The sequence below is a fragment of the Paenibacillus sp. DMB20 genome (assembly GCF_000987955.1).
Classification (GTDB): domain Bacteria; phylum Bacillota; class Bacilli; order Paenibacillales; family Paenibacillaceae; genus Paenibacillus_AQ.
Window position 1 is genome coordinate 1 of the sequence record NZ_LAZU01000035.1, and the last position, 57,671, is coordinate 57,671.

At 50.9% G+C, this 57,671-nt stretch carries 47 protein-coding genes, 1 tRNA gene, 2 rRNA genes, 9 pseudogenes and 1 riboswitch (1 of these 60 running past the window's edge); of the genes and pseudogenes, 37 read left to right on the forward strand and 22 right to left on the reverse strand.

Annotation, left to right across the window (positions count from 1 at the left end; genetic code table 11):
- From XI25_RS18740 to XI25_RS18790, 11 genes and pseudogenes are all read left to right on the forward strand, one after another.
- A 23S ribosomal RNA gene (locus XI25_RS18740) occupies nucleotides 1-222 on the forward strand; the annotation flags it as partial.
- Between the two features lie 52 nt (nucleotides 223-274).
- Nucleotides 275-391: ribosomal RNA gene (rrf, locus tag XI25_RS18745) — 5S ribosomal RNA — on the forward strand.
- Nucleotides 392-715: 324 nt separating this feature from the next.
- Entirely contained in the window at nucleotides 716-2,173 is a 1,458-nt protein-coding gene (guaB, locus tag XI25_RS18750) for an IMP dehydrogenase (protein WP_046679721.1), read from the forward strand.
- 243 nt (nucleotides 2,174-2,416) lie between these two features.
- Nucleotides 2,417-3,815, forward strand: a pseudogene (locus tag XI25_RS18755) (D-alanyl-D-alanine carboxypeptidase family protein).
- 115 nt (nucleotides 3,816-3,930) lie between these two features.
- Nucleotides 3,931-4,812, forward strand: a complete 882-nt coding sequence (pdxS, locus tag XI25_RS18760) for a pyridoxal 5'-phosphate synthase lyase subunit PdxS (protein WP_046679722.1) — start codon at nucleotides 3,931-3,933, stop codon at nucleotides 4,810-4,812.
- A gap of 16 nt (nucleotides 4,813-4,828) precedes the next feature.
- Entirely contained in the window at nucleotides 4,829-5,416 is a 588-nt protein-coding gene (gene pdxT / locus XI25_RS18765) for a pyridoxal 5'-phosphate synthase glutaminase subunit PdxT (protein WP_046679723.1), read from the forward strand.
- A 142-nt stretch (nucleotides 5,417-5,558) separates the two neighbouring features.
- Nucleotides 5,559-6,840: pseudogene (gene serS / locus XI25_RS18770) on the forward strand (serine--tRNA ligase).
- 65 nt (nucleotides 6,841-6,905) lie between these two features.
- Nucleotides 6,906-6,994, forward strand: a tRNA-Ser gene (locus XI25_RS18775).
- A gap of 218 nt (nucleotides 6,995-7,212) precedes the next feature.
- The gene (locus tag XI25_RS18780; protein ID WP_046679724.1) at nucleotides 7,213-7,554 is read left to right on the forward strand and encodes a hypothetical protein; all 342 of its coding nucleotides are present in this window, start codon (nucleotides 7,213-7,215) and stop codon (nucleotides 7,552-7,554) included.
- 85 nt (nucleotides 7,555-7,639) lie between these two features.
- On the forward strand, nucleotides 7,640-7,792 hold the full coding sequence (locus XI25_RS18785; protein WP_046679725.1) for a hypothetical protein: 153 nt from the start codon (nucleotides 7,640-7,642) through the stop codon (nucleotides 7,790-7,792).
- A 442-nt stretch (nucleotides 7,793-8,234) separates the two neighbouring features.
- A pseudogene (locus XI25_RS18790) lies at nucleotides 8,235-9,322 on the forward strand (hypothetical protein).
- 112 nt (nucleotides 9,323-9,434) lie between these two features.
- Here XI25_RS18790 and tadA read toward each other — a convergent pair.
- Nucleotides 9,435-9,929: a tRNA adenosine(34) deaminase TadA gene (gene tadA / locus XI25_RS18795; RefSeq protein WP_442950416.1), complete on the reverse strand. Its 495-nt coding sequence runs from the start codon at nucleotides 9,927-9,929 to the stop codon at nucleotides 9,435-9,437.
- A 353-nt stretch (nucleotides 9,930-10,282) separates the two neighbouring features.
- Between tadA and XI25_RS35855 the strand changes: the two genes are divergently transcribed.
- From XI25_RS35855 to rluF, 3 genes are read left to right on the forward strand one after another with little or no spacing between them, the layout of a single operon-like run.
- Nucleotides 10,283-11,791 carry a HAMP domain-containing protein gene (locus tag XI25_RS35855; RefSeq protein WP_268794536.1) on the forward strand — a complete coding sequence of 503 codons (1,509 nt, stop codon included), beginning with the start codon at nucleotides 10,283-10,285 and terminating at the stop codon, nucleotides 11,789-11,791.
- Nucleotides 11,697-12,587: an ATP-binding protein gene (locus XI25_RS35010; RefSeq protein ID WP_268794537.1), complete on the forward strand. Its 891-nt coding sequence runs from the start codon at nucleotides 11,697-11,699 to the stop codon at nucleotides 12,585-12,587. The genes XI25_RS35855 and XI25_RS35010 overlap by 95 nt, the downstream gene beginning before the upstream one ends.
- A 22-nt stretch (nucleotides 12,588-12,609) precedes the next feature.
- The gene (gene rluF, locus XI25_RS18805) at nucleotides 12,610-13,314 is read left to right on the forward strand and encodes a 23S rRNA pseudouridine(2604) synthase RluF (RefSeq protein ID WP_046679726.1); all 705 of its coding nucleotides are present in this window, start codon (nucleotides 12,610-12,612) and stop codon (nucleotides 13,312-13,314) included.
- A gap of 74 nt (nucleotides 13,315-13,388) precedes the next feature.
- On the opposite strand, the pseudogene motB reads toward rluF, so the two are convergent.
- Together motB and motA are read right to left on the reverse strand one after the other, a co-directional pair.
- Nucleotides 13,389-14,209: pseudogene (motB, locus tag XI25_RS18810) on the reverse strand (flagellar motor protein MotB).
- Nucleotides 14,193-14,993, reverse strand: a complete 801-nt coding sequence (motA, locus tag XI25_RS18815) for a flagellar motor stator protein MotA (protein ID WP_046679727.1) — start codon at nucleotides 14,991-14,993, stop codon at nucleotides 14,193-14,195. Before motA ends, motB begins: the two are co-directional and overlap by 17 nt.
- 193 nt (nucleotides 14,994-15,186) lie before the next feature.
- Here motA and XI25_RS18820 point away from each other — a divergent pair, with 193 nt between their 5' ends.
- Both XI25_RS18820 and XI25_RS18825 read left to right on the forward strand, forming a co-directional pair.
- A complete protein-coding gene (locus XI25_RS18820; RefSeq protein ID WP_046679728.1) occupies nucleotides 15,187-15,480 on the forward strand; it encodes a hypothetical protein in 294 nt (97 codons plus the stop codon).
- Nucleotides 15,481-15,589: 109 nt separating this feature from the next.
- The gene (locus tag XI25_RS18825) at nucleotides 15,590-15,889 is read left to right on the forward strand and encodes a 4a-hydroxytetrahydrobiopterin dehydratase (RefSeq protein ID WP_046679729.1); all 300 of its coding nucleotides are present in this window, start codon (nucleotides 15,590-15,592) and stop codon (nucleotides 15,887-15,889) included.
- Nucleotides 15,890-16,101: 212 nt separating this feature from the next.
- Here the strand turns inward: XI25_RS18825 and XI25_RS18830 are convergent, their stop codons facing one another.
- The 6 genes and pseudogenes from XI25_RS18830 to XI25_RS18855 form a co-directional block, all read right to left on the reverse strand.
- Entirely contained in the window at nucleotides 16,102-16,458 is a 357-nt protein-coding gene (locus XI25_RS18830) for a c-type cytochrome (RefSeq protein WP_046679762.1), read from the reverse strand.
- A gap of 146 nt (nucleotides 16,459-16,604) precedes the next feature.
- Nucleotides 16,605-17,126, reverse strand: coding sequence for a GNAT family N-acetyltransferase (locus XI25_RS18835; RefSeq protein ID WP_046679730.1), 522 nt, complete (start codon nucleotides 17,124-17,126; stop codon nucleotides 16,605-16,607).
- 109 nt (nucleotides 17,127-17,235) lie between these two features.
- A complete protein-coding gene (locus tag XI25_RS18840; protein WP_046679731.1) occupies nucleotides 17,236-17,703 on the reverse strand; it encodes a C40 family peptidase in 468 nt (155 codons plus the stop codon).
- 430 nt (nucleotides 17,704-18,133) lie between these two features.
- Complete coding sequence (locus tag XI25_RS18845; protein ID WP_046679732.1) at nucleotides 18,134-18,607, reverse strand: C40 family peptidase; 474 nt, start codon at nucleotides 18,605-18,607, stop codon at nucleotides 18,134-18,136.
- A gap of 2 nt (nucleotides 18,608-18,609) precedes the next feature.
- Nucleotides 18,610-18,748, reverse strand: a riboswitch (cyclic di-AMP (ydaO/yuaA leader).
- A 335-nt stretch (nucleotides 18,749-19,083) separates the two neighbouring features.
- Complete coding sequence (locus tag XI25_RS18850; RefSeq protein ID WP_235439986.1) at nucleotides 19,084-19,710, reverse strand: hypothetical protein; 627 nt, start codon at nucleotides 19,708-19,710, stop codon at nucleotides 19,084-19,086.
- A 212-nt stretch (nucleotides 19,711-19,922) separates the two neighbouring features.
- A pseudogene (locus XI25_RS18855) lies at nucleotides 19,923-21,913 on the reverse strand (M1 family metallopeptidase).
- Nucleotides 21,914-22,063: 150 nt separating this feature from the next.
- Here XI25_RS18855 and XI25_RS18860 point away from each other — a divergent pair.
- Nucleotides 22,064-22,576, forward strand: a complete 513-nt coding sequence (locus XI25_RS18860; protein WP_046679733.1) for a YwhD family protein — start codon at nucleotides 22,064-22,066, stop codon at nucleotides 22,574-22,576.
- A gap of 277 nt (nucleotides 22,577-22,853) precedes the next feature.
- Here XI25_RS18860 and XI25_RS18865 read toward each other — a convergent pair whose 3' ends face one another.
- The 7 genes from XI25_RS18865 to mscL form a co-directional block, all read right to left on the reverse strand.
- Complete coding sequence (locus XI25_RS18865; RefSeq protein WP_046679734.1) at nucleotides 22,854-24,029, reverse strand: copper amine oxidase N-terminal domain-containing protein; 1,176 nt, start codon at nucleotides 24,027-24,029, stop codon at nucleotides 22,854-22,856.
- Nucleotides 24,030-24,249: 220 nt separating this feature from the next.
- On the reverse strand, nucleotides 24,250-24,855 hold the full coding sequence (locus tag XI25_RS18870) for a Crp/Fnr family transcriptional regulator (RefSeq protein WP_327204822.1): 606 nt from the start codon (nucleotides 24,853-24,855) through the stop codon (nucleotides 24,250-24,252).
- A gap of 81 nt (nucleotides 24,856-24,936) precedes the next feature.
- Nucleotides 24,937-26,310, reverse strand: coding sequence for a heavy metal translocating P-type ATPase (locus XI25_RS18875; RefSeq protein WP_327204817.1), 1,374 nt, complete (start codon nucleotides 26,308-26,310; stop codon nucleotides 24,937-24,939).
- Entirely contained in the window at nucleotides 26,213-26,461 is a 249-nt protein-coding gene (locus tag XI25_RS36390; protein ID WP_327204818.1) for a P-type ATPase, read from the reverse strand. Before XI25_RS36390 ends, XI25_RS18875 begins: the two co-directional genes overlap by 98 nt.
- Nucleotides 26,462-26,471: 10 nt before the next feature.
- Nucleotides 26,472-26,843 carry a hypothetical protein gene (locus tag XI25_RS36395; RefSeq protein WP_327204819.1) on the reverse strand — a complete coding sequence of 124 codons (372 nt, stop codon included), beginning with the start codon at nucleotides 26,841-26,843 and terminating at the stop codon, nucleotides 26,472-26,474.
- 62 nt (nucleotides 26,844-26,905) lie between these two features.
- Nucleotides 26,906-27,040, reverse strand: coding sequence for a hypothetical protein (locus tag XI25_RS36960; protein WP_442950417.1), 135 nt, complete (start codon nucleotides 27,038-27,040; stop codon nucleotides 26,906-26,908).
- Between the two features lie 257 nt (nucleotides 27,041-27,297).
- Nucleotides 27,298-27,705: a large-conductance mechanosensitive channel protein MscL gene (gene mscL, locus XI25_RS18885; RefSeq protein ID WP_082112433.1), complete on the reverse strand. Its 408-nt coding sequence runs from the start codon at nucleotides 27,703-27,705 to the stop codon at nucleotides 27,298-27,300.
- Nucleotides 27,706-27,947: 242 nt separating this feature from the next.
- Here mscL and XI25_RS18890 point away from each other — a divergent pair, with 242 nt between their 5' ends.
- Nucleotides 27,948-28,775 carry an endonuclease/exonuclease/phosphatase family protein gene (locus tag XI25_RS18890; protein WP_235439987.1) on the forward strand — a complete coding sequence of 276 codons (828 nt, stop codon included), beginning with the start codon at nucleotides 27,948-27,950 and terminating at the stop codon, nucleotides 28,773-28,775.
- A 134-nt stretch (nucleotides 28,776-28,909) separates the two neighbouring features.
- Here the strand turns inward: XI25_RS18890 and XI25_RS18895 are convergent.
- The 3 genes and pseudogenes from XI25_RS18895 to XI25_RS18905 all read right to left on the reverse strand — a co-directional run bounded on the left by XI25_RS18895 (nucleotide 28,910) and on the right by XI25_RS18905 (nucleotide 32,434).
- A pseudogene (locus XI25_RS18895) lies at nucleotides 28,910-31,074 on the reverse strand (heavy metal translocating P-type ATPase).
- A gap of 104 nt (nucleotides 31,075-31,178) precedes the next feature.
- Complete coding sequence (locus XI25_RS18900) at nucleotides 31,179-31,583, reverse strand: ArsR/SmtB family transcription factor (protein WP_046679736.1); 405 nt, start codon at nucleotides 31,581-31,583, stop codon at nucleotides 31,179-31,181.
- A gap of 179 nt (nucleotides 31,584-31,762) precedes the next feature.
- A complete protein-coding gene (locus XI25_RS18905; RefSeq protein ID WP_046679737.1) occupies nucleotides 31,763-32,434 on the reverse strand; it encodes a DNA-3-methyladenine glycosylase in 672 nt (223 codons plus the stop codon).
- Between the two features lie 273 nt (nucleotides 32,435-32,707).
- Between XI25_RS18905 and XI25_RS18910 the strand changes: the two genes are divergently transcribed.
- A complete protein-coding gene (locus XI25_RS18910) occupies nucleotides 32,708-33,604 on the forward strand; it encodes a zinc ribbon domain-containing protein (RefSeq protein WP_046679738.1) in 897 nt (298 codons plus the stop codon).
- Between the two features lie 115 nt (nucleotides 33,605-33,719).
- On the opposite strand, the pseudogene XI25_RS18915 reads toward XI25_RS18910, so the two are convergent.
- A pseudogene (locus tag XI25_RS18915) lies at nucleotides 33,720-35,781 on the reverse strand (transglycosylase domain-containing protein).
- A 325-nt stretch (nucleotides 35,782-36,106) separates the two neighbouring features.
- On the opposite strand from XI25_RS18915, the gene speE reads away from it, so the two are divergent.
- The 4 genes and pseudogenes from speE (at nucleotide 36,107) to XI25_RS18935 (ending at nucleotide 39,280) form a co-directional block, all read left to right on the forward strand.
- Nucleotides 36,107-36,934, forward strand: coding sequence for a polyamine aminopropyltransferase (speE, locus tag XI25_RS18920; RefSeq protein WP_046679739.1), 828 nt, complete (start codon nucleotides 36,107-36,109; stop codon nucleotides 36,932-36,934).
- A gap of 18 nt (nucleotides 36,935-36,952) precedes the next feature.
- Nucleotides 36,953-37,822, forward strand: a complete 870-nt coding sequence (speB, locus tag XI25_RS18925; RefSeq protein WP_046679740.1) for an agmatinase — start codon at nucleotides 36,953-36,955, stop codon at nucleotides 37,820-37,822.
- Nucleotides 37,823-38,197: 375 nt separating this feature from the next.
- Entirely contained in the window at nucleotides 38,198-38,656 is a 459-nt protein-coding gene (locus tag XI25_RS18930; RefSeq protein WP_046679741.1) for a DinB family protein, read from the forward strand.
- Nucleotides 38,657-38,748: 92 nt separating this feature from the next.
- Nucleotides 38,749-39,280 (forward strand): annotated as a pseudogene (locus tag XI25_RS18935) (MarR family winged helix-turn-helix transcriptional regulator).
- Between the two features lie 269 nt (nucleotides 39,281-39,549).
- On the opposite strand, the gene XI25_RS18940 reads toward XI25_RS18935, so the two are convergent.
- The gene (locus XI25_RS18940) at nucleotides 39,550-40,227 is read right to left on the reverse strand and encodes an anti sigma factor C-terminal domain-containing protein (protein ID WP_052759677.1); all 678 of its coding nucleotides are present in this window, start codon (nucleotides 40,225-40,227) and stop codon (nucleotides 39,550-39,552) included.
- Nucleotides 40,228-40,931: 704 nt separating this feature from the next.
- Between XI25_RS18940 and XI25_RS18945 the strand changes: the two genes are divergently transcribed.
- From XI25_RS18945 to argS, 7 genes are all read left to right on the forward strand, one after another.
- The gene (locus XI25_RS18945; RefSeq protein ID WP_046679742.1) at nucleotides 40,932-42,590 is read left to right on the forward strand and encodes a LamG-like jellyroll fold domain-containing protein; all 1,659 of its coding nucleotides are present in this window, start codon (nucleotides 40,932-40,934) and stop codon (nucleotides 42,588-42,590) included.
- Nucleotides 42,591-42,866: 276 nt separating this feature from the next.
- Nucleotides 42,867-43,724, forward strand: a complete 858-nt coding sequence (locus tag XI25_RS18950) for a carbon-nitrogen hydrolase family protein (RefSeq protein WP_046679743.1) — start codon at nucleotides 42,867-42,869, stop codon at nucleotides 43,722-43,724.
- Nucleotides 43,725-43,751: 27 nt separating this feature from the next.
- Nucleotides 43,752-44,423: a GNAT family N-acetyltransferase gene (locus tag XI25_RS18955; RefSeq protein WP_046679744.1), complete on the forward strand. Its 672-nt coding sequence runs from the start codon at nucleotides 43,752-43,754 to the stop codon at nucleotides 44,421-44,423.
- A gap of 80 nt (nucleotides 44,424-44,503) precedes the next feature.
- The gene (locus tag XI25_RS18960) at nucleotides 44,504-45,175 is read left to right on the forward strand and encodes a hypothetical protein (protein ID WP_046679745.1); all 672 of its coding nucleotides are present in this window, start codon (nucleotides 44,504-44,506) and stop codon (nucleotides 45,173-45,175) included.
- 119 nt (nucleotides 45,176-45,294) lie between these two features.
- The gene (locus tag XI25_RS18965) at nucleotides 45,295-45,813 is read left to right on the forward strand and encodes a hypothetical protein (protein WP_046679746.1); all 519 of its coding nucleotides are present in this window, start codon (nucleotides 45,295-45,297) and stop codon (nucleotides 45,811-45,813) included.
- A gap of 200 nt (nucleotides 45,814-46,013) precedes the next feature.
- Nucleotides 46,014-46,439 (forward strand): DUF1934 domain-containing protein, encoded by a 426-nt coding sequence (locus XI25_RS18970; protein WP_046679747.1) that lies wholly within the window; start codon nucleotides 46,014-46,016, stop codon nucleotides 46,437-46,439.
- Entirely contained in the window at nucleotides 46,436-48,115 is a 1,680-nt protein-coding gene (argS, locus tag XI25_RS18975) for an arginine--tRNA ligase (protein WP_046679748.1), read from the forward strand. The genes XI25_RS18970 and argS overlap by 4 nt, the downstream gene beginning before the upstream one ends.
- Nucleotides 48,116-48,225: 110 nt before the next feature.
- Here argS and XI25_RS18980 read toward each other — a convergent pair whose 3' ends face one another.
- Nucleotides 48,226-49,368 carry a S8 family peptidase gene (locus XI25_RS18980; protein WP_046679749.1) on the reverse strand — a complete coding sequence of 381 codons (1,143 nt, stop codon included), beginning with the start codon at nucleotides 49,366-49,368 and terminating at the stop codon, nucleotides 48,226-48,228.
- A gap of 429 nt (nucleotides 49,369-49,797) precedes the next feature.
- Between XI25_RS18980 and rpoE the strand changes: the two genes are divergently transcribed.
- The 7 genes and pseudogenes from rpoE to XI25_RS19015 form a co-directional block, all read left to right on the forward strand.
- Entirely contained in the window at nucleotides 49,798-50,355 is a 558-nt protein-coding gene (gene rpoE / locus XI25_RS18985) for a DNA-directed RNA polymerase subunit delta (RefSeq protein ID WP_046679750.1), read from the forward strand.
- Nucleotides 50,356-50,979: 624 nt separating this feature from the next.
- Entirely contained in the window at nucleotides 50,980-52,581 is a 1,602-nt protein-coding gene (locus tag XI25_RS18990; RefSeq protein ID WP_046679751.1) for a CTP synthase, read from the forward strand.
- A gap of 176 nt (nucleotides 52,582-52,757) precedes the next feature.
- Nucleotides 52,758-53,141, forward strand: coding sequence for a response regulator (locus tag XI25_RS18995; protein ID WP_046679752.1), 384 nt, complete (start codon nucleotides 52,758-52,760; stop codon nucleotides 53,139-53,141).
- Nucleotides 53,142-53,308: 167 nt separating this feature from the next.
- Nucleotides 53,309-54,163: a class II fructose-1,6-bisphosphate aldolase gene (gene fba, locus XI25_RS19000; protein WP_046679753.1), complete on the forward strand. Its 855-nt coding sequence runs from the start codon at nucleotides 53,309-53,311 to the stop codon at nucleotides 54,161-54,163.
- A gap of 392 nt (nucleotides 54,164-54,555) precedes the next feature.
- Nucleotides 54,556-55,815, forward strand: coding sequence for a UDP-N-acetylglucosamine 1-carboxyvinyltransferase (locus tag XI25_RS19005; RefSeq protein WP_046679754.1), 1,260 nt, complete (start codon nucleotides 54,556-54,558; stop codon nucleotides 55,813-55,815).
- A 192-nt stretch (nucleotides 55,816-56,007) separates the two neighbouring features.
- A pseudogene (gene rho, locus XI25_RS19010) lies at nucleotides 56,008-57,322 on the forward strand (transcription termination factor Rho).
- A 40-nt stretch (nucleotides 57,323-57,362) separates the two neighbouring features.
- Nucleotides 57,363-57,671: the start of a radical SAM protein gene (locus tag XI25_RS19015; protein ID WP_046679755.1), read on the forward strand. The gene runs 969 nt beyond the window's last position; 309 of the gene's 1,278 nt are visible here — the first part of the coding sequence; it begins with the start codon at nucleotides 57,363-57,365; the stop codon falls past the right edge of the window.

Here is a 57,671-nt window from a genome sequence, read left to right on the forward strand (position 1 = left end):
GATGGACGTACCGCTGGTGCACCAGTTGTTCCGCCAGGAGCACGGCTGGGTAGCTAAGTACGGAAGGGATAAGCGCTGAAAGCATCTAAGCGTGAAGCCCCCCTCAAGATGAGATTTCCCAATTCGTAAGACCCCTTGAAGACGACGAGGTAGATAGGTTGGAGGTGGAAGTGCAGCAATGCATGGAGCTGACCAATACTAATCGGTCGAGGGCTTATCCTAAATATAACGCAAAACGTTTCGTATCTAGTTTTCAAGGTTCAACCTTGAATCGTTTGGTGGCGATAGCGGAAGGGTTCCACGCGTACCCATCCCGAACACGACCGTTAAGCCTTCCAGCGCCGATGGTACTTGGACCGAAGGGTCCCGGGAGAGTAGGACGTCGCCAAGCGAACAACCTGAAAAACCGTGATTGAATTTTCAATCACGGTTTTTTTGTATGTTTTTACCCCGAAACATGTAGACTAAGACGACCATCTTCTTAAGCGTATATAAATCACCATCGAAATGTCCGCACTGAGAAGACATTATTCCAGTGGACAAAGGCTTATGAACGTCCATAAAAAAAGGCGCTATTCAATCCTTGACAGCCCATAGGCCCTTTGCTAAGATGGCAATAATATATTTTTGAAAATAATCATGAAAATGCCGTCCGGTCCAGCTCTGACAGGATTTGAAGTCCGCGGGAAGACGACAAAAAGGAGGAATAACCCAGGTGTGGGAAGATAAGTTTAGTAAGGAAGGCTTTACTTTTGACGATGTATTGTTGATTCCTAGAAAATCGGTAGTCCTGCCGAAGGAAGTGGATGTATCCACCAAACTTAGTGATCAGGTGAAGCTGAACATTCCGTTAATCAGTGCAGGAATGGACACGGTTACCGAAGCTCCTTTGGCGATTGCGATTGCAAGAGAAGGCGGAATCGGCATTATCCATAAAAATATGAGTGTAGAGCAGCAGGCCGAGGAAGTTGACCGGGTAAAACGTTCCGAAAGCGGCGTTATCACGAACCCATTCTCCCTGAGAGCGGACCATAAGGTAGCCGATGCGGAAAGCTTAATGTCCAAATTCCGGATTTCCGGCGTGCCGATTGTGGACGAGCATCATAAACTGATCGGCATTTTGACGAACCGGGATCTTCGCTTTGTGCATGACTATAATATTGCGATCAGAGACGTGATGACCAGCGAAAATCTGGTAACCGCGCCGGTGGGAACGACACTGGAAGAGGCGGAGACCATTTTGCAGAAACATAAGATCGAAAAACTTCCGCTTGTGGACGAGAATAATGTGCTTAAAGGTCTTATTACCATTAAGGACATCGAGAAGGCCATTCAGTTCCCGAATGCGGCTAAAGACGCACAGGGACGCTTGCTAGTCGGGGCCGCCATCGGCATCTCCAAAGATACCTTTGATCGCGCCGAAGCCCTGATCAAAGCCGGCGTGGACGTGATCACGGTTGACTCCGCACACGGCCACCATATTAATATCGTCGAAGCCGTAAGAAAGCTGCGTGAACTGTATCCCGAACTGACCATTATCGCCGGCAACGTGGCGACGGGGGAAGCTACAAGAGAGCTGATCGAGGCGGGGGCTTCCGTCGTTAAGGTTGGTATCGGACCGGGATCCATCTGTACAACCCGGGTTATTGCCGGGATCGGTGTACCGCAAATCACAGCCATTTACGACTGCGCGAACGTGGCAAGAGAGTACAACATTCCAATTATTGCGGACGGCGGAATCAAGTACTCCGGAGAAATCACCAAGGCGATTGCTGCAGGCGCGAGCGCGGTTATGCTCGGCAGCATGTTCGCAGGAACGGAAGAAAGCCCGGGTGAGTCCGAGATTTATCAAGGCCGCCGGTTTAAAGCTTATCGCGGCATGGGATCCATGGCTGCGATGAAGCAGGGCAGCAAGGACCGCTACTTCCAGGATGATGACAAGAAACTGGTACCGGAAGGGATTGAAGGTCGCGTTGCTTACAAAGGTCCTTTGGCGGATACGATTCACCAGCTGATCGGGGGGTTGCGCTCCGGCATGGGGTATTGCGGTACCGAAAACCTTGAGCACCTCCGGAACGATACACAGTTTATCCGGATCACCGGCGCGGGATTGCGTGAAAGCCATCCGCATGACATTCAAATTACGAAGGAAGCGCCAAACTACTCGTTGTAATTCACTGGAAAACCCTCTCTTGCGGTATCAAGGTTGGCTTGGTTTGACTGCGCAGAGGCCGGTTGTTACACGAATACAGGTTGAACATCGAACTTACACGGGATAAGCCATAGGCGGGAAAGCCTAGCAAATCATGCCGTGCAGATAGGACAAGCTGGATGAAATGTATCCGGCTTGTCTTTTTTTGATAATCCCCCTGTGATAGAATAGAACAAGCAAACGACTTAGAGAGGAGTATTTCATTTGAAAGACAAGTCTGCGAGAAAGAGTAAACGTCCCATTGTGCAAAGAACCCTGGCATCGGTGATGCTTGTCAATATATTGTGTTTTTCCGCTATTCCCGCTATGGCCCTGGCTGAACCCGTAACGGTCGCAACCGCCGAGAAGAAGGAGGCCGCAACAACGGCTCCTAAAGGCGGGAAAGCCGATAAAGTTCCTTCCGTTGACACGCTTGGTCTCCAGGTGAGATCTGCGGTATTGATGGAGCCTACGACCGGTCAGGTGCTTGTTTCCTTTAATGCGGATAACGCGCTTCCACCGGCCAGCATGACGAAAATGATGACGGAGTATATCGTCCAGCATGAAATCAAGCAGAAGAATCTCAGCTGGGACACGATGGTAACCGTTAAAGAAAATGCAGCGAAAAGCCAAGGCTCGCGCATATTTTTGGCGGAGGGAGACCAGCATACGGTAGAAGAGCTTTACATTGCAATGGCGGTGGGATCGGCTAATGACGCTGCCGTTGCGTTAGCTGAGCATATAGCCGGTTCCGAGCAGGAATTCGTAAAAATCATGAACGATAACGCGAAGCGCATGGGGATGAAAACGGCGCATTTCGTTAACGCAACCGGCCTCAGCAAATCCGATATGCCTGAGAAATACCGCCCGGAGGGCGATGACGAAACCGTCATGTCTGCGATGGACACAGCCAAGCTTGTAAAGTACATCGTCGAAGAGCATCCCGATTTTTCGAAATATACCACGATTCAATCTTATAAATTCCGCGAACGTGACAAGGATCCGATTATCAACCTGAACTGGATGCTCGAAGCCAACAAAAACGTTCCCAACTTCCGCTCCTTTGCCTACGAAGGCCTGGACGGGATGAAAACCGGATTCACTGAGCAAGCCCTGAACACTTTTGCAGGTACGGCCGAGCGAAACGGAATGCGCTTGATCAGCGTTGTAATGGGGGCTGAGACGAAAGCGTCCCGCTTTACGGAAACCCGCAAGCTTCTCGACTACGGCTTCAACAACTTTGAAGTAAAACAGGTGGTGGACGCAGGCTCGACGGTAGAAGGTTTTGAAACGGCGCCTGTCAATAAGGGAAAGGAAAAGACGGTCAAGCTGGCAACGAATAAGCCCGTAAGCTTCATGGTGCCGAAAGGCTCCGAAGGAAAGAACGTCACATCCGAAGCCAAGCTGGACAACGAAGAGCTGACGGCTCCCGTGAAAAAAGGAACCAAAGTGGGAACCGTTACTTACAGCTATACCATTGACGGGGTTAAAAAATGCCCAAAAGGCAACCGTGGATCTGATCACGGCTGAAGAAACGGAAAAAGCAGGATGGTTTAAGCTGTTCTTGCGGGCTATAGGGCAATTCTTCGCGGATTTGTTCGAGTCCATTAAGAACCTCTTTTAAAGAACCGTATATTCCGGAGAAACGGGTTGTATATTTACTGGCCGTGGAGTAAACTTTTAAGTTAGATTCAATCATGTGAAAATGAGTTCAATATATATTTCGGGAGGCGTGGGACATGGAAACGGGAACATCTACTGTAAAAAGAGGCATGGCAGAAATGCAAAAAGGCGGCGTCATCATGGATGTCATGAACGCGGAGCAGGCAAAGATCGCTGAAGCGGCCGGAGCTACTGCGGTCATGGCGCTGGAACGCGTGCCTTCCGATATTCGGGCAGCCGGGGGAGTAGCCCGTATGGCGGATCCGACCATCGTTGAAGAAGTCATGAAGGTCGTAACCATTCCGGTAATGGCTAAAGCGCGTATCGGTCATTATGTGGAAGCCAAAGTGCTGGAATCGCTCGGCGTAGACTATTTGGATGAGAGTGAAGTTCTGACGCCGGCCGATGAAGTATTCCATATCGATAAATGGGATTTTACCGTGCCTTTCGTCTGCGGCGCTAAAGATTTGGGCGAAGCGCTCCGCCGGATCGGAGAAGGCGCATCGATGATCCGTACCAAAGGCGAGCCGGGAACCGGCAACATTGTCGAAGCCGTTCGTCATATGCGTTTGATTAACAGCCAGATCCGCAAGGTACAGAGCATGTCGAAGGACGAGCTTTATGCTGAAGCCAAAAACCTCGGCGTCTCCTATGAGCTTCTGAAGGGCGTACAGGAAAACGGTAAGCTCCCGGTCGTCAACTTTGCCGCAGGCGGGGTAGCGACTCCTGCGGATGCCGCTCTGATGATGCATTTGGGAGCGGACGGCGTATTTGTAGGATCCGGCATTTTCAAATCGGACAACCCGGAAAAATTCGCTCGTGCGATCGTGGAAGCCACAACGCATTATAATGATTACAAACTGATTGCCGAAGTGTCCAAAAACCTGGGTACACCGATGAAAGGCATTGAAATCTCCAAACTGGCCCCATCCGAGCGCATGTCGGATCGCGGCTGGTAAGAGAGAAGGAAGCTGCATGGATATCGGAGTATTGGCCCTTCAGGGCGCTGTTGCAGAGCATATTCGCAGCATCAACCGGACCGGCTCGGAAGGAACGCCGATCAAGAAGGTGGAGCAGCTTGAAACGGTCGACGGCCTTATCATTCCGGGCGGCGAAAGCACGACAATCGGGAAGCTGATGCGAAAGTATGAGTTTATCGACGCCATCCGCGAGTTCTCGGCTGCAGGTAAACCCATCTTCGGAACGTGTGCCGGATTGATCGTTCTTGCGAAAGAGATTGCGGGCGGAGAAGAAGCGCATTTGGGACTGATGGACATCAAGGTTGCACGCAACGCCTTTGGAAGACAGCGGGAGAGCTTTGAAACAGACCTGACGGTAAAAGGAATCGAAGAGCAGGTCCGTGCCGTATTTATCCGGGCACCGCTGATTTTGGAGGTCGGCGATGGCGTCGAGGTGCTGTCCACCTATAACGACGAGATCGTGACCGCCCGACAGGGACACCTGCTTGCAGCTTCTTATCATCCGGAGCTGACGGATGACTACCGTCTGCATCAATATTTTGCGGACATGGTCCAGGAGTCGGCTGTGGCGAAGAAACTGTAAATCGTTCGTATAAAAGAAACATTCTTGACCCTTTTGGGGGGTCAAGTTTGTTTTTTTCTCGATTATTCAATAAAATAGATAGAATGAATAGATTGAATGCCATGAGTTACATCGATGGATGTTTTACTTAGGAGGGTTTCCTGTGTTAGACGTAAAAATATTGCGCAGTGAGTACAGTCGCGTGGAAGAAGCTTTGAAAAACCGCGGCAAATCGCTTGATTTGATTGCGGATTTTCCCAAGCTGGATACACGCCGCCGCGAGCTGCTGCAGGAGAGCGAAAGTCTGAAGAACCGGCGCAACACGGTGTCTGCCGAAGTGGCCAGGCTGAAGAAAAATCGTGAGAATGCGGATGAACTGATCGTAGAAATGCGCGAGGTATCCGACCGGATCAAAAGTTTGGATGAAGAAGTGCGCGAGGTGGAGGCTCAGATTTCGGAGCTGAGTCTTGCCATTCCCAACATTCCGCATGAAAGTGTGCCGGTAGGCGCATCGGAAGAGGATAACGTGGAACTGCGCCGCTGGTCAGAGCCTAGAACATTTGATTTTGAACCCAAGGCTCATTGGGATATTGCTCAAGGCTTGGATATCCTTGATTTTGAAGCCGGTGCCAAAGTGACGGGATCGCGCTTTACGTTCTATAAAGGGTTAGGTGCCCGTTTGGAGCGCGCTTTGATCAATTTCATGATGGATCTTCACAGTGATCACGGTTATGAGGAAATGCTGCCTCCATACATCGTCAACCGGGACAGCCTTTACGGAACAGGACAGCTGCCCAAGTTTGAGGAGGATCTTTTTAAGCTGACCGATTCCGATTATTATTTGATTCCAACGGCAGAAGTACCGGTAACCAACTATCACCGCGAGGAGATTTTGAATGCCGAGGATCTGCCTAAAAAAATATGTGGCGTACAGTTCTTGCTTCCGTTCGGAAGCCGGCGCGGCAGGACGCGATACCCGCGGTTTGATTCGCCAGCATCAGTTCAACAAAGTCGAAATGGTCAAAATCGTCCATCCGGACTCCTCTTTTGACGAATTGGAGAAAATGACGGTTGATGCCGAGCGCGTACTCCAACTGTTGAATTTACCTTATCGGGTGCTTGTACTGTGTACGGGCGACATGGGCTTCGGCTCCATGAAAACGTACGATTTGGAAGTATGGCTGCCGGAAAGCGGTGTGTACCGCGAAATCTCTTCCTGCTCCAATATTGGGGATTTCCAAGCCCGCCGGGCTAACATCCGTTTCCGTCCCGAGCCGAAGGCGAAACCGGAATTCGTTCACACGTTGAACGGATCGGGACTGGCCGTGGGCAGAACGGTTGCGGCCATTTTGGAAAATTATCAGCAAGCGGACGGCAGCGTGGTGGTTCCGGAGGTTCTTCGTCCGTACATGAGAAGTGTAAGCGTGATTGAGGCTAAGAAATAGCTTGCTGTCATATGCTTTTTTGTGGTACAATAATTAATGCACGTGATTAATTATCTGTTCCACATGGAGAGGTACCGAAGCGGTCATAACGGGGCGGTCTTGAAAACCGTTAGGGTGCAAGCCCACATGGGTTCGAATCCCATCCTCTCCGCCATACATAACACAAATCAGCCGTTTCCCGAGTCGGGAAACGGTTTTTTTGAAGATATAAGAAATTATAAGCTTCGGAGACCCGGCTCCCTTATATCGCAAGAAAAACTTCCGCAAAAGCGGTCTGGCTTCCTTGAAAATGTACGTCGATAAACGTTTTTCTTATTACTGCATAAAAAGAAAGCCCTCTCCGCAATTTAATAACAAGGGGAGGTGTGACAGATGAACTCAGAGCTGAATGTAAATCAGGCAACTTTGGTTAACGCTTGGCAGGAACGCTTGCCCGTTGTGCTCAAGCCCGGCGATCATGCCGATGTGGCAGCCGATATGGCGAATCCCCACGCGGTCCGGATTCACATTGACGCGGCTGGAAGACAGGATTACTCCTTCGATTTTGAATGCCGTTATGTCGACTCCAGAGAGGTCGAGGTAAAGCTGGTCGATGTGGAACGTGGAGGCGTAGTGATCGATGAGCGTAATGAAAATATTCAAGGCATGGCAAGCGATTATATCCGCCACATTCACGAGTGTGCCCAAGCCCTCCAGCAAATTACGCATCCGTAGCATGCCGGCGTCGCTACAGATGTCTTTAAAAAAGGTTCTTGGCTGCATAACCAAAACTCAATCAGGGTAAGGGAGGAATTGAAGCATGAGTAAGCCGAAGTCCATACCGGTACCAGAAGCTCAGGAGCCTAAAAGGAGAGCCAAGGATAACGGCGACGGCGGTATGCAGGAGCCCATGACCGGTTCGCACCGTGCCAAGATTCACAAGCAGTCCGGGAAATTCAACCCGGAGGGATAAAACAGCGATGAACGAATGCAAACCGGCCAAATAACCCGCAACGCAGATTGAAAAGGGCTTCCCGCCATGTTAATCGGGAGGCCTTTTTAAAATCGAAAACCATGTAAAATGCGAAGAAGCGACTTCATCTTTCGAAAAGAAAGACGAAGTCGTTTTTTTCTTAAGAGATAACGTCGATAGACGTTTTTTCTTATGTATATGCACATTGATGAAACCCCTTTTCCATCATGATCGTATATAACACCAAGCGAGTTTATCGGGGGCCCCACTTTTCTGTAGTAAAATCGGTAGATGAGCTTTAAGTGAATGATTATTGCGGGAGGAGAGAGTTAGTAAAATTATTTTTAGTAAAAATTCCATAAAGTGTTTCTCATTTAATGAAAATAGTTTATGATTAAATGGTGTGTTATTTTTTTGAACTTTGAGGGGAGAGAAAAGATTAATGAACAAGAAGTTTGTAGCCTTGATGCTGTCAATCATGTTGACGTTGACTATAGTGCTGGCAGGCTGCGCGAAAAAAAGAAGAACCTAAAGAAGCTATGAAGACTGCGGCTCAAAACGCTCTTACCATGACTTCTTATGAGATGAAGAGCAGCTTTGTTATCGAAGATCTTCAAGTTAAACTGGCTGCTGCTGAATCTGACCCTAGCGTGAACCAAGCCATTACCATGTTGAAGAATGCCGAATTGACGCTGACAGGCATCCACCAAGCGGAGCCTCAACAAACGGAAATGCAGATGGGAATCAATCTGAAGGGCGATATGGCAATGTCCTTCAACGTTGATATGGTCATGACGAAAGAGAAAATCTACGTTAAAATTCCAAGCATTCCAATGCTCCCTCTTCCGGAGAATGTTGTCGGCAAGTACCTTGTCCTCGACCTGAAGCAACTGGCTGAACAAGCAGGAGAGTCTTTCAATCCGGATATGCTGGATACGAAGAAGTCCCAGAAACTGGCCAACGAAATCCTGGAAGCATTGATTACCGAGTACGACCAAGCAAAATACTTCAAGCAAATCGACAAGAAGGATGCCAAGCTTCCTGAAGGCGTCGAAGCGAATCAAGTCGTACAATTCTTTATCACCAATGACAACGTTAAAGAAGCATTGGATATCCTGATCAATAAGGCAGCTCCGAAAATCGTGGATATCGTCGGCAAAGACGAATACCGCGACATGCTCGGCTTGACGAAGGAAGACATCGACCAGGCTAAAGCAGGATTGAAGTCCGTGGATCAAGGCGAGTTCTCCAAGGGAGTGGAAGAGCTTCAAAAATACCTGAAGATCAACACCTTTAACATCAACACTGCCATCGATAAAAAGAACTTCCCGGTTTACCAGGATGTTGTCCTGAATGTGGACTTCAACGATCCTGAAAGCAAAGAAAACGTGAAGCTTGCCATAAAAGGAAGCACCCAGTACAGCAAAATCAACGAAAAACAAACATTCAAAAATCGGAATTCCTGAAGGCTCCGACGTGATCACCATGGAGCAGTTCCAAGAAACAATGAGCCAAATGGGCGCTTATTAATTCATCTTACATCCGTAATTAAGAAAGACCCGGCCGTTTTTAAACGGCCGGGTCTCTCTTTTATGTTTGGCACAAGGCAAGAAAAGGCCCTACAATGCCTTGAAAAAACGAGCTAAGCTTTTCCCCGGAGGCGGCGAAAAAACCGGGTCAGCAGCGCGGCACACTCTTCCTGCAGTACGCCATGGGTTATTTCGGTCATATGATTGAAGCGGGGTTCTTGCAGAAGATTCATCAACGTGCCTGCACAGCCGGCTTTGGGGTCGGTAGTGCCGTAGACGACCTGTGGCACGCGGGCTTGAACGATGGCTCCGGCGCACATGGGACAAGGCTCTAGCGTGACGTAGAGACGGCATTCCAACAGCCTCCATGCATCAAGATGCCTGCTGGCGTCGCGGATGGCCACCATCTCCGCATGTGCGGTCGCATCAAAGGTCGTTTCACGCAAATTGTGGCCCCGGCCAATGATTTCCTCGCCGCGGACAATGACGGCACCGATGGGAACTTCGCCGAGAGCTTCCGCTTTTTTAGCTTCGGCAATGGCTTCCCGCATCCAATATTCATGATTATAGTTATCCACAGCGGTTGGATCGGAAATATCTTGGTTCAAATCTGTAACTCCTCTCAAACTGGGACTAAAGTAGCTGTTATCCAACGAACATTCATTCGTTTGTTAACATGATGTGTACACATTTGTGGATAAATCGAAAATTGTGCACAAAGTTATACACAATATCCACAGAAAGCCTGTGCATTTGTTAGCAATCTGTGGACATGCAATTTTTTATTATAACTCTTTTATTGTAGTGAATGCCCAGTGGAATAGCAACGAGGATGAAGGGGCTGTGATTATAAGCATTTGAAATTCAAAAAATCTTTTCAAACCCGCTGTCTCACGTTATCATAAAATATGACAGACTATGCCAGTTTCTTGTCAATGAGAGCCGAAAGGTGTAGATTCCTTTGTCCATCAAGACAAAATTATCACTAATCATGTCCGTTTCCGTGCTCTTTATTTTGCTGCTTAACATAACGTTAAATTTCTACACCACGCAGGAAAATCTAAGGCAGGACAGTGAGACCAAAATGGTCATGGCTGCAACCCAGATCGCCATTACCGTGGAACAGACGGAATTCAGCTCCACCTATGTGGACGGGGTATTTGGAGACCTTTTGCGCGTGGCATCCGTGAACGCCGCCAAGGCATTGGATCCCGATATCAATAACATAACGAATGAGGAATTGGGCGCGCTCAGCCGGGAGCTGGGCGTTGATCATATCTCCTTGTTGATCCAAACCGAAAACGACATTGTCGTTGCACGCTCCTCGGAGGCGGAAGAAATCGGATTGTCGACCCGGAGCTGGGGGTATTGGTATACTGCTTTTCAGGAGTTGTTTAAGTATACTCAGGTGCGTTCGGTAAAGGAAGGACAGACAGGGAATCATTTTTGGTCAGGTCCTTTCGAATTTTCTACTGCCAGACCGGAATTTATCGATAAATGGGGCTATTATTACGACGGAAAGCGGAACTATATTATTGATCCGTATATTCGTAGTTCGAACATTAAGGACTTTGTCAAAATCACAAGCCCCGACGTTGTGGTGGAACAGACGCTCGAATCCAATTCCCGGATTCTGGAGGTTACGGGCATTAATCCGGAAACATTCGGCAACATATATATGGAGAGGGATGGAACCGACCGGATCCATTACAAGCTTGGCAACCGGCCGGTCAAATTCGGCACCTATGATTACGGCAGCTTGGAAGAAGACCAGGCTGCGGTCAAGCAGTCGGTCGCCACGGGAGATAGCGTGGTTTTTGTCACCACGGTGAACGGCAAAAAAGTGATGAAAAGCTTTATTCCGATTAAAATCGAGAATAAAGCTCCATATGTCATTAGTGTAGTGATGGACTATGAGGCCATTTCCTCCGTCATGCGGGAGCAGATGATCAGCCTGGTGGCCATTTCGCTCGTGCTGCTGGAGATCGTTATTTTTGGGAGTTACATTGTGGCGGGCTATTTCACCAAACCGATTCAGGCGATCCTGGGAACGGTCAACGAGGTCGCGGATGGAAACTTTGACCGTCGGCTGGAAGTGACCAGTCGGGACGAGTTGGGGCAGCTCTCCTGCAGGATCAATGCGATGACACGCAATCTGGGTCACTATACGAGCCAGCTGAAACAAATGGTGGATGAGCACCAATCGGTAAAGGAATACCTGGAATCCGTTATCAACCAGACCGCGGACGCAATCCACACAACGGATATCGAAGGCAAGGTCATCAGCGTCAACAAAGCATTTGAGCAGCTGTATGGCTGGAAAAGTTATGAGGCCATTGGACGTAAACTTGATATCGTGCCGCCGGAGTTGGAGGATGAAGAAAAAAGAACGGCTGAAGCGTCTCCTCGCCGGAGAACGGCTGGCTCCGATCGAAACTGTGCGAAAGCAAAAGGACGGCAGCATGATTGAGGTCAGCGTAACCATGTCCCCAATCGAGGATGATGCCGGCCGCATTACTTCGTTCATCAGCGTGTCGCGGGATGTAACAGAACGCAACCGGATGGAGGAGCTTCTGCGCCGGTCCGAGAAGCTGACAACGGTCGGACAGCTGGCTGCGGGCGTGGCTCATGAAATCCGAAATCCGCTGACGACGCTTCGCGGCTTCCTCCAGCTGCAGCAGCAGACGCATAAGGTAAATCCGGAACATATCGGCCTGATGCTGTCCGAGCTCGACAGAATCAACTTGATCGTAAGCGAGTTCCTCATTCTGGCGAAACCGCAGGCGGTCCGTTTTCAGGAGAAGGATTTGCGTTTTATCATGAAGGATGTCCTATCCTTGCTCAATACTCAGGCTCATTTATATGGCGTTGAGTTTAGCCTGAATTATTTGGACGATCCGGTTTTTGTCCATTGCGAAGAGAACCAGCTGAAGCAGGTATTTATCAATGTCCTTAAAAATGCAGTCGAGGCCATGCCGGACGGGGGATTGGTCAAGATCGAAATTGCTAGGCTGGACTTCGAGGAGGTTGCCGTAACCATTACCGACAAAGGCGAGGGAATTCCGAAAGAGCTGCTTCCTCATATCGGCGAACCCTTCATTACCAGTAAGGATACCGGCACCGGCCTGGGCCTGATGGTCAGTCAGAGAATCATACAGTCTCATCGGGGTACGATCGAGATAGAAAGCGAGGTTGGAAAAGGAACAACGGTCGTTATCCTTCTTCCAACTTCAGCTAGCAGCAGAAGACCAGAAAGCGAATCTTAGTTAAAGATGGAGAGGGTACAGCTTGAGAATCAATAAATTCATCAGTGAAACGGGCTTTTGCTCCCGCAGGGAAGCGGACAAGCTTGTAGAGAGCGGTCAGGTGACCATCAATGGGGTAACAGCCGTCCTGGGCAGTCAGGCCGAAGAGGGAGACGATGTCCGGATCAATGGACGCAGACTGGGTGAAAAGAAGCAGAAGCATGTTTATATTGCCTTAAACAAACCGGTTGGCATCACAAGCACGACAGAGTCGCATATCAAAGGAAATATTGTCGATTTCGTCGGCCACAAGGAGCGCATTTTTCCCATTGGCCGGCTGGACAAAGATTCCGAGGGCCTTATCCTCCTAACGAGCGACGGCGATATTGTAAATAAAATACTGCGTTCGGAAGGCAAGCATGAAAAAGAGTATATCGTTACGGTGGACCGCCCCATCACCGAAGCTTTTGTCAAGGGGATGTCGGGCGGGGTAAAAATCCTCGGGGAAATGACCCTCCCTTGCACGGTGACCCGCATGTCGGAGCGAACGTTTCGCATCATCTTGACCGAGGGGAAAAACCGTCAAATCCGCCGCATGTGCAGCGCTTTTGGTTATGAGGTGAGGAGGCTGCAGCGCATCCGGATTATGAATATCCGCCTGGGAGGCCAGAAGACGGGCTCATGGCGCGATCTGACCGAACAAGAAAAGTTAGAGCTGGGCAGGCTTTTGAATTACAAACTGATCTAAATGCAAAAAAGACAACCGGCGTTCAGGCATTCGCCTTTAGCCGGTTGTCTTTTTTTGCATGGAACCACTCTTATTTATTTCGCGTCTTTAGCGTTCGTAACGTTGGTGTACGTATTGTTATCCTGGTACTTGCGGATAATGGATACTTCTACCCGGCGGTTTTTTCGCTCGCCCGTCCGGTGTATTGTTATTTGCGATCGGATGATATTCGCTATAACCGATCGACATAAAGCGTTTCGGGTCCAGGGATTCGTTCAGCAGCAGGATTTTCATGAACTGCAGTGCTCGGTCGGAGCTGAGGTCCCAGTTGGACGGATATTTCATGTTGTTCTGCGGAACGTTGTCCGTATGTCCGGAAACGATGATGTCATAACCCGGTACCTGCTGAAGCATGACGGAAATTTCTTTGGCGAGCTTACGCGCCTCCGGCTTTACAACCGCCTCACCGGAGTCAAACAGGGCATTATCCCGTATGGTGATCATCAGCTGGGAGTAGTTTAGCTTCGTGCTCAGCTGCGTTGTCAGGCCATTATTCTTGATATATTTATCCAGCTGCTTTTTCAGCTTCTCCAAATCCTGTTGTTCTTTTTTCATCAGCTCGGAACGTTTTTTTGTCCGGTTTTGGAGCGGGTATAGAGTTCATCGCTTTGTTATCGCCGATGTTCGAAGGGTCCTTGCTTGGCTCCGATTTGTTGTACTCCAGGACGCCTACGCCGCCGTTCAGCACTACATTAAAGGCTTCGCTCATCTCTTGAAATTTCTTGGCGTCGGTTGCACTCATGGCGTAAAGCACCAGGAACAGGGCGAGCAAAAGAGTCAGAAGGTCCGCATAGGGCAGCAGCCAGGATTCGTCGGCATGCTCTTCATGGGGCTCGTGTCTAGTCTTTTTGCTCACTAGCACCAGCCTCCCTTTCGTTCATTTTAAGCCGCTCCGAAGGCGTCAGGAAGACGGACAGCTTTTGGCTGATGGCCATGGTGGATACGCCGGATTGAATGGACAAAAGGCCTTCCACCATCATAAGGCGGATTTCCACTTCGCGCTTGGACAAGCGCTTCAGCTTGTTCGCTGTCGGGTGACAGATGACATAACCGGTAAAAATACCGAGCAGCGTGGCGATAAAGGCTGCCCCGATCGCTATGGCGAGCTGCGTCATATCACTCATCTGGCCCAGGGCCGCGATCAGACCGATAACCGCACCCAATACCCCAAGGGATGGCGCGTACATGCCGGCCTGGGAGAAGATGAGCGCGCCGGCACGGTGCCGCTCCTCGGTGGCGTTGATGTCCTCCATCAAAACATCGCTCACGAATTCCTGATCGTTGCCGTCGATAATCATGCGCATTCCGTTGCGCAAGAAGGCATCATCGATTTCCTCCACCTTGGACTCCAGCGCTAACAGACCTTCCCGGCGGGTGATGGATGCCCATTCCATGAACATGGAGATCAGCTCGGCCTTGTCCATGAGCTTTTGCTTCACAAACGTCATTTTAATGAGCTTTGGAACTTTCTTGAGCTCTGCCATCGGAAAGCCGATGAACAGGGTTGCCGCCGTACCGCCCAAAATAATGACGAAGGCAGCAGGATTAACTAAAGCGGTAAGTGGCGCATGCTTTAACACCATACCGGCCAGTACGGACACAACACCTAAAATCAAACCGATAATTGTTGCAATTTCCATAATACACCTCATCCATGAGAAAGTAAGTAACGAATCCATTCGTATTGCCTCCCGAAAAGAGGCAGTGTCGTGCATATTAGCGCATTACCCTATTTATCGTCACGTTGGCCTTTTTTTTTTTAGCCGTAATTTCCGGTATAATATGATCAGGGGAAAATGAATGTGGGAAAACAGGAAGAAAGGAGTGAGTCGGATGGGTGTCAGGCATGGACGGGATTACGGTGAAATATTGACGGAATTTACGATGGCGGTCGGACGGATTCCGGACAGCTATGTCTTTTTTGAGATGGATGTGAATGACTGGGATGACCTTAACGACACGGAAAAAAACGAGGTTCATGAAGCGCTCGCGGAAGACTTGTTTTACGCGCTCGGTACAGAGCCGGTCATACCGGTTGGAAGCGGGGTTGTTATTCACGACCAGACACAGCATCGGATACATATTCTAATCGGAGAAGAGGAATTGGCTTTTGTGGCTCTGGTGTAACCGGGGTTATGTACCGTGCGGGCGGAGAATAGACTAGATTTTGATGATGAACCGGCACGGGTGTGCTGCAGCCGCTGGCGGAGAGGTTTTTTTGGGGGAGGAAGATAGGATGCTGTATACACAGCAGGAAGTGGAAGCCCATCTTGAAAAGCTTGAGGGGTGGGAATTGGAGCAGGGGCGATGGATTGTGCGCAAGTACACCTTCCCTGCATTTATGAAAGGCATTGCTTTCGTTGATGACGTAGCAGCCATTTCGGAAGCGTTCGGGCACCATCCGTATATAACCATCGATTACAAAACCGTGACGCTGCGGCTGACTTCCTGGGATGACGGCGGAATCACGGCGGTGGATATCAAAGAGGCCCAGCAGTTCAATGAAGCATACGAAAAAAAGCCGCTCCAAGGATAACGAGAAGCAGGAGTAGAAGGCCGCTTCTGTTTCGGGTTGAAACAGAAACTCCCGCTGGTGGCTGGCCGCGTAACGAAACGTAAACCTGCTTATCTCGGAGAGAACAGAAGCATGCGGCGGAACGTTAACTCTTGCGATGCAAGGAGCGGATTTCAAGAAAAAAACACGCCTGGATCAGGAATCGGTCCAAGCGTGTTTTTGTTAAACGCGTATTATTTTTTCTCTGATAGATAAAGGGCTACATTCGCGATTTCTTCCGGTTTTAACTGATCTTTAAAAGCAGGCATGCCTTTACGGCCTTTCGTGATGACGTTAAACAAGGCGTCCTTATCCAAGTGTCCGCCCACTTGATTGAGCGCCGGTCCCGCTCCGCCCTGAAGCTGGTCGCCGTGGCAGGAAATGCAGCTCGCTTTCACCGTCGCTTCCGCTGCGGCTTTATCAAGCGTCACTTCCGGCATGGTCGGTTTTGCTTCTTCGGCCACTTCTTCTTTCCCTGGAAGCGTAAACATCAGCACAAGGGCCAACGTACATGCGACGAAGAATAATCCGCTCATAATCCATTTTTGCATCGTCATATCGTCCCTTCTTATGTATACTGCATTAGCTACTATTATAAACGAACATACAAAGACATCATAGCAGTTGTGACAAAAAAAAGCAACATAAACGATCCAGACTTCAGAAAAATTACACAAAATTGTGCTGTTTTTCATAGTCATGGTTGATGTTGTGAGGAATGGCTGCCGGAACGCGGCGGTGAATAAACCATGCAGTAAAACATCGCCATGCCTGAAGGCGTCATGCGCTCATAGGAATCGGTGATGACAAATCCGGCCTTGCGGTAGGTCCGGATCGCCCGCTCATTCCACGTGAGCACCTCGAGGTCTATTTCGTCATGAGGTTTCCGCTGCCGGGCTTCCCGTACGACGGCCTCCACAAACCGTTTACCCATTCCGTTTCCGCACCAATCAGGACGCATGCCGAGGCCGATCCGGAGTACTCCCTCCATCGGAAACAACTGGGCAAAGCCCCACAGCCGCCGCTTCTCGTCAAGGATCGACACATATTGCTGCTGCCGTATATAGGGGTCACCAAATTCAATCCCGAGCTGCACCATCTGCTCCCAGGGAAGCCAGCCGTAAATGTTGTAAGGCGGCGGATAGGACCAGGTGCATATTTCAGCAGCGTGCTCGGCTTGCATGGGAGCCGTTTGAAACTTCGGTTGCCCGTGTATCATGACACTCCACTCCTTCTGCTATGAATGGCGATGAAAAAACCCGCTCCAAGAAGGCAGGCTTCTCTTTCGCGGGTATTGCGATCCAGATGGGATGGTATGTAATTCAGGACTATTCCGCGGCGAAACTTTCATAAGCCGAATCCGCCATAACCCGTTTCGCTCCGATAAAGCGTTCCGCATAGTAGCCGTCGTTTAGGCGATTGGTAACGACACCGCGCGAGGTCGAGGAATGCGCGAACTTTCCGTCCCCGATAAATATGCCCACATGCGATACGCCTCTGCCGGTTGTATTGAAAAAGACGAGATCTCCGGGTCGGAGTTCCTCACGGGAGACATATTCCCCCATTTCAAACTGGGAGCCTGACTGATGGGGCAGGTCCAGCCCAAGAGCCGAAAACACATACATCGTGAATCCGGAGCAATCAAAGCCGCTTGTCGTCGCTCCTCCGTAAATATATGGAGTCCCAAGCAGCTGATCAATCTCCTGATCGAGCTTGCTGTCTGCAAAAGCGCTGCCTACGCCTGCCGAAAGCAACAGGGTAACGCCGAGCACGGTTGACGCCAATTTCTTCAGCATATTGATCTCCTTTCACTGCTTGCGGTGTTAGCTTTGGGATGCGGGTTTGGGTTCCCGGCCCTTAACGTTCTATGTAATAAAGCCCTTACATTGATGACAAATCTGTTACTGACACTATTCTAGCAGAGTGCTTGTCTGCTTGGCAATTGTTTCTTGCCGTCATCATTTGAAGGAAGATGTGCAAGGATGTCAAAGTTCCGAATTTTTTTTAGCAAAAACATGTTTAGCGGGGCTAAAACGGGGTATATGAAGAATAAGACGCGGGGCTTGGAAAAATTAAATTCGGTTTTTGTGGATTTTTTTTTTAAAAGAGCCGAACTTTTTCCGGAGTTTAAACGTCTATAAAGTATAGAGGAAACGAAAAAAGAAAAAAGCCCCGAAAGAGATGGTGGTGCATCTCTTTCGGGGACATGTACGAAAAGGTTATCGATTAGTTGTAGTTCGCGGCGACGGCTTTGTACTTGCTTGCGCTCATGACACGCTTGGCGCCGACATAACGTTTGGCGAAATAGCTTTGACTGAGTGAGGTGATGGTGACACCTTTGGAAGTAGAGGAATGTGCAAATTTGCCGCCGCCTACATAAATCCCGACATGGGAGATGCCTCGGCCAGAGGTATTGAAGAACACGAGATCCCCGGCTTTCAGTTTGCTTTTGGGAATGGCAGTACCCATTTTATACTGGGAAGACGATGCCCGAGGGAGCGTAAGCCCAAGCTTCTTGAACACATAACTTGTAAATCCCGAGCAATCAAATCCTCTGGTCGTGGTCCCGCCCATTTTGTAGGAGACGCCAATGACGGGTTTGATGGCACTGTTCAGCTTGGAATCCGCGAAAGCGCTTCCCGCACTAAGCGTAAGGGCAAGCGTCAAGCCTATAGAGACGGCAGTTAACTTCTTTTTCAAATGAAAGCTCCTTCCAATGCCTGCGAGGTTAGCTTAAGGGTTCGGTTGAAGGTAAACCTATGACCCCTCTGTTGCGAGATCAATTCACCCAAGACGGATCCCCCGCTTCCCGAACGAATGGGAATTCGGCTTTTTTAGAATGTAACAAGATATAAGTTCATGACAGCTTATCTTTATCCATATGAAATAGTTACAGCAAAGATGACAAAGTTGTTACTAACACATTCGTTATTTTAGCAGAGTATTAATCATTTGGCAAACGAGAATACCACATTTTAACGCAAAAATTCCCGCTCCTTTTCGGATAAACGGGAATTTTTTCATTTATTTAGCGAGCTTATTGCATCTTTTGAGATTGACAGCATGGTGTTATATGTGTTTTTACGGGAAAAATTGTATCAAATAAGGATGTTCGTGACGATTTCTGTCAGGCACAAAAAGAAATTATGAATTTTTTTTAAAAGATAGCGCTTTATTTAACTTTGCCGTGCGTGGTTGCTCCATACATGGTACTGGGCGGCGATTCCCCACAGCTGAAACAGGCTGCCAATAAAATAGGAGGCTTGCTGGAGAATCAGTCCGGCCAGTCCGGCCCACATTAAGGAGAATCCGCTGAACAGGAGCTGCAGAACGACTGCGGTACCGCCAATCGAAAGCGTCAACGCTGCAGCTTTCCCGATATGGCGTGAGCAGATGATCACGGCGGAAAAGATGCCGTTGCCCGAGGTTTTGCCAAACTGCATGTAGAGCAGAACAAGGCGGATCAGACAGGCGTATAAAAGCCAGCAGGCGATGTACGGCACAGCACCCATCAGAACGGACGGTTCACGTACGGCTGCCAGCAGCGTCGGCGTGATCTTGGGAAGCAGCCAGTAAGCCGGTGCGAAAACGAGCAGGGTTTCCAGGATGTAAAACAAGGTTACCGGTTTCCACAGCCGCTTCATCCCTTGGAAGAAGAACAGTCCGCGCTCTCCTTTTGCTTCCTGGTGAAGGTTGTAATAAATTCCGGCATGGATGAGGGGGGTGAGCACCATCCGGATCAAAAGCATGCCGATAAGCAGCCAGGCAAACGTGCGGATCAAGTCACCTTGGGTAAGAGCCATCTCTCCTTCATAAAAAAAACAGGAGTTTGCTGAGTTCATTCGGGGCGGGATCCGGAAAGCGCATAAGAAGAGGCACGACCGCTGATTTAACGAGACGGTAGAGGCAGTAACCCCACAACAGCCGGTACAAAAAAAAGCAGGATAATCACATAAAATTGGTCTTTAACACTTCTCCAGCCTTGGCCTGCGTAGCTTTTCATGTTCTCCCCCCCTTACCATGACAGGCTGCCGAACAGCGTCTCAACCAGCTTGGTAACACCCAGGTTCCAGCGTGTGACGACCTTCGGATCCATTCCCGCCTTCATGTAATTATTGATATGTTTGTTTTCCAAGACGATCGTGTACTTGGGATCGGCCATGGCCCATGCCAGCGGAGAGCTGTAGGTGATTTTGAAGCTGGTTTTTCCATGGCTGCCGTTCCAAATTTTCTGGCTTGTCTTTCCGTCCTCAAAAGCGAAGGTAATCGGCACGCCAGTGACAGGTCCGCCCTTGCTGACGACGGTAACCACCGACTCGTAGGATGGATTGTCCGCTGTCCCCGTATTCCGGGTCTGTATCTTTTCCACCGCGACGTCGGCCATGCTGTTTCCAAATACATAATGGTCAAAATAGCTCTGCCACGACTTGTTAGTGACTTGCTCGACAATCCGCTGGAAGTCGGCCGTTGTCGGATGCTTGAAGCGGAATCTTTTGGCGTAAGTCTTCATGATGTTGTCCATAACCTGCCTGCCGAGCTGGCGCTCCAGATCCTGAAGCACGAGTTTGCCGCGCGTATAAACGTTTAAAGCGTATTCCTCATGCGAACCAAACTTCCATGACTCCTGCATGAGCGGAGCGGGCGATTTGATCGAAGCGGCCTGGGCTGCGGTGTTTGAAGTGACGCCGTATTCCTGCTCCATTACTTTTTCCTCCGCATAGGAGGTAAACGCCTCGTCAAGCCAGGCCTCTTCGAATTCGTTGTTGGCTACGATGCCGTAGAAGTACTGGTGGCCGATCTCGTGGATGATGGTTCGTTCAAGCTCGTACCCAGGAGAGTCATCCTTTGCGCCAAACGTGGTCACCAGCGTCGGATACTCCATCCCGCCGGCTCCGTTGCCCGCCTTCGGAGGGACAACAATGGACAGGGTCGAATACGGGTAGGACCCGAACCATTTGCCGTAAGCCGCCAGCGCAGCCTTCGCCGCATCGAGATAGCGGTCCTTCAAGTGCTTGTGCACGGGATCAAGATACAGCTTGATGCGCACTCCCGGGATGCCGGGGGCGGAGAATGCTTCTTCGGCCGCAATGAAATGAGGGGAAGCCGCCCAGGCAAAATCATGGACATCGTCGGCGTAAAACTGATAAATTTTTTCGCCGTTCGCTATCACCGCCGCTTTGGTAGGAAAGCCGGTGGCCGCTACAATATAATTCTCTGGCACCCGAATCCTGACGCTGTAGATGCCGAAGTCCGCATAAAATTCCGAATTTCCGTGATATTGATGAAGGTTCCAGCCTTCTTCCGCACGTCCCCGGGCTCCTGTGGGCTCGTACACGCTGATTTTCGGGAACCATTGGCCGGCCATGACAAAATCGTCGGCTGTTCCCATCCGGGCAAATATTTTCGGCAGTTCCACCTCGAATTCCATGTTCAGCGTAATGCTCTCTCCGCCTTTGACAGGGCGCGGAAGACGCACCTTTACGAGTGTCCGGTCCTTGACGTTCCCGTCGTCAGGCTGCACGTATTGGAGCCGGTGGAGCAGAGACAAACCCTCCGTGGTTTTTATGTCGGTAAGGTTCATGGACCCAAAACCGTCGGCCGGCATTTTATCGGAACGAAGCCTGCCTCCGGATTCCTTCATAAACGTGGTGTCCTTGGATGCGAACGCATTGGGGTACAGATGGAAATAGAGCTCGTTTACGGCTTTTTTTTCCAGGGTGGGTCCAGGTCAGGGTCTGTTTGCCCTTAAGCTTGTTCACTTCGGGCTCATACCGGACGTCGATATGATATTCAACAAGTCTTGTGCTCAAGGCGGGAGCGGGAATATCATATTGGGCTTTGGGCGGAGACAGCGGCGTTTTTTTCGGTCGCTACAGGCTTGCCCGATTTTGGAGCGAGAGCAGGCGCTGAAGCGCTGTTAACCTGCTGCATCAGTATCATCGAGCCTCCCAGGATGAAGAGGGCGAGCAGGGATGATAGAAAGACTTTGGCGCGTGGTGGGACCATATCGAACAACCTCCCGTTGACAAGCATCTACAGCATGTATATGTTTGCTTTTGGGTGATTATTAGTTAAAATAAAATTATTGGACAGGTTTCGTCCATGCACGGTAATGCCGGACTATTTCCGCTCTTATATATTAGGAGGTTTAACGAGATGGACAATCAAGAACAGCAGGGGAAGAAGCAGATCGCCCTTAATATCATAAGCAGCAAGAGCAAACATAAGGGATTCGGCGCGGGTTCCATCGATTTGAACAGCGTTTCTCCGGTTATCATTGACCGCGGGGAAGCCAAAATCGAAATCGGTGCCATGCACGCGAAGAGCAAGGTGGAACGGGGGATTAAGTTTTCAACGAACCGTGAGGACGTGCCTAACGGACGTCAAGTATGGATCGTGTGGGTCGCCGTGGACCGTACGGCCGAGGGACAGTTTTACGGCGGCATGACGGCCTGCGAAATGCTGATTGACGAGGAAGCGAGGCGCGGATGGAAAATCCTTGCCGACCATGTGAACAAACTGGACGCGGCTTTGAAGCGCAAGATTATCCTGGACGGCTTGGGAACGACGGAGAAAAAAGCACTAAAGAACCTGCTGATTTCGAAAAACGAAGAATGGTGGAACGCCTCCTCGGATGAATTCAAGCAGGCATTGGAAACGGAAGAATAAGCAGCGACATGAACAAGGCAGGTACCGGACGATCCGGTACCTGCCTTGTTTGGTTTGGGAGGAGACGGGGGCCCCGAAGGCCGGTCCTGTCTTCTGCCGAAGGCCAATCTGTGTAAAGTAACGGAATTGGCGTCCGTTATTTCTTGCAATACGCCGTTTTTCTTAAGAGATGAAAGTATAAACTACGGAGATTTGCCATCCTAATCTCGCAAGAAAAACTTCCGCTACATGTGGTCTGTCTTCTGTGAAGTACGTCGATAGACGTTTTTCTTACGAATTAAAACGGCAGCTTGTAGGAGAGCGTTTTGTGCTGGTTGAGCATGTCGTAATCCCACTTGAAGGTAAGCGTCTTGTCTTTGTAGCCAATCCATGTCAATCCGTCCCCGACAAAGCCGAGCTCGTTCGAAGGATATTCCTCAATCGTCTTCCGTGCTTCTTCGTCCAACAAATCCTTGTAGATCAGGACGGATTTCTTGGACTCGGGGTGGATGATGAATAACGTGGCCGTTTTATAAGGCCGTACAAGCAGGAAATCGGACTCGATGGCCTCTACGGTAAAATCGTCTTGGACACCGGTAATGGCGGCAAGATCATAGGTTTTGGCCACCTTGCCCGTTGGGTGGACAAGCTGCAGCGTGCTGCCGTTCACGATGGCCACGTTTCCCTTATAGCCGTTAACGTCCGGGATCGTCTTCCGACCGGCGGTGTTGAAGTAGCCGGTGACGCCTTGCTTGACGATTTTGCCATCGTGGATCAGGGCCCGGCCACGAGATTCATGGACATGCGGTTCCCCGGAGTAATTCTCAACATCCACAATGAAACTCGTAGCACTAACCTTGCGCGCTTTTATGTTGAGCCAGTCCAGATCCTTAACGGATATGGTACCGGCCGGCTTCGGTAAACTTCCGGCCTGACCGATGGACAGCTTCCGGGTTTCCTTGTTCAGCCAAAAGAGCGTATTGCCGACCGCAGTCGAAGCATACTGCTGCGGGCCGGCTTGAACCGACAGGATGGACTTCCCTTTCCAGGTTACGGGCATGCCGAAGCTTTTAGCCAGAAGTACCGCTGGGACGTAAGTGATACCGCCCCGGACTACCGGTGCGGCTCCCATGGCAATAGGCGTTCCTTTGGCGTTCAATGCTTTGGACTGACCCGGGGCGATCCGTACCGATTGTCCGGGGCTGTTGATATACATAAACTTTTTATCGGTTGATGTTGTGACCTGGAGATCGAGGTATTCGGACAGTTCTTTAACCGGAACAAAAACAACTCCGTTTTTCTTAAACGGGGCGTGTTTCAATTCCAGATCCCATGCTTTGCTCTTCTCCTGCTGGACCGCGGCGGCGGAAGCCGTCGGGGCCGAGCCCGGCAGGATATCGGATAACGGAGAAAAACCAAGCGTCAGGGCCAGCGCAGCTGCCCCGGCTATTTTGTAGGATTTCGTAGATCTCATAGAAAGAAAGCACCTCCCTTAGTGATATATATTAGACGCCCCCAGGGTGGAAAATGTTTCATGAAAATCCCATTTTTTTAAAGGCGGAACGCGCAGATCGTTAATCTGGGCTCGCATAAATACACAAAAAAATGTCCCCTACGCCTTTAAATAGGACATTTTTTTGGATGACTTGCGTTTTATGAGAAATAATGCGGGGCATTTATTTTTTTCGTATTTTTTACTCAATGGAAGTTTCGAGGATCGATTCCATATCCAGAATGATCAGCTTTCTCTGTCCCGTTTGCCGGATCCAGCCGCGTTCTTGAAAGGAAGTAAGGCGCCGGCTTAACGTTTCCTGCGTCATGCCTATATAGGATGCCAAATCCTTTTTGCTCATTGGCAGGGTGACTTCGACGGGACTGCCGGAAGAAAGGGGTTGGGGCTTCCCATGAACAAGCTCAATCAAGTAAGAAGCCATACGTTTTTCGGCATCTTGAGAGCTGAAACGTTCGATCATTTTTTCCGCTTCGTTCAGGCGTTTGCTCATCGTTTCAAGGATTTTCAGGGCAATGGCCGGCTTGGCAAGAAGAATTTCCCGAAGATCCGATTTATGAATGGCGCAGATTTCGGTTGTTTTCAAGGCCTCCGCATAATGGGTCAAGGTTTCATCCGCAAACAGGGACAGCTCGCCCATAAAATCCCCCGGTTCCAGAATCCGGACCAGTTGTTCTTTGCCCGATTCGGATAAACGGTAGATTTTCATCTGCCCCCGGTGAACGATGTAAATATGGTCGGAAGAGTCACCTGCTTCAAACAGAGTCTCTCCTTTTTTGATACGTTCGATGCGAGCTTTTTTTTCGCAATCTCAACCATTTCATCGTTTTGGAGATGATTAAAGATAGGAACGACGGAAATGCAAAGCTTTTTAACACTTGATTCTTCCTGGCCGTGCGCTTCGCATGGATTCATGGCGATGATCCCCCCTTTGGTGCCTATTATAACCTACAAGCCTTATGGCGTTAACGATGATGAGCAGGACGCTCAATTCATGAATGAACATGCCTGAGGCAAGAAAAATATGCTCGGTCAGGACGCCGGCCAATAATATCATAACCACGGATACGGCAAAGAACATGTTCTGCTTCATATTTCTGACGGTTGCTTTTGACAGCTTGCATGCATGGACCAGTTGATCAAGCTTGCCTGCCATTAACACAACATCCGCCGTTTCCATGGCCGCATCCGTACCGGTTCCGCCCATGGCCAAACCGACGTCGGCCGCCGCAATGGCCGGCGCATCGTTAATGCCGTCTCCCACCATAGCCACTTTATGACCGAGAGCTTTCAGTTCCTTTATTTTTGCGACTTTATCTGCCGGAAGCAGTTCGGAAAATACCTGATCGATTCCAAGCTGCTTCGCCACCTTCTCCGCCGTATGCCGATTATCCCCGGTAAGCATATAAATCTGCTTGACGCCGTTGTCCTTTAGCCGACGGATGCTTTCCCGTGCTTCCGCGCGGACCTGATCGGCAATTGAAATTACGCCCATGATGTCAGTTCCCGCTGCTGCAAAAATCGCCGTATTTCCCTGTTTCTCCTGTTCAATGGCATAGGCGTCGACTTCATCTGTTATACGAACCGAATGGATGCCCATCCACTTACGGTTTCCGATGGCCCAGGTTTCTCCTTCAATGACAGCTTTTATCCCGTTCCCCTTGGCAATTTCCACGTCGCTGGGTTGGCGAACAAGAGATAAGCCTCGGTTCAGGGCTTCTTGAACAATCGTCCTCCCTAAATGATGTTCCGAGACGACCTCCGCTTCGGCCAATCGGGTCAATAAAAGCTCTTCTTCCATCCGGTAAGCCTTAATGGCCGTTACTTCCGGCCGACCCTTGGTCAATGTTCCGGTCTTGTCAAATACGACGGCATTGATTTTGGACAGATGCTCCATCGTTTCGCCGCCTTTAATGAGCACACCGCTTTTGGCTCCATTGCCGATCCCCGCCACGATCGAAACGGGGGCGGAAATGACCAGGGCTCCGGGGCACGCGACGACCAAGAAAGTCAGGGTTAACTCTATGTTCCTTGTGAATAGAAAAACGATGACCGAAAGCGCCAAAATCGCCGGCGTATAGAAAGAAGCGAATTTTTCCAGGAATTTTTGGGTTTTGGCTTTGGATTCCTGCGCTTCTTCCACGAGCTCAATGATCTTGGCAAAAGCGGTATCCTCCCCGACTTTTTTCAGCGATGACCTCGAGGTATCCATGATCAACCACGGTTCCGCTAAATACCGTGTCATGGACTTCCTTCCGGGCCGGAACCGATTCTCCCGTGATGGATGCTTCATTAATGAAGCCTTGGCCGAAGGCCACTTTTCCGTCGATGGCGATCTTCTCGCCCGATTGGATAAGAACCCGGTCCCCTTTCAGGACCTCTTCAACCGGAATCATTACCGGTTTTTCATCCCTTAAGACTTTCGCTTCCCGCGGGGCCATGTCCATTAAGGACTTTAGGGAGGAGCGCGTTTTTTCCAAAGTGCGTGCTTCCAAATAAGCCCCCAGCAGGAATAAAAAACGTAACGGCTGCCGATTCCACGTATTCGCCGATGAACAAGGCCCCGATCACGGCAACGGTGACCAGCAGCTCGATACTGAATGTTTTCATCCTGGCCGATTGCCATGCGTTTCGCATGATAGGATAGCCCGCAATGGCTGTGGCGGCAATTAAAGATATATCCTTCATAAAATCGAGTTTGATCAGGTTAAACAAAAAAGCCAGGGCAAGAAAAACACCCGAAATGAGAACGGTGAGGCCTCTATGCTTTTTGGTCATGTCTTGTCATCCCTTTCGAAATATCCTGATAGCCATACCCGCCCATGATAAATATCGGGCAATTAGACCTCTTTGGATTCCAGCACAGGATACCCCAGCTTTTGAACCATGCATTTGATCTGTTCGACCGTCACGGCTTCCTCGTCAAAATGGACTTTTAATTTACTGGAGCTAAAAAGTACTTTCGCTTCTTTCACGCCCTCCTGTTTGGAAAGAGCACCTTCGATCTTTTTTCACGCAGCTTGGGCAAGTCAATTCTTCCATTTGGAATTTGGCGGTTTTCATTTTGTCATTCCCCTTTCTTTTATTCACACTTTCATCATATAGGGGATGGGGGATAAAGACCTTGACGCGCGTCAATTTTCAGATAGAATATGCCCGGGCTTTATTGGAATCACAAAAAAAGAAGCCGCAAACGAAGGAGCAATTCTCCGTTTTTCGGCTTCCCTGAGTATTAAGAGCGACTGCCTTGATTTTCATTTTGCTGCTTCAACAGATCCCGGATCTCGGTAAGCAGCACTTCCTCCTTGGGCGGTTCAGCGGGTGCGGCCGGTGCGTCTTCTTCCTTGCGCTTCAGCAGGCTGAGTCCCTTAATGAACATAAAGATCGAAAAAGCCACAATGATAAAATCAATCACTGCCTGCAAGAACGCGCCGTACTTCAAATCGGCTCCGCCGACCGGATAATGGAGCGCCGACAGATCGAGCCCGCCTAGCAGCAGTCCCAGCAGCGGCATCAATAAATCGTTAACGAGAGACGACACGATTTTTCCGAATGCGCCTCCGATGATGACCCCGATCGCCAGCTCCATGATATTTCCTTTGAGTGCGAACTGCTTAAACTCTTTTAATACTTCCCGCACGTTTCATGCCTCCAATTCTAATCTATCGCTAGTATTTTCACGAAATAGACATTTTTCTATCGTGAAGTTTATCATAAAATTTATAATTCATATATCCCCCAAAAGTAACCGAAACGCATCCCCGAATTTTACAAGATCTCTTAAAGTTAATTTTTCAGCTGCAGCCGGGAGTGTATAATAAACGGGAATCCGGTTACATAATGGTCTTAATTACCCCCATTATACGGATGAAGGGAGAGTAAATGATGAAGATACGGATGATTTCGCTTGTTTTCAGTCTGCTGTTCTCTTCGATATGTTCATATGGCGCACAGGCAGAGGACAGAGGGAACGGCGAAAAAGCGGGAACGACCCTCATGTCTTACAACATCCATCACGGCGTCGGCCTGGACGGTCGGCTGAGCCTCGAACGAATCGCGGAGGTCATTCGTGATTCCGGTGCGGAGATCGTGGGCTTGCAGGAGGTTGACCGGTTTTTCGGGATTCGCAGTGCTTTTAAAGATCAGGCTAAAGAGCTGGCGGGCTTGCTCGGGTATCATTATGCCTATGGGGCCAACCTCGACTTTGATCCGGCGGAGGGACAGACCGAAAGGCCGCAGTATGGTACCGCCATTGTAAGCAAACACCCGATTATCCGGTCTGAAAATGTGCTGCTCAGCAGCTTTGGTAAAGAACAGCGCGGGATTCTGCATGCCGTCGTGAATGTACGGGGCATCCATGTAAATGTGTACAACACGCACCTTGGACTGGACGTTCCAGGCCGTATGGCGCAGGCGCAGGAAATTATTGACCTTGTGTCGGTCGCGGAAGGTCCAGCGCTCTTACTGGGAGATTTCAATGCAGAGCCGGGAAGCGGGGAGCTCCAGCTGCTGCTGAATAGCGGCTTGTTTGTAAACGGTTTTCAGGGAATGGATGATGCCTATACCTTCCCGGTCCGCAATCCGTCCACAATCATTGATTATATCTTAACGTCGCCTTCTCTTCGGCACGACAATCAGCGGGTAATAAGGACGGAGGCCTCGGATCATCTACCGATTGTTACGGATGTCGTATTCAAACGGAAGGATTAACAAAATGAGGGTGTGTCCCTGTCATCCAAGATGACTGTGGGACACCCCGCTTTGTTAAGGCTGCGTTTATGGAAAGGCTTGAAGTAGTAGTCTGACGTTGTTTTTAGAAGGCTATCTGTTTGGTCGTCAGTCTGTCAGGCCGTGACAGCCGGTTTATCTTTGCCCAACAGTATGGTCAGTCCAAGAAGCGTAACGAGAATGGTCGCGCCCATATCCGAAATGATGGCAATCCATAGGGTGAGCCATCCGGGAATGGTCAACAGCAGGGCTATGGCTTTCAGAGACAGGGATATGCCGATGTTCCAACGGATAATGCGGTTTACTTTTCTCGCCGTCCGGATCGCATTCGGCAGCTTGCCGAGGTGATCCTGCATGAGGACGATATCCGCGGTTTCGATGGCGCTGTCCGTCCCTTTGCCCATGGCAATGCCGAGGTCGGCTGCGGCCAGAGCCGGTGCGTCATTAATGCCGTCGCCCACCATGCCCGTCTTCTGCTGATGCGCCAGCTCTTTGATTTTGGCAACCTTTTCTTCAGGTAGAAGTCCCGCAAAATAGCCGGACACCCCCGCCTGCTTCGCGATGGATGCCGCCGATTGCGCATGGTCGCCGGTAAGCATGATGGTATTCGTAATTCCGGCTTCATGCAGTTCTCGGATGACGCCCGGCGTTTCCGTACGAATCTCGTCCGCCAGTCCAAACAATCCCAGCACGGACCGCTCGCTTGCGGCCACGATAATCGTGTAGCCCTGCTCTTTCAGGCGGCCGATGTCTTTCCGGACTTGATCCAGCTGCGCTGTTCCCGCCCCCTGAATATGGCGCAGCACTTCTTCGCTGCCCACCCAATACAGGGTTCCGCCAACCTCCGCACGCACGCCTTCTCCAGGCAGCACGGCCGGCTGAAGGGGCTCCTCAAAGCTTTGCTCCGGCTGTTTGGCAGCCAGATGTTTCATCACCGCTTTGGCCAGCGGGTGCAAGGAGGATTGCTCAAGCGCCCCGATCACGCCGTAAAATCGGTCTTCATTATAAACAATCTCTTCATAAACGGCTGGCTCGCCGCGAGTCAGGGTACCGGTCTTGTCAAAGGCGATGGCCTGAAGACGGCCAAGCTGTTCCAGGTGTACGCCGCCCTTGACGAGGATGCCGTTCCGGGCCGCCCGGGTCATGCCGCTCACAAGCGCAATCGGGGAAGACAGCACCAGCGAGCAGGGACAGCCGACGATAAGAATCGATAGCCCTTGGTAAACCCAGGTCATCCACGGCTGGCCGAACAGGAGCGGCGGCACAAGCGTTACGATGAGGGCAATCACCATGATGGCCGGCGTGTAATACTTGGCGAATTTATCGATAAACAGCTCTGTCGGGGTCTTGCTGTCCTGTGCTTCCTGAACAAGATGCATGATTTTCGCCAAGGAAGAGTCTTCATAAGCCTTGGTAATCTCAACATTCAGCAGCCCGTCGCTGCTGACGCTGCCGCCGAATACGAGGTCTCCTTCCCGCTTGGTTACCGGAACGGATTCACCCGTAATGGCTGCCTCGTTAACAGCGCCGGTTCCTTGGGAGATAATCCCGTCCGACGGAATCTTTTCTCCCGGACGGACACGGACAATGTCGCCGGGGGACAAACTTGCAATCGGTACGCGTACGGCCTGGCCGTCCCGGATCAGCTCGGCCTCCTTGGGTGCGGCGGCAAGGAGGGCTTCCATGGACTGGCGGGCCCGGTTCATGCCGTAGCCTTCAAGCATTTCGTTCAGGCCGAACAGGATGGCGACCAACGTGGCTTCCCGCCACTCCCCGATGAAGACGGCTCCGACGAGTGCTACGGTCATCAGCGTATCCATATTAAACTTAAACTTGGTCAGATTGCGCAGTCCGCGGAGAAACGTAGTATATCCGCTCAGAATCATGGCTGCAGCATAAAACGTAATAAGCACAGGTTCCGCCACCCGGTTATCGAGGGCAAACGTCAACAAATAAAGAACGGCAGAGATGGAGAGCAGCCATTTCATGCGCGCTCCTTCACCATGGCTATGACTGTGCCCATGACCGTGCTCATCGCCGTGTTCATGCTTTCGCCATGCGAGTGATGAGGAGTGCCATGAGAGTGAGAATGCCCGCGGCTGCCCGCGGATCCGGCCAAGGAAGCGGAATCGGCCGATGGGCGGATCAGGCGAGCTCCATCGCTTTTCAGAATATTTTCCACGCGCTGCAGATCAATTCTTGGGGAAACGGTCAGCTTGCCGCTGTTATAACTCAGTTTGGCCTCCCGGCCGTGTTCAAGCTTCCGGATTTCCTCCTGCATCTCTCTTGTACAGTTGGGACAGGACAAGCCTTGAACCCGGTATTCCGCAAACTCCAAGTCCCGGTCCTTTTCTATGCCGCCTGTTACGGGATCGTTATGATGTCTCATAAGTCCACCTTCTCCTTTTGATGCTCCAGTGTCATATGAAGCAGGGTGCGAATATGATCGTCTTTCAGGGAGTAAAATACGTTTTTGCCTTCTTTTCGGGATTTGGCGATATGTTTATTCTTCAAAGTCCTGAGATGATGGGAAGCCGTTGCCGTGGAGCTTCCCAGCACTTCCGCGACATCGCAGACACACAGCTCGCCGCCCCGATCGAGCATGTACGCGACTTTTACCCGGGTAGGATCGGCAAGGGCTTTAAAAATTTCGGCCATACCCGCTACATCGTCGTCGGAAATATCATGCTTCAGCCGGGAGACCGTTTCCGGCGATGGGCAAAAAGTTTCGCATACGTCCAGTTGGTCCTGTACAGATGGAGTAGAAACATTTGGATTGGTGTTGGTCAATGTTGGTAGCCTCCCCTTTGTTGTTCTTTATCACGTTCATCGTAAAACGGATGATGGAGCATCATATTCAAATGATCATTTGATTGTTAATTCCACTATACGCCAAAAATGATCATTATTCAAACGAACATTTGATTATTATGGTGAAAAAAAATGCCCGTTCCCGGGCACATCAGAGCTTATTTATAGAGAAAAGGAACGGCTTGCTTATCAACAACCGACACATATGGATTTCCTTCAATATAAAACCGCCAAGGCTTGCCCGCATACTCCTCGGCATAGGGAATATTGATCCGCGGCGACTGCATGATGGGCAATCCGGCCGCGCTTTCCCCCTGTTCAAGATACAGGGGACCGCCGATCCGGTCGAGGCGGCAGCCGTTCAGGCTTTTGTCGATGCGGAGCGCCCTGCACAGCTTGCCCGGTCCGTTGCTTAGATTCGAGGGCTTTCCGGCCGGAAGCTTACCGCGGTACAGTCGCATTCGGTCCGCGTCACGGGAGGTCAGCGGCTCCACCGCCCGAATCAGAACGGCCTGGGGATCATTTTCCGGTCCCGTGACGACATTGACGCAGTGATACATCCCATAGATCAGGTAAACATAAGCTTTGCCGCCGGCGTGAAACATCGTTTCCGTTCTGGCGGTGCGCCGGCCGCCGAAGGCATGCGAGCCTTTATCCTCTTGGCCTCCATAGCTCTCCGTTTCAACGATCCTGCACCGGATTTCCCCGTCCTCCGTCCGGCGCACAAGCGTCTGTCCAAGCAAAAGCGGGGCTGCTTCCAAGGCGGCAGCCGAATAGAGCGAATGGGGAAGAGGCCGGTTTAGCGGCGTCGATCCGTTATTTTTTTTGATGAGTCATGCAGCTGCACCTACTTTTTAATTAATCACTATCCTATATAAGGGCCTTATATATAGTATAAACCAATTTTTAACAAGCTTGCTAAATGGGAGAGAGGGGACAGAAAATACTTCCAATCCCTTTTGAGCGCATATATACTAATACCTAAAATAGCTCAGGGCTCACATATCCAACTTATGAATGGCAGATTTCATACATATCTTCATATTTTTAGACATATTACATATATTCAAGATGGAATGTGCAGCCGACGAAGGAGGAAAATAATGATTTGTACCATTTGCGGGCACGAGAACGAAGGCGGCCAGTTCTGCCGGAAATGCGGCAACAAGCTGGTAATGGAAAACGAAGGCACAATGGAGCAGCCCGAGGCGAAAGCTGAAGTTGTGCGTTTTACAGCGGGCCATTCCGGAACCGTTGCCCAAGCGGATGCGGAAAGAGCAGGCCAGGAAGCCTCCGCCGGCAGCCAGCAGGCGCATTACACCACGGCATCTGCGCCCCAGGCCCACACGTCCGGCCATACCGGCCAGGGAACGCCTCAGCCCAATCCTTATCTGGAGAGCGCCAAGCAGAATTCCAAGATCTACTTCAACTATTTTGTTAAGGGTTTGAAGAATCCGTTAGGCGTAGCACAAAGAACGGGTTCCGAGCAGTTTCTGAACGGGATCATATCGATCGTTCTGTTCGTTCTCATTCTCCCGCTGATGACGTATCTGTCTATCGGATCGGCACGCAGCTACATGAACAGCCCGTTTGTCGATCTGGTGATAAAGCCCGTATTTTGGCTCGCGGTGTTCATGCTGCTGGTGGCTGTGTATACCTTTGGGGCCGTGAAGCTTTCAACGAATCCATCGGCGGATTTCAGGGAAATCATCGCCCGTTACGGAACGCTGCTGATTCCGTTGATCGTGATCGTTTTCGTTGGATTCCTGTTCATCATGATGGGAAGCGGAATCGGGGTTGCCTTAATGAGCATCGGCATGATCGGGGCGATCTTTACCGCTCCGGCCGTTATCACCATGGGTTACAAAAGGGAGAACGTTCGCGGACTGGATACGCTGTATGCCATTCTGCTGATCTATGCTGCGGTATTTATCACGATGATGGTGATCGGAGACTCAATCGGTTCGCTTCTGAAGCCGACCTCGCTTTTCGGTTTTTAAGTTGAACAGACGGATGTCTTATAACTTAAAGGAAAACAGCCCTGCATGGATGCTATCTATGCAGGGCTGTTCGTTTTTGTCGGGGCCGGCTGCCTTGCATTCCGGCTGATCCCCCTTACTCCACCCACCACCGCTTGAAATCGGACCACCAGGACCGTTCTTCCTGTTTGACGGTGTCGGCGGGCTTGGCCTTTTTATTCGGCTCCTCGCCATGCTCGGTGCAGTATTCGGTGGGCTCGGTACCCTTGATGAACACCTCCAGCGCTTTCTCCGGGCAATCGGCATCGGCCAGCTTACCGGTTTCCGGATCGATATAGACGCTTACGACGTTTTCGGGGATGGGGAAAATTTTCGGCGGAACGTTCTCCAGCGCCTTCTCCGTAAACTGGGCAAAGATCGGCGCGGCATGCCGTCCCTCGCTTGTGTTGATCTCTCGGCCCTTGTCATAGCCGACCCAGACGGCAGTCGACAGCTCGGGCGTATACCCCACCAGCCAGGCATCCGTATCGGTCGTGCCGGTTTTGCCGGCCACGGGACGTTTCATGAGCGAGGACACACGTCTGCCGGTTCCCCCGTTTTCAAATACGCCTTCCATCATCCGGGTGAGCACGTACGCTGCAGCAGGCTCTACGACCTGCTCGCCTTCATCCTCCGGCGCGCTGTACAGGCTCCTTCCGGCGGCATCGGTAATGCTCAACACGGCTACGGGATCTACCCGCTTTCCGTTATTGGCAAGAACCGCAAAGGCGGAGGCCATCTCCAGCGGACTGATCGGCGACGTTCCCAGCGCAAGGGAAGGGACGGATTCCAGCGTGCTCGTAATGCCCATTTTTTTTGCCATTTCCGTTACCTTCTCCGGGCCGATCTGCAAAATGGTATTGACCGCGTAAATGTTATCCGAGGCTGCGATCGCTTGCCGCATATTGATTTCGCCGAGATATTTGTCTCCAAAATTGCTGGGCTTGTAAGTTTTGCGGTTGTTATCGTAGTGGAACAGGGTCGGCTGGCTGTTAAACATCGTCACGCCGGTCATTTCATGCGATGCCAGAGCTGTCAGGTACATAATCGGTTTAAAGGTGGAGCCGGGCTGACGGGTTTTGGCCAAAGCGTGGTTGTACTGGTTTTCCCGGTAGTTCTTCCCGCCGACCATTGCTTTGATGTAGCCGTTGCGGGGGTCGACCGAGACCAGGGCCGTTTCCAGCTCTCCCTTCCCGTCCATCTCCTTCGCCACGGCTTCCTCCGCCGCTTGCTGCGCTTGGGGATCCAGCGTTGTATAAACGTTCAGTCCCCCTTGCTCGAGCTGCTGCTCCGTAATGTTCAGCTTGGCGGTCAGCAGCCCCCGTACATAATCCCGGAAAAAGGACGCGGTGGCCTTGTTCTCCTGCCGGTCCTGCGGAAGCAGCGCCAGCTTTGACGAAGCGGCCTTGTCGGCCTCGCTTTGGGTAATATCCCCGGTTTCCACCATGGCGTTCAGCACGAGTTTTTGGCGGTTCATCGCATTTTCCATATGGTTATATGGAGAATAGTACGTTGGCCCCTTCGGAATTCCCGCGAGCATGGCGCTCTCGGCCAGATTCAACTCTTTGGCCGGCTTGCCGAAATACATGCGCGCTGCCGATTCGATGCCGTATGCACCGTGTCCGTAATAAATCTCGTTCAGATACATTTCCAAAATTTCATCTTTATCGTATTTCATCTCCATCTGGACCGTGTATTTGGCTTCTTTGAGCTTTCGCTCCAAGGTTTTTTCATGGGACAAATACAGGTTTCGCGCCAGCTGCTGGGTTAGCGTGCTCGCTCCCTGTTTGCTGTTCATATGCTCCAGATTGACGAGTACCGCTCTGGCCATACCCTTCAGGTCAAAGCCGGGATGGTCGTAAAATTTCCGGTCCTCCACCGCAAGCGTGGCTTTGACAAGCAGGGGGGGAGATTTGGTCCAAGGACACTGTTTCCGAGAAGCGGCCCGAGGAGGAGAAGGTGGCGATGACCTCCCCGCGGCTGTCCAGGAGCCTCGAAGCCCTTTCCGTTTTTGCGACGGGAAGAGGCGTAACATACCAATAGGTCAGCAGAATGCCGCCTGCCAGAACGGTCAGGATAAGAAGACCGAACATCAGGGCTGTCAGCCGGAAGAACCATGTTCTTCGGCGCTTATGCGGTTTTCGATCCTGGCCTGCCATACAGATGCTCCTTTTCGCTGGTTTTTGTTCCCGGATTTCTCGTAAAAAACGCCCCTGACGCTAGATGAGAAGGACGACGAAGCCGTTTTCTGCTTGTTATTCATTATGGGGAACCATGGAAAAGGATATTCATGCGCAGGACGGCGATTTTGCTTAAGGGAAGCAGCCCCTGATAATTTGGTTGCATTTTGGGCTTGATTTAATATAATACAATTTGTTTGGTACAATAGAAAAAGATGTGAAACGAGTGGCTTGCCCGAATAAAGTTTTACGGCTTGGATCTGGATGGCTGAACATTTATTCTAGCGGAAAGAAGGTAGAGACGATGGAATTATGGTTTACGGAGAAGCAAACGCCGACTTTCGGCATCACGGCGAAAATACGGGAAACGTTTGTGCATGAGAAGACGGAGTTTCAACAGCTGGATATGATCGATACCGAGGAATTTGGACGCATGCTCGTCCTTGACGGTATGGTCATGACTACGATTAAGGACGAATTCGTCTATCATGAGATGGTCGCTCACCCCGCGCTGAACACGCATCCGAATCCGAAAAAAGTGCTCGTTGTGGGCGGCGGAGACGGCGGCGTCATTCGTGAAGTGATCAAGCATCCAGGAGTTGAAAAAGCCGTTCTCGTCGAAATCGACGGGAAAGTGATCGAATACTCGAAGCAGTACCTGCCTGAGATTGCCGGCAAGCTGGACGATCCGAAGGTGGAGGTGCTGGTCAATGACGGATATATGCACATTCATGAACATAAAAACGAATATGACGTGATCATGGTGGATTCCACCGAGCCTGTAGGTCCGGCGGCTCCGCTGTTTGAGCGCGGCTTCTACCAAGGCATCTACGAAGCGCTGAAGGAAGACGGCATTTTCGTGGCGCAGACGGATAACCCTTGGTTCAAAGCGGACCTGATTCAAAAGGTAAGCAAGGACGTGAAGGAAATCTTCCCGATCGTACGCGTATATGGGGCGAACATTCCAACATATCCAAGCGGTCTGTGGACGTTCACCATGGGCAGCAAAAAATACGATCCGCTCGAAGTGGACGAGTCCCAAATCGATGAGATGGATACGAAATACTATTCGCCTCGCCTCCACAAAGCGGCTTTCGTACTGCCTAAATTCGTGGAAGACCTGGTGAAGTAGGGAGGAGCGAATACGCTGATGAAACTGGAACAAGGATATTCCGGCAACGTGTTTATTTTAAGCTCCGAGGACTACGAAGGATCGAAAGCCGTTATTTACGGCATGCCGATGGACTTTACGGTTAGCTACCGTCCCGGCTCCCGGTTCGGCCCTTCCCGCATCCGCCAGGCTTCCGTAGGCTTGGAAGAGTACAGCCCTTATCTGGACAAGAGCATTGAAGACATGACTTATTTCGATGCGGGCGACCTGATGCTGCCATTCGGCAATGCGGGACGCAGCCTGGAAGTGATCGGCGATTATGTGGGCAAACTGCTGGACGACGGCAAATTTCCGATCGGTCTCGGCGGCGAGCACCTCGTAACATGGCCTATCATCCAAAAGATGCATGCCAAGTACCCGGATCTCATTTTGATCCATATCGATGCGCATGCCGACCTGCGGGAGCATTATGAGGGCGAGCCTTTGTCCCACTCCACGCCGGTCCGCAAAGCCGCGGATATCATGGGCGGGAAAAATATTTATCAGTTCGGCATCCGTTCCGGCTCCCGCGAGGAGTTCCAGTACGGCCACAAAAACATCAACTTCCATCCGTTCGAAGTGGCGAAGCCGCTGAAGGAGGCTTTGCCTTCCATGGGCAACCGTCCGGTATACGTGACGATCGACATCGACGTACTGGATCCTTCGGCCGCACCGGGCACCGGTACCGCGGAAGCAGGCGGCATTACGTCGAAGGAACTGCTCGAGGCCGTTCATCTGATCGCGAATTCCGACGTGAACGTGGTCGGCTGCGACCTGGTGGAAGTAGCGCCGATTTACGACCCGACGGAGCAGACGCAAATCGTGGCGGCCAAGCTGATCCGCGAGATGCTGCTCGGGTTTGTAAAATAGGAGGGGACCCTCTAAGCTTGGTTGGCGGAGTAATGACGGGCTGCTCCTTTTGTCCGGCTCGTCCCTCGGCCACCTATGCGAATGGCTCCCGTGCAGGCTCGTCGCTTGGTCTATCATGTATGTCTAAGCGTATGGGCTCGTCCCTTTCTTTTCGATGAGCGCGTGATTTATAAACAAGCGTCCCTATTCCTAAGCCTTTGGGCTGGAAGCGGGATGCTTGTTTTTTTTGTTCTGGATCATATCGGAAAAGCCGTACCGCCACATTGGACAGGAGCATTCTCGGGAAACCCATGGATTTTTAAATACAGAAAAAGGAAAATACTTCTTGGAATCGAATTATAAGTACAAGAAATGGATGTTTTGGAGGGATAAAAAGTGGAAAAGCGGCATGAGGTGTTGTTTGCCCAGTTGGAACTGTACAGAAATCACACCCTGGAGGTATGCGCATCGATTACAGAGGAGCAGGCGGACAAGATTCCGCCGGGCTTTCGGAATAACATTCGCTGGAACCTGGGTCATGTTTATTTTGATATGTATCTTTGGCTTCGGCATTTGACCAAAGAGGCGATTGAGCTGCCTGAAGGATACCGCGAATGGTTTGACTACGGAACCAGCCCTGCCGACTGGAAAACGGCGCCCCCGACGCTGGACACACTGCGTCATCAGCTTGGGACGCAGATCGCTGCTATCAGGGAAAGGTACGGCGAGCGAATGGAAGAAGAGTTTCCGCCAACGGAGGCGGGGATGTATACGATCGCCCAGGTTCTGGTGCGGACCATTTTCCATGAGGGATTACATATGGCAGCCATCCAGGCGATACGCAGATTTTTGTAAGTCCAGGTAAGGAAGTCTGAGATGGCAGGAACCTGGGAGATGTTACGAAAAATCAGGTTGACTACAAATTAATTAGGCGCCATACTATGTTCATGGCCAAGAATAATAAAGCAACACATCAGATGAACGCTATTCCCTCGCTTATACAGTCCAAGCGTCAGATCGAGCGCTATGATCTGGATGTGGACGCACAGGCAATACTCGTTGCTTCGAGGCTGATCGCAGCGGGATCCTGGCTGGGACATGCCGCGGAGGTTCATTTCTCCAGATTCGGTTTATCCGCGGGGCGGTATCGCTTATTGGCAGACCTTGAAGATAACGGGGGGGGAAGAACTGCCTTCGCAACTGGCAGAGCACTTGGGCGTCACGCGTGCCACGGTGACCGGTCTCATCGATATTCTTGAACGGGACAGCCTGGTCTCCAGGCGGCCGAGTCCGGATGATGGGCGTCAGAAATCGGTCGTTTTGACCGAGGAAGGCAGAAATAAGCTTCGCGACATGGCTCCCGAGCACTTCGCCCGGTTGGAAGCGATGGTGGGATTGCTGAGCATCGAGGAGCGCGGCTTGTTTCTGGACCTGCTGGACCGCGTAACACAAGGTATCTCGTCGCTTACGGACGAATAAGGAAACTAAGGGAACGTCAACAGAAAGAGGACGGGCTAGGAAAATGCTAACGAGGATAGCACTTCCGGTTCGAAAAGTCCAAGACAAATCTGAGATCATGAGTGAAAAGTCTATCCTGTCGAGATATTCCTGCCAGGATAGACTTTTATACGAGGCCCTTCCGGAGAGGGATCATGCCAAAGGAATAAACGGCTGATCCCTCTCCCTTTGCGTTGTGGTTTAAGGAGGCGAAAGTTCTCTGAAGCCCATACCATGGGGAATATACCTGTTCAAGGCATGTTTGTTTTATGCTTTTCCCAGTTCCAGACCTCGATCCGGCCAAGCCGGAAATCCCGAAGCCCCGGTACCTGCTTCAGCTTTTCCAGCTCTCTCACCGGCCCGGTGACGACTGCCCCAAACACCTGTATCCCATTGAGGTAAGCCAAACGCTGTTTATCCTCGCCGGCACCGTCGTAGTTCACACGGCTTGTCAACCATTCCAAGTCTTTGATCATTTGGTCCGCTGCCATTTTTACATCGTCTTTGGATATGCTTCGGTTCCATCTTCTCCTGGCGCCGTCATCCGAATAGGCCGTATAGGGGCGAAGCGTCAGATGAGGGGCATATATTGCATCGCCGCTGCTGCTATAGGTAGATATCTTCACTTCTTTAATTTCGCCTGAATATACAGCCATGCCCATGATCCAGAGGTCATAGCCGGACAGCATTTCCGCAAGCTGACCCGGAGCAATTCCTTTGCCGAGCGAAAACCCCATTTCGGCCACAAAACCGTCCTCGATCCGGCTCAATTGCTTCAAAGCCTCCTCTGTTTTCTTCCCGTTCCCATCGGTGCCTCCATATACAAGCGACATCGGCATTCCAAAGGAAGCTGGAGCATATCCGTCTAAATATTTCGGGGTTTCTTTTATTGTATATCTCAGCTCGCCAAACAAGTTTTTTTTCCGCATGCAACTCGCCCGTGATTACCTTCCATTCCCCAATCTGCCGGTATAGCCTAGTTGTCACCGTCTGGGTCAGCAGCGGACTTAACGAGACGGTCCCAAAGTTATGATCCACCTTCGTACCGCTTCCGGAGAGTTCTGCCAATGTGTCCACCGCACGCTTAAACTGATCGTTTTTCCCTGATATCTCAAAATAAGCGCTGACTCCGCCCCAAAACAGCATAAACAAAAACACGATAAACAAGGTCACGGAAGTGATCCTCTTTCCCCGTCGGATTCCATCCATCCATTTCATCCGCCGTTTCCTTCGCTCCAGCAGCTCCGGCGAGAATTTCTCCGTACTCACCGTTTTGTCCTCACTCACCAAACCATCACCCTCTCCGCTCTCTACCTTTATAACCCGCTTTCCCCCTGCAAAGTTATGCCGAGCGGCTGAAATCCCTTTTCGGTAGGGGCCAATGAATGGCGTTAATCAAAAGCCCCATTTCCCCTTATGCTCCGATAACACTCTCCTTTTAAGATAGGTCCATATCTTAATTTTGGAGGGACAGCCAGAATGAATCCGCGATTTAGAAAAGCTTTTGCAATCCTGATGTCAGCCTTGTTAATGATAGGAGTGCTTACAGGCGTCAAACCGGCAACAGCTAAGCCTCATGCTTCAAAAGAGGGCGGCAGCTTCAAGGTTGCGATTTTACCGGATACCCAAAAGTATGCGCGTTATAAAAAACGAAATCTTCATGTCGCAGACCAAATGGATCAAAGACCATGCCCAAAAGGAGAACATCATGTTCACCTCCCATCTGGGCGATTTGGTAGACCGGGTAAATGAAACCTACGAATGGAAAAATGCGGATCAAGCGATGAAGACGCTGGATAAAGCAAAGCTGCCTTACGGATTCCTGGCAGGCAATCATGACGTGTTGGATTCGAACCAATACGACAATGAACGCGATTTGCAAAAAGAACCGTTCCGTCAGTACTTTTCCGCGGATCGAATGAAGTCGATTCCGGGTTTTGGCGGCAGCTCGGCGAATGGGTTCAACTCTTATTACCTATTTGATGGGGCGGGGAAGAAGTATATTGCGCTTTTTCTGGACTGGAGATCGTCCGAGGAATCGCTGAAGTGGGCTCAAGGGGTCATCGACAAGCATCCAACCTATCCGGTTATGCTGTTTACCCATCAGCTCCTGAACATTTCGGGTGACAAGAAGGAAGCGGTGATGACGGACCACGGCCAGTACTTGTGGGATAAGCTGATCAAGAAGAACGACCAGATTTTTCTGACCGTCAACGGACATCATCACGGCTACGCCCATAAGATCATGAAGAACGATAAAGGGCAGGATGTGGTCATGATGGTTGTGGATTACCAGAGTGCTTTCCACGGCGGCAATGGTCTCATGCGGACGTTGGAGTTCGACATGGCCAAAAACCGCATTCATGCCAAATCGTTCTCCCCTTGGGTTTTGAGTATGCCGGAGAGTCAGAGAACGATCTTTGACGAAGAGAATCTGGTCGACGATTTTAATGATTTTACGGTTTCCATGGATTTCGAAGAACGGTTCTCCGGATTTCAACCGGTGATTCAGGCGGATAAAGAGATCCCTAATGTAAAAGGCACGCAGGCCCATTGGCGTTTCGAAAACCGCTCGGCTTCCGAGGGCCAGCCTGTGGTCGGCAACGGCACTCCGGTTGTGCGGGACCTGACTCATCAGGGAAATGATCTGTACCGGAAGGATGAAGGCGCTGCAGCACCGGAGGATCTGGTATGGTACAAGGGAAATGCCCAAAATCCGCAAAGCCGGTCCGGTATCCGCTTTTTTGGCGATAAGACCCTGGAGAAGGGGGCTTACTTGCAGACATCGGATACCGCGCCGCTCAACAAACATACGTTTGAGAACGGCTATACTGTAGAAGCCATCGTTAAGCTCGGACCTGACTTCCAAAGCGATAAGCATTCGTGGATGGGCATTTTGGGACGCCTTGGGACCGGGAAGGATGTCGGTAAATTGGAAGGCGACGCGGACGCTCCGTTAGCAACGATGTCCGTCTCAAGCCTGCGAGAAATCCAGTGGGCGGCGTTTCCCGTGAATTACGACAGCGAGCAGACCAACTGGTCCTGGGAGATGGATGACAGCTGGCATCACATCGCGATCGTAAATGACAGGGTGACGACCACCATGTATATTGACGGGGTTGAAGTACTTCGCAATCCGGATACAAAGGTTTACGGCCTCGCGACGGCGAACAAGCCATGGATGGTTGGCGCGAGCCAGTACGCCAATAAGCTGGACGGCGTATTTAACGGATGGATCAGCGAAATCCGGCTCGTGGATCATGCCCTGGACAAGAAGGATTTCCTGAAATAAGCTGTCTGTTGGCGCAGAGGAAGTTTTTTCGCTAATCTAAATAAAAACCTGGCGCGTGACGTTGAAAGGGTCAGCCGCCTTCTTGCTTCTATCACGAGGCCGGAAGGCGGCTTTTTATCGGAGCCGTGAAGCGCGGGAATGCCTGGAGGACTCCAGTTTCCCGTACGAATAGCCTTGGGGTTCCATGATTAATATTTCGCCAAGCCATGTTTTCCGGGAGGGGAATCTTATATAATGAGAGCAATTCTTATATCACCCAACCCAAGGAGGGCTAGCATGAAATTCCGCGTTTCCGCCGTGCAGTATCACCTGCATACCATTCAATCCTTTGACGAATTTGCCCGCCAGTGCGAGCATTACATCCGGACGGCCGAAGAATACGAAGCCGACTTCGTGCTGTTCCCCGAGTTTTTCACCACCCAGCTCATGTCCATTGGGGACGGGCAGGGAAATGCCCTGACCATCAACGATCTTCCGGATTTCACGGACCGCTACCGCGAACTGTTTGAAAGCTTTGCGAAGCAATACAACATACATATCATCGGAGGAACCCACGTCATCCGCCGGGAAGGGAAACTTTATAACGTGGCCCATCTATTTTATCCGGACGGCCGCATTGCGGAGCAGGCGAAGATTCACATTACGCCTTCGGAGATTACCGGGTGGAACATGGGCGCGGGCGAAGGCCTGCAGGTGTTCGAGACGGAAAAAGGCACCGTTGCCATGCTGACCTGCTACGATATCGAGTTCCCGGAAATCGTGCGGATGGCCAAGGCCAAGGGGGCGGATGTCATTTTCTGCCCTTCCTGCACCGACGACCGGCACGGCTTTCACCGTGTGCGTTATACGAGCCATGCGCGGGCGATCGAGAACCAAGTTTATGTCGTGCTGACCGGTACGGTCGGGTCGCTGCCCACGGTTGACCTGATGCGCGCGAACTTCGGCCAGGCAGCGATTATTACGCCGAACGACATTCCGTTTCCGCCGAAAGGGCTGCTTGCGGAAGGTGAAATCAACGACGACATGATCGTCACGGCCGATCTCGACCTGAACCTCCTGTACCAAGTTCGGGAAAAAGGCTCCGTTACGACCTGGCGCGACCGCCGAACCGATTTGTATCCCGATTGGAGATAACCTTGGAAAGGAGGAGACCCCAAGAGAATGACCAAGTTTCGCCAGCGGTTTTACGTGTTTGACGACAACCGCCCGGTTCCGGCGGTGATCCGCAGCTATACCCCGGCGGATTTCGACGAGCTGATCGTCATTCAATCCGAAACGTTTCCGCCCCCCTACCCGCCGGAGCAGTGGTGGAACAAAGAGCAGCTGATGCAGCATGTCGCCCGGTTCCCCGAAGGCGCCTTGTGCATTGAGGTCGACGGCGTGCTTGCCGGATCGATCACCTCGCTGATTGTGGATTACGACCCGGAGGGTCCGCCCCATTCCTGGGCTGAGGCCACGGACGGCGGATATATCCGCAATCACAACCCGTACGGGAACACGCTGTATATCGCCGATATTTGCGTTCGTCCGCGCTACCGCAAGCTGGGACTCGGCAAATGGCTGATTCAGTCGCTTTATCACGTCACGGTGCAGTTGGAACTTGCCCGTCTTTTGGGAGGCGGGCGCATGCCCGGCTATCACAGGGTCGCAGCCGGCATGACGGCGGAGGAGTATCTTGACGCGGTCATCCGCGGCGATTTGAAGGATCCGGTTGTAACCTTTCTCCTCCGCTGCGGCAGGACGCCTGTAGGCGTAGCCGCAAATTACCTTGAGGATGAAGAGTCCTGCAACTATGGGGCTTTAATGGAATGGAGGAACCCCTTTAAGAGTTAAAGCTCTGAACAAAGCAAGCTGTCAGAACACTACTGTTTATCCAAATAAATCCCCGCCTATAAAGAAGGAGGTTTTAGCATATGGAATATATCCGTATTACAAGCATTGATGATCCATTGTTCCGGAAAATGCATAATCTCATGAAAGAAGTCTTCCCGCCCGAAGAGGTTCTGGAGTTCAGCCTGTGGAAAGAGCCCTTGGAGGATCCGGGCATCCGGGTATTCGTTGCGCTTCATGACGGCGAGGCCGTTGGCGCGACGGAGTACCGCTACTATGACGACTGGAACGTGGCCATGACCGACTTTACGATTATCGGCCGCGAAGGTCTCGGCATCGGCCGCTTCCTGGCGGAGAACCGCTTAAAGGATCTGCAGTCTTTGGCTGCAGCGAGCGGCAAAGAGCTGTTCGGCATGTTTGCCGAAATTTATGATCCGTACCGCGTGCAGGACCATGCTTTCGGCGGCGTGAAGCCGATGGACCCGTTCGTGCGCCGGGAGGTTCTTTCCCATCTCGGTTATAAACGGACCGATTTAGAGTATGTCCATCCTTCCTGGAACAATGACGGCGAGGCGGTGACGGGATTGGATTTCTGCTTCATGCCCGGAGACGATGACATGAACGAGCTGCCTGCGGAATTGATTGTAAACTTCCTGAAACGCTATTATGCGGTACTCCCTGAAAAACCGCAGGCTTGGAACGACATGGTCGCTCGGCTGGAACAGCAAGACAAGGTGACGCTTCTGCCTCTGTAAGTGATTCCCGAGCCTGATCCGTGAAAAGATCGGGCTTTTCTATGTTTTTCGAATATTGGAATGGCATTTAGTGGTATATAAAGGGGTTCAAGTAAGATGAATTCGGGTGGTGGATTTGGATGAAAAAGGAAATCCTATTGACATTCGCGGGTCTCATTGGCATTTTAACCGTCTTCGTGTATTGGCTGACCCAGACAGGCGAACCGAAATTGCCGATGTCGAAGGAAGAAAAGGCCGCAGCGGCATATGTCGAATCCTTCGGCTACACGATCCATAAACGATCCGGGAAGATACATACTTATATTCTGGAGAAATCCTTCTTTCGCAGCGGTTCCGGGCAAACGCCGTATATTCAGACGTGGAGCGTGCAGAGCCGGGACCCGGCCGATTTTTTCGGTAAGGAGATTTCCGGGTACCGCTTTACGGTTTCCGGGCATCTGCTTGACAAAATGTATGACACGCATACGCAAATATACGTCATGATGGCGGATGGACGGGTCATCGGGGGCACCTCTTTTCCTGACAAAGATGACCTGGCTGGAGCACCATATTCCATCGACGGAAAAACGCTGGAAGAAGTGACGGGCATTTCCTACGGCGAATGGCGAAAGCGGTGGGAGGAAAAATATAGCGACTAATGCGGTCGGTAGTTTTCCGTCTCTAGAGCTTCATCAACAGCAAACGCCGAAGGAGTTTCTACATATTGAAATTCGATAGACTTCCCATCAATATATAGAGGACCGTGAAATCTCAATGAAAATTTACAAAAATCCTTATTTGAATTGCCGGGCCATACTGGATATAGTAATACAATAGGTAAGGAAAAGAGGAGCGTATCATGTCAGACCGAAAACAAGCGACCATTATTCTTCACAGCCTTCATGAAGGGGAGAATACGGTGCAGGAGCTTCCGGCAGAGGTGTTTGCCAAAGGAAATGCTCTTTATGTTCGCTACGAAGAACCGAAGATGGGGCCGTATCAGGGCGATACCCGAGCGACCGTGAAGCTGACCGGCGATGAACTCAAAATCATCCGGCACGGCGAAGTCCAGTCGGAGCAGGCGTTCAGGCTTGGTCAGAAGCTGCCGGGATATTACCGTTCCCCCTTCACCTCATTCCAACTGTCAACGCACACCCAGCGCCTCAGCATCGATATCAACGACATGTCGGGCAGCGCTTCCTGGGCGTATGATTTATATGTGTTCGATGAGTTTTCGGGACACTTTTCCATCAGTTTGATTATTCAGGAGGATCATGAATCATGACATTGAATCCACTCGATCACATTCATCGGCTTGTTGCCGAAGCGGTAGCCGATGCGGCCGTCGCGGCAGGGCTGGTGTCCCGTGAAGAAATGCCAGCCGTTACGCTCGAGGTGCCGAAAGACAAAACCCATGGCGACCTGGCGACGAATGCAGCCATGCAGCTGACACGGATCGCGAAAAAGAACCCGCGCCAGATTGCAGAAGCGATTCTTGAGCATCTGGACACCGCCAAAGCATCCATTGAAAAAGCGGAAATCGCAGGCCCTGGCTTTATCAACTTTACCCTGGACAAAAGCTGCCTGTACCCTGTCATCGGGCTGGTTCAGGAGCAGGGGAACAACTACGGCCGCGTTGACGTCGGGCAAGGCAAAAGAGCCCAGCTGGAGTTTGTCAGCGCCAATCCGACGGGCAGCCTTCATTTGGGACATGCCCGCGGCGCTGCCGTTGGGGATGCCCTGTGCAACGTGCTTGACTTTGCGGGATATGAAGTGACCCGTGAGTACTACATTAACGATGCCGGAAACCAGGTCGTGAACCTGTGCAAATCGATCGAAGCCCGTTATCTTCAAGAGCTTGGTCAAGATGCTGAGATGCCGGAAGACGGCTACCATGGGGAGGACATCAAGGGCTTTGCCAAGGAATTGGTAGCGGAAAAGGGAGACTCCTTATTGTCCCTCACGCCTGAGGAACGGACAGCTTTCTTCCGCCAGTACGGCCTTGAAAAAGAGCTTGGCAAAATCAAACGCGATCTGGCCCGTTTCCGCGTGAACTTCGACGAATGGTTCAGCGAGACCTCCCTTTATGAGAACGGACTGGTGGAGGACGCTCTTAATGAACTGAAGGCTAAGGGCAAAACCTATGAGAAAGACGGCGCTTTGTGGCTCCGTACAACCGATTACGGCGACGACAAGGACCGCGTGCTGGTGAAAAATGACGGTACGTATACCTATCTGACGCCCGATATCGCATATCATCGAAATAAATACGAGCGAGGCTTCGACAAAGTAATGAACATTTGGGGGGCGGACCATCACGGCTACGTTCCCCGGATGAGAGCCGCGATGGAAGCTTTGGGCAACGATCCATCCAAGCTGATCGTCTTGATCGCGCAAATGGTAAGCCTGTTCCAGAACGGCGAAAAGGTGAAAATGTCCAAGCGTACCGGCAAAGCCGTAACGATGGAGGATCTGATGGACGAAGTCGGCGTCGACGCGATCCGTTATTTCTTCACGATGCGCAGCATGGACTCCCATCTGGATTTTGACATGGATCTCGCCGTTTCGACATCCAATGAAAATCCGGTGTTCTACGTGCAGTACGCGCACGCGCGGATCTGCAGCGTGTTCCGGCAGGCTGAGGAGCAGGCAATACGGCTGCTTCCTCTGTCCGAGGTGAATCTTGGACGCCTGACGACGGAGCATGAGTACGATCTGCTTCGCAAAATCGGCGAGCTTCCGCAGGAAGTTTCGGTTGCGGCGGAGAACTATGCGCCGCATCGCCTGATTCGCTATGTATACGAGCTCGCTTCGATGTTCCACAGCTACTATAAGGCCGAGCGGGTGATTACCGAGGATGCGGAACAGACCCAAGCACGGTTTGCCCTTTTGGCCGCCGTACGCACCGTTATTGCGAATGTGCTCCGCCTGGTGGGCGTATCCGCTCCGGAACGGATGTAGGCCTTTGGCAAACATCCGGGATGCCGCGCGCCATGGATAAGCGACGGTGAAGGGCATTTAATATGGAATATCAAAACAGCCGTTCTCCTATAAGGAGAGCGGCTGTTTGATTACAGCTTCATTCCTTCGCGAAGGAATTTCAGCGTATTGACTTCGCCTTCCTGTAATAAGGTGCCTTTTCGAAGGCGGATAGGGGTAGAGGTCCGCTGCAGGAGCGATTTGATTGCGGCCGGTTTCAGATCGGGTTTTTGAGCCAGCAGCAGGGCAATGGTTCCGCTCACATGGGAAGTGGCCATCGAGGTGCCGCTCATTTCATGGTATTTGCCGTGCAGCCATGCGGATATGATTTTATCGCCCGGTCCGTAAATATCAACAAATTGCCCCCGGTTGCTGAACGGAGCGATTTTTCTTTTGCGGTCGGTGGCCCCGACGGAGATGGTTTGCGGGTAACGAGCCGGATAATCGACGGAACGCCGTTTGCCGTCATTTCCCGAGGAAGCGACTATAATGACGCCGGCCTGGTAGGCTTTGCCGACAATATCAAGCAGGGACCGGCTGCGGGTCTGCATACCGAAGCTCATGTTGATAATTTGAATGCCGTTGCGGACACACCAGTCAATGCCTGCGACAATATCGGACACGTATGCCGATCCGTTATGGTCGAAGGCTTTGACCGGATACACCGTGGATCTCGGCGCAACGCCGATCATGCCCTGGGCGCTGTTCGCGGCGGCTATCGTACCGGAGATGTGGGTACCGTGTCCGTTATCGTCGAAAGGCAAAATGCCTCGGTTGACAAGGTTGATTCCCCGGGTGAGGGATTGTTGAAGATCGGGATGGCTGAAATCAACGCCGGTATCGATAACGGCGATTTTGACCCGGTATCCCGTCGAAATGGACCAGGCTTGTGGTGCCTTGATGTGTTTCACTCCCCAAGGAACGCCCGGACCGGTACCGATGCTTCTTTGGACGGCGTGAATATGGACCTGGCTATCTTCTTCCACGGTTACGTCATGTTTGAATTCTGTTTCCAGCCGTTCCGTAAGAGAAGCCGGGGCCATAATCGAGTGGATCAACGGCGAGTAGGTCACATCCTGCGAACGGCCGGCGGTTCTAGCCAGCTCGTGCCATTCCTGAATGCAGTCGCGGTAGACCAGGGGATCGTGGAACGTAAGGATCCGCCGATTCTTCCGGACCTGCTGTGCAGGGTCCCTATCCATAAGCAGTGATTGCATGATCCGGGTGTAGTTCATGCCTGGCAGTCCCCCTCCTCGATGAACCGTTGCTTAGGTATTGTATGAATCGGGAAGGAAGCCCGAATGGGACACCGCCTTTTTTCCGGGAAATAGGCCCTGATGGTCGTGTCAAACATTTGCGGCCGACATAAAATAAACGGAGAGAGCACCGGTGTTCTCTCATCGATCCCGTGAGGAGTCAATCCTTGGGGTGGATACAGTCGGAAGGCGGGGATTTGCTCCCCGCCTTTTTCTTGTATAAGCCAAAGAAGAGCGGATATTTCCCGTGTTAGGCTTTCCCGCCCGCCAGCCTTTGGCGCCCGCTAGGAAGAACTGACCATAAAAACTTGATTTTTGAGTTCAAATAGGTTTTACTTAGTTTTGATAATGGATATGTTGAGATAAGACGGTGCAAAGTGAAGATTGCATGAGAGGAAGTGTGCGTTAGTGAGTAATCCGCTCAATTTGAAAATCGATCCGGAAAAGATCCAGGAAATCCCGATGGTGGACCTGGCTTTTATGGTTCTCAAAGCGGCCAATACGCCGTATTATTACCGTGACCTGATGAACGAGGTGGCTAAGCTTCGCGGTTTCACGGAAGAAGAAATTAACGAAACGATTGCCCAGTTGTATACTGAGATCAATATAGACGGTCGTTTTGCTTGTGTCGGCACGAATCTGTGGGGCCTGAAGCGTTGGTATCCGCTTGAGCGTTCCGACGATCCGGTTGCGAACGCGAAGCGTCCGCGGATCATTAACGATGAGGACGACGATCTTGAGGATGACTTCACCGAAGAAGAAGACAGCTACATCACGGACGACGGTGATGAAGATTACGACAGCGTTGATGAGGATCATGAAGATGATATGTTCGGCGACGATGACGAGGCGGACGAAGAGGTTGACGATGACGTTGTAATTGACGACGATGACCTCGATGATGAGGACGCCGAAGACGAGGATGAAGAAGTCATCGACGAGGACTTGGAAGACGAGGACAGATAATGTCTCAAGATGGATGTTTTCTCCATCCGTTTTCGCCCGCCAATCGGGTAAATTGAGCCTGCTTCTTCTCTTGACAAGGGGACGAGGCACAGAGTAAACTATTGCTTGGGCTTATGATTAAGGTTCAATATATGATTTTTAAAAGTGCCCCGTACTGCGGGTCACTTTTTTTTGTTTTTAAAATATGAGTAAAGTATAAGATTTCATTTATACAGGGCTTATATTTCTTGCAGAGACGCTTTCGTCCCTGAGTAGGATTAGGATTACGGAGTCGTTTCTGCTGCAAGATGTTTTGTTTCTTTTTTGAAACAGCATTATCCCGGAGTACGGGGGAATCCACGGTATGTACGGCCGTTTCGTTTATCGGCTGTATGCCGACGTGGAGTTTTCGCGGATCGCCGGGATCTTGTTATATGTCAATCGGCCGGCTCGCTTTTGAACTGAAGCGGGCACCGTTATTTTTATGAGGTAAGAAAGTATAAACTCCAGAGGTTTGCCATCCTTATCTCGCAAGAAAAATTTCCGCCAAAAGCGGTCTTTTGATGATGAATCAAAGGAAAAAAAGGTTACCATAAACATCATATGTCGCCTGATTTTTCGAAATTATTTAGGAGGTATTTTACTGTGACAAAGTATATTTTCGTAACGGGCGGGGTTGTGTCTTCCTTGGGTAAGGGGATTACTGCGGCCTCGCTCGGCAGACTGCTGAAGAACAGAGGGCTGAAGGTAACGATCCAAAAGTTCGATCCATACATTAACATAGACCCCGGAACGATGAGCCCTTACCAGCACGGTGAGGTATTTGTTACGGATGACGGCGCTGAGACGGATCTCGACCTTGGTCACTACGAGCGGTTTATTGATATCAATCTGTCGAAGAACAGCAATGTCACCACCGGTAAAGTTTATTCCTCCGTCATCAGCAAGGAGCGGCGCGGAGAATATCTTGGCGGTACCGTCCAAGTCATCCCGCACATTACGAATGAAATCAAGGAGCGCGTTTTCCGTGCAGGACGCGAAGCGGGCTCCGATGTGGTCATTACCGAAATCGGCGGCACCGTGGGTGATATCGAGAGCCTTCCTTTCCTGGAGGCCATTCGTCAAATCAAGAGTGAAGTGGGACGTGACAATGTCATGTACATTCACGTTACGCTTATTCCTTACATTAAAGCAGCCGGTGAGGTCAAAACGAAACCGACCCAGCATAGCGTAAAAGAACTCCGGAGCATCGGCATTCAGCCAAACGTTATCGTTTGCCGAACCGAGCATGAGCTCTCCACCGAGATGAAAGCGAAAATCGCCCTCTTCTGCGACATCGATCCGAATGCGGTCGTGGAATGCCGCGATGCTTCCACGCTGTACGAAGTTCCGCTTAACTTGCGCGAAGAAGGATTGGACGAGATCGTGGTCAACCATCTGAAGCTGGATACGCCGGAGCCCGACATGACCGAATGGGAAGCGCTGGTCAATCGTGTGTCGAAGCTGGAGAAAACAGTGGAAATCGCTATTGTCGGTAAATACGTTGCCTTGCACGATGCTTATCTCAGCGTGGTGGAATCCCTTTCCCATGCGGGATTTGATGCCAATGCGGATGTGAAAATCCGCTGGGTCAATGCCGAAGAGATCACCGAGAGCAATGTGGAGGAAGTCCTGAAAGGAATCGGAGGCATTCTGGTTCCGGGCGGATTCGGGGACCGCGGGATTGAAGGCAAGATTTCGGCAATTCGCTATGCCCGTGAACAGAATATTCCGTTCTTCGGCATTTGCCTGGGCATGCAAGTATCCGTCATCGAATTCGCACGCTCCATCGTGGGGCTGGAAGGCGCGAACAGCTCCGAGATTAATCCTTCGACCGAGTATCCGGTTATCGACCTCCTTCCGGAACAAAAGGACGTTGAGGATTTGGGCGGCACCATGCGCCTGGGCCTGTATCCGTGCAAGCTTGTGCCGGGGTCGCTGGCCATGTCCTGCTATAATGACGAGTTGGTTTATGAAAGACACCGTCACCGGTATGAATTCAACAACCAGTACCGCGAAGCCATTGAAAAAGCGGGGCTTCGCATCTCCGGCACCTCCCCGGACGGAAGACTGGTGGAAATCGTCGAACTTCCCGGACACCCGTGGTTCCTGGCGGTTCAATTCCATCCGGAATTTACCTCGCGTCCGAACCGCCCGCAGCCGCTGTTCCGCGAATTCGTGAAAGCTTCGCTTCAGCATCGGCAATAATATGCGGAAAGCCTCCTTTTGGGGAGGCTTTTTTTGTTTTTATTTGCACTTTATTCAATGTCAGGGAGGAATTCTAATTCGGCAGGCGAATACAAATAATGGTCGCTTAAGGGATAGTTGGGAAGTTTTGAATTATAGTTTACATATTCAACTCGAATAAATGGGGAGGTTGTTGCATGAATAAGCAAAAAGTGCTGATCGTCGATGATCAGAACGGAATCCGCATTCTATTGATGGAAGTATTCAGCAGCGAGGGATATGAGACGTTTCAAGCCGCTAACGGGAAAACCGCGTTGGATATCGTGAAAAAACACGAGCCTGACCTGGTGCTGCTTGACATGAAGATCCCCGGCATGGACGGTCTAGAGATCCTGAAGCATATCAAACAAATGAATCCGGATATCAAAGTCATTATGATGACGGCTTACGGCGAACTCGACATGATCAAGGAGGCTACCGATCTTGGCGCCCTGATGCATTTCACCAAGCCTTTTGACATTGATGAAATGAGGCTGGCCGTTAACATGCAACTCCAGGACAAAAGTAACATATGCGGTTAATTTTTGAATTCTGCTTGATTGCGGAATTCTTTTTTTTTGCAGGTGTGCGAAACGCCGCAGTTTTTTTGCGAATTGCTTGTTTAGTATTTATCTTGCGATGTGGTATAATACTATCGTATAAGAACGTCGGCTATATACTAGACATATCGACTATAGGAGGATGGACCATGCCATTAGTATCAATGAAGGACATGCTTAACAAGGCACTCGAAGGAAAATATGCGGTTGGTCAATACAACATCAACAACCTGGAATGGACTCATGCGATTCTCGAAGCGGCTCAAGAAGAGAAGTCGCCGGTCATTCTTGGCGTATCGGAAGGCGCAGCACGCTACATGGGCGGCTTCAATACGGTTGTTAAGATGGTGCAAGGCCTGATGGAAGACCTGAAGATCACCGTACCGGTTGCCATTCACCTCGATCACGGTTCAAGCGTTGAGAAATGTAAAGAAGCTATTGACGCTGGCTTTACTTCGGTCATGATCGACGATTCCCACAGCCCGATCGACACCAACATTGAAACGACTAAAGCCGTTGTTGAATATGCACATGCCAGAGGCGTTTCCGTAGAGGCTGAGGTTGGCATGGTTGGCGGTCAGGAAGATGACGTCATCGGCGACGTTATGTATGCGAAGCTGGACGACTGCATTCGCATCGTAAACGAGACAGGCATCGATACATTGGCCCCGGCTCTTGGTTCCGTACACGGACCTTACAAAGGCGAACCAAACCTTGGTTTCAAGGAAATGGAAGAGATCTGCAATGCGGTTAAGCTTCCGCTTGTTCTGCATGGCGGCACAGGTATCCCAACGCATGACATCAAGAAAGCCATCTCGCTCGGTACGTCCAAAATCAACGTGAACACCGAGAACCAAATCTCCTTCAGCAAGAAAGTCCGTGAAGTCCTTGCCGAAAAACCGGAAGCATATGATCCTCGTACATTCCTGAAACCAGGCCGTGAAGCGATCAAGCAAACCGTTATCGGTAAAATCCGTGAGTTTGGTTCCAACAACCAAGCCTAAGTCTTCGATAAGCATATCTTCCGAGCGCATTAATCTCGAAGATATCCTCAAGTATGATATAGGACAGCCCGTTCCCGGGCTGTCCACTTCCATAGTTTGGAATGGGAAGCGCACCGCTAAGCCGGTGTTTTTCCATTTCTTAAGACACCAGAAAATTTATGCAATGCAAGGCATCCCATCGAATTCGCAAGATTCTACTGCGTTTCATAGCGGTGTGTCATTTTTTGAGTGCGTTCCTTAAAAAGGAATGCGCAGATCAATATACGGATATTGTATTTGACGGTTATTTTTCCCTAGGGAGAGATAAGGCGTTTATCTTTTGCAATCAACCCAAAATACTGCCATCGTAACCATTTTCGGCTGCAAAGTGATGTAGGGGGACCCTTTAGCTTATGGAAAAATTGATGATCAGCGGTGGACGCCCACTGCAGGGCACCGTAACAATCAGCGGTGCCAAGAACAGCGCGATCGCCCTAATACCTGCCGCAATTTTGGCGGAAAGCGAAGTTGTATTGGATAACTTGCCGCTCCTGAGCGATGTGGCTGTATACGCTGAAATACTGGAAGAGCTGGGCGGGAAAGTCTCATGGGAAGGCAATCAAATGAAGATCGATCCTTCCGAAATCAAGTCCATACCGATGCCGAACGGGCCTGTTAAGAAGCTGCGGGCTTCTTATTACATGATGGGTGCTATGTTAGGGCGGTTTAAGGAAGCCGTAATCGGCCTGCCGGGCGGCTGTAATTTCGAACCTCGTCCCATTGACCAGCACATCAAGGGATTCGAAGCGCTGGGGGCGACCGTCACCAATGAACACGGGGCCATCCATCTGCATGCCAAAGAGCTGCGCGGCGCAAAAATCTACCTTGATGTCAGCAGTGTAGGGGCGACGATAAACATTATGCTTGCGGCTGCCAAAGCCAAAGGCTCCACAATTATTGAAAATGCGGCGAAAGAGCCTGAAATCATAGATGTTGCTACATTGTTAAACTCCATGGGAGCGGTTATTAAAGGCGCCGGCACGGAGACGATCCGGATCGAAGGCGTTACAAGCATGCGCGGCTGCCGCCATTCCATTATTCCGGACCGGATTCAAGCCGGGACGTATATGATTGCCGCTGCTGCAACGCGCGGTAATGTTGTTATCGATAACGTGATCCCTAAGCATATGGAAGCACTTACGGCCAAGCTGATTGAAATGGGCGTCGGCATTGAAGAGCTGGATGAAAGCATCCGCGTCATCGGCAGGGACCGATATGAGCATGTTGATGTAAAGGCGCTGGTGTATCCGGGTTTTGCAACAGACCTTCAGTCGCCGATGACCAGTCTGTTGACGCAGGCCGAAGGCGTGAGCGTGCTTAGCGATTTTGTATACAGCAACCGGTTCAAGCATGTGCCCGAGCTTATTCGAATGGGGGCTAAAATCCGTGTCGAGGGCCGTTCCGCCATCGTGGAAGGCAGTCAATTGAATGCCGCAAAGGTTAAGGCGACGGATTTGCGCGCGGGTGCGGCATTGGTGATTGCCGGCCTTACGGTGCCGGAAGGCGTTACGGAAGTGAGCGGAGTCGAATTTATCGATCGCGGATATGATCACTTGGTAACCAACCTGCGCATGCTTGGTGCCGATGTATGGCGGGAGACGGAAGAGGACTAACGGGAATCCAGTTACAGGGGGCAGACGGGGGATCAGAGACTTTTTTTTGGAACATCGGACCTTAAAACAGTTCTTCGTCTGCATATCTCCCTTTGAAATGGGTAATCCTATCCTAGTGGTGGAATCATAGACTTATAGACTTATCGGCTGAACGGCCTTACCAAGAACAAAAATTGAATAGGTGGTTATTGAATGGATTTACAAATTTCCGATTTGGAAGGCATGAAGCTGACAGACTTGTACAAACTGGCAAAGAAATATCAAATTCCGTACTACGGCCAGTTAAAGAAAAAAAGAACTGATTTTTGCGATTCTCCGGGCACAGGCGGAACAAAGCGGCCTGATGTTTATGGAGGGCGTGCTTGAAGTTTTGCAGGAGGGATACGGCTTTTTAAGGCCGATAAACTACCTTCCAAGCTCTGAGGACATCTACATTTCCGCGTCCCAGATCCGCAAATTCGACTTGAGAACGGGAGATTTGGTTTCAGGCAAGTGCAGACCCCCAAAAGAGAACGAGCGTTACTTTGGTCTGCTTCAGGTAAATGCCGTTAATGGCGAGAATCCGGCCATCGCAGCGGAGCGCCTGCATTTTCCGGCCCTAACTCCTCTTTTTCCGCAAGAAAAGCTCGTTTTGGAAACATCCCCCAACCAGTTGTCCACTCGGATTATGGATTTGCTTGCTCCCGTAGGCTTGGGGCAGCGCGGTTTGATCGTAGCTCCGCCTAAAGCGGGTAAGACACTCCTCCTTAAAGAAATTGCCAACAGCATTTCAACCAATCATCCCGAAATCGAACTGTTTGTTCTGCTTATCGACGAACGTCCCGAAGAAGTGACCGACATGCAGCGCTCAGTAAAAGGCGAGGTGGTCGCATCTACCTTCGACGAGCTGCCGGAGAATCACATCAAGGTGGCGGAGCTTGTTTTGGAGCGGGCCCTTCGGTTGGTGGAACACAAGAAGGATGTTGTGATTTTGCTCGACAGCATTACGCGGCTGACCCGTGCCTATAACCTGGTCATTCCCCCATCGGGCAGAACGCTCAGCGGCGGTATCGACCCGGCTGCGTTCCATCGCCCTAAGCGTTTTTTCGGATCGGCGCGGAACGTGGAGGAAGGCGGAAGCCTGACGATATTGGCATCGGCCTTGGTCGATACCGGATCAAGAATGGACGACATTATTTATGAAGAATTTAAAGGAACGGGAAATATGGAGCTTCACCTCGACCGCAAATTCGCGGAGCGGCGAATTTTCCCGGCGATCGATATTCGGCGGTCCGGCACTCGGCGTGAGGAAATGCTGCTGAGCAAGGAAGAGCTGGATATCATTTGGGCGATCCGTAAAAGCATGAATGATTCTGCCGACTTTGTGGAAGGCTTCCTCAAAAAGATGCGTGACACCAAGACCAACGCGGAATTTCTGGCTACGTTCGATGTGAGCGGCAGTGCACCAAGTCAGCCGACAGCAAGACGAACATCCCGTCCTTCGGCCACATCCGCTCCGCAAAGCTGATCACGAGCCTGAAGAAACAACTGTAGAATAGGAGAACGACATGTATTTGGTTTATGCAGATGAGCAAGGAAACGTATATGATCATGACGAGTTGTACGGACTGGCCCGAAGCGGCGACATGATTGTCGAGATCTTGGAGGACGAATTGATTCCGCTGCCGGAAGGAGCCACCCTGGTCGGGCTTCCCAACACGCGGGCCATCGGCATGGATCCCGATACCGGCGAAATGTCCGCTTTGCCCGGCAACAAAACCGCTGTAGGCGCCCTTTTGCCGCAGGGATATACCCGCCTTTGCATTCCCGGCTACGTAAAGACCGATAAGGAGTACAAACTTCCGCTCTTTGGTTAT

Bases quoted from the DNA above. Each gene is read 5' to 3' on its own strand.
- pdxS (WP_046679722.1), top strand. From the start codon at position 3,931: ATGGAAACGGGAACATCTACTGTAAAAAGAGGCATGGCAGAAATGCAA.
- pdxT (WP_046679723.1), top strand. From the start codon at position 4,829: ATGGATATCGGAGTATTGGCCCTTCAGGGCGCTGTTGCAGAGCATATT.
- XI25_RS18780 (WP_046679724.1), top strand. From the start codon at position 7,213: ATGAACTCAGAGCTGAATGTAAATCAGGCAACTTTGGTTAACGCTTGG.
- XI25_RS18785 (WP_046679725.1), top strand. From the start codon at position 7,640: ATGAGTAAGCCGAAGTCCATACCGGTACCAGAAGCTCAGGAGCCTAAA.
- XI25_RS35010 (WP_268794537.1), top strand. From the start codon at position 11,697: ATGAAGAAAAAAGAACGGCTGAAGCGTCTCCTCGCCGGAGAACGGCTG.
- motA (WP_046679727.1), bottom strand. From the start codon at position 14,993: ATGGAAATTGCAACAATTATCGGTTTGATTTTAGGTGTTGTGTCCGTA.
- XI25_RS18820 (WP_046679728.1), top strand. From the start codon at position 15,187: ATGGGTGTCAGGCATGGACGGGATTACGGTGAAATATTGACGGAATTT.
- XI25_RS18825 (WP_046679729.1), top strand. From the start codon at position 15,590: ATGCTGTATACACAGCAGGAAGTGGAAGCCCATCTTGAAAAGCTTGAG.
- XI25_RS18830 (WP_046679762.1), bottom strand. From the start codon at position 16,458: ATGCAAAAATGGATTATGAGCGGATTATTCTTCGTCGCATGTACGTTG.
- XI25_RS18835 (WP_046679730.1), bottom strand. From the start codon at position 17,126: ATGATACACGGGCAACCGAAGTTTCAAACGGCTCCCATGCAAGCCGAG.
- XI25_RS18840 (WP_046679731.1), bottom strand. From the start codon at position 17,703: ATGCTGAAGAAATTGGCGTCAACCGTGCTCGGCGTTACCCTGTTGCTT.
- XI25_RS18850 (WP_235439986.1), bottom strand. From the start codon at position 19,710: ATGGCTCTTACCCAAGGTGACTTGATCCGCACGTTTGCCTGGCTGCTT.
- XI25_RS18860 (WP_046679733.1), top strand. From the start codon at position 22,064: ATGGACAATCAAGAACAGCAGGGGAAGAAGCAGATCGCCCTTAATATC.
- XI25_RS18865 (WP_046679734.1), bottom strand. From the start codon at position 24,029: ATGAGATCTACGAAATCCTACAAAATAGCCGGGGCAGCTGCGCTGGCC.
- XI25_RS18875 (WP_327204817.1), bottom strand. From the start codon at position 26,310: ATGACACGGTATTTAGCGGAACCGTGGTTGATCATGGATACCTCGAGG.
- XI25_RS36390 (WP_327204818.1), bottom strand. From the start codon at position 26,461: ATGATTCCGGTTGAAGAGGTCCTGAAAGGGGACCGGGTTCTTATCCAA.
- XI25_RS36395 (WP_327204819.1), bottom strand. From the start codon at position 26,843: ATGACCAAAAAGCATAGAGGCCTCACCGTTCTCATTTCGGGTGTTTTT.
- XI25_RS18890 (WP_235439987.1), top strand. From the start codon at position 27,948: ATGATGAAGATACGGATGATTTCGCTTGTTTTCAGTCTGCTGTTCTCT.
- XI25_RS18910 (WP_046679738.1), top strand. From the start codon at position 32,708: ATGATTTGTACCATTTGCGGGCACGAGAACGAAGGCGGCCAGTTCTGC.
- speE (WP_046679739.1), top strand. From the start codon at position 36,107: ATGGAATTATGGTTTACGGAGAAGCAAACGCCGACTTTCGGCATCACG.
- speB (WP_046679740.1), top strand. From the start codon at position 36,953: ATGAAACTGGAACAAGGATATTCCGGCAACGTGTTTATTTTAAGCTCC.
- XI25_RS18940 (WP_052759677.1), bottom strand. From the start codon at position 40,227: ATGCGGAAAAAAAACTTGTTTGGCGAGCTGAGATATACAATAAAAGAA.
- XI25_RS18945 (WP_046679742.1), top strand. From the start codon at position 40,932: ATGCGCGTTATAAAAAACGAAATCTTCATGTCGCAGACCAAATGGATC.
- XI25_RS18950 (WP_046679743.1), top strand. From the start codon at position 42,867: ATGAAATTCCGCGTTTCCGCCGTGCAGTATCACCTGCATACCATTCAA.
- XI25_RS18955 (WP_046679744.1), top strand. From the start codon at position 43,752: ATGACCAAGTTTCGCCAGCGGTTTTACGTGTTTGACGACAACCGCCCG.
- XI25_RS18960 (WP_046679745.1), top strand. From the start codon at position 44,504: ATGGAATATATCCGTATTACAAGCATTGATGATCCATTGTTCCGGAAA.
- XI25_RS18965 (WP_046679746.1), top strand. From the start codon at position 45,295: ATGAAAAAGGAAATCCTATTGACATTCGCGGGTCTCATTGGCATTTTA.
- XI25_RS18970 (WP_046679747.1), top strand. From the start codon at position 46,014: ATGTCAGACCGAAAACAAGCGACCATTATTCTTCACAGCCTTCATGAA.
- argS (WP_046679748.1), top strand. From the start codon at position 46,436: ATGACATTGAATCCACTCGATCACATTCATCGGCTTGTTGCCGAAGCG.
- XI25_RS18980 (WP_046679749.1), bottom strand. From the start codon at position 49,368: ATGAACTACACCCGGATCATGCAATCACTGCTTATGGATAGGGACCCT.
- XI25_RS18995 (WP_046679752.1), top strand. From the start codon at position 52,758: ATGAATAAGCAAAAAGTGCTGATCGTCGATGATCAGAACGGAATCCGC.
- fba (WP_046679753.1), top strand. From the start codon at position 53,309: ATGCCATTAGTATCAATGAAGGACATGCTTAACAAGGCACTCGAAGGA.
- XI25_RS19005 (WP_046679754.1), top strand. From the start codon at position 54,556: ATGGAAAAATTGATGATCAGCGGTGGACGCCCACTGCAGGGCACCGTA.